The sequence below is a fragment of the Methylorubrum sp. GM97 genome, assembly GCF_024347855.1.
Classification (GTDB): domain Bacteria; phylum Pseudomonadota; class Alphaproteobacteria; order Rhizobiales; family Beijerinckiaceae; genus Methylobacterium; species Methylobacterium extorquens.
Genome location: NZ_AP025942.1, coordinates 5,107,776 through 5,164,812 on the forward strand (window position 1 = coordinate 5,107,776; position 57,037 = coordinate 5,164,812).

The 57,037-nt window shown below is 69.8% G+C and carries 48 protein-coding genes and 2 pseudogenes (2 of these 50 only partly in view); 23 read left to right on the forward strand and 27 right to left on the reverse strand.

The genetic code is table 11. The annotated features are described in order from the left end of the window. The 5 genes from MSPGM_RS23680 to MSPGM_RS23700 all read left to right on the forward strand — a co-directional run. A protein-coding gene (locus MSPGM_RS23680) for an outer membrane protein (protein WP_003604673.1) crosses the window boundary here: on the forward strand, nt 1–288 show its final stretch. It extends 537 nt beyond the left edge of the window; only the last 288 of its 825 coding nucleotides appear in the window; the start codon falls outside the window, past its left edge; it ends in the stop codon at nt 286–288. Between the two features lie 142 nt (nt 289–430). Further along, a complete protein-coding gene (gene coaD / locus MSPGM_RS23685) occupies nt 431–934 on the forward strand; it encodes a pantetheine-phosphate adenylyltransferase (RefSeq protein WP_003604674.1) in 504 nt (167 codons plus the stop codon). A gap of 41 nt (nt 935–975) precedes the next feature. Next, nucleotides 976–1,518, forward strand: a complete 543-nt coding sequence (locus MSPGM_RS23690; RefSeq protein ID WP_003604675.1) for a peptidylprolyl isomerase — start codon at nt 976–978, stop codon at nt 1,516–1,518. A 59-nt stretch (nt 1,519–1,577) separates the two neighbouring features. After that, entirely contained in the window at nt 1,578–2,024 is a 447-nt protein-coding gene (locus MSPGM_RS23695) for a hypothetical protein (RefSeq protein ID WP_003604676.1), read from the forward strand. A 3-nt stretch (nt 2,025–2,027) separates the two neighbouring features. After that, on the forward strand, nt 2,028–2,489 hold the full coding sequence (locus MSPGM_RS23700) for a peptidylprolyl isomerase (RefSeq protein WP_003604677.1): 462 nt from the start codon (nt 2,028–2,030) through the stop codon (nt 2,487–2,489). Nucleotides 2,490–2,559: 70 nt separating this feature from the next. Here the strand turns inward: MSPGM_RS23700 and MSPGM_RS23705 are convergent, their stop codons facing one another. Beyond that, nucleotides 2,560–2,964, reverse strand: a complete 405-nt coding sequence (locus tag MSPGM_RS23705; RefSeq protein WP_003604678.1) for a response regulator — start codon at nt 2,962–2,964, stop codon at nt 2,560–2,562. Between the two features lie 415 nt (nt 2,965–3,379). On the opposite strand from MSPGM_RS23705, the gene MSPGM_RS23710 reads away from it, so the two are divergent. From MSPGM_RS23710 to MSPGM_RS23730, 5 genes and pseudogenes are all read left to right on the forward strand, one after another. Further along, on the forward strand, nt 3,380–4,117 hold the full coding sequence (locus MSPGM_RS23710; protein WP_015857575.1) for an ImuA family protein: 738 nt from the start codon (nt 3,380–3,382) through the stop codon (nt 4,115–4,117). Then, nucleotides 4,032–5,534: a DUF6504 family protein gene (locus MSPGM_RS23715; protein WP_015857576.1), complete on the forward strand. Its 1,503-nt coding sequence runs from the start codon at nt 4,032–4,034 to the stop codon at nt 5,532–5,534. The genes MSPGM_RS23710 and MSPGM_RS23715 overlap by 86 nt, the downstream gene beginning before the upstream one ends. Nucleotides 5,535–5,640: 106 nt before the next feature. Then, a pseudogene (locus MSPGM_RS23720) lies at nt 5,641–8,843 on the forward strand (error-prone DNA polymerase). Between the two features lie 154 nt (nt 8,844–8,997). After that, nucleotides 8,998–9,210: a DUF4287 domain-containing protein gene (locus MSPGM_RS23725; RefSeq protein WP_003603305.1), complete on the forward strand. Its 213-nt coding sequence runs from the start codon at nt 8,998–9,000 to the stop codon at nt 9,208–9,210. Nucleotides 9,211–9,435: 225 nt separating this feature from the next. Further along, nucleotides 9,436–10,461, forward strand: a complete 1,026-nt coding sequence (locus MSPGM_RS23730; protein ID WP_003603303.1) for a patatin-like phospholipase family protein — start codon at nt 9,436–9,438, stop codon at nt 10,459–10,461. 163 nt (nt 10,462–10,624) lie between these two features. Here the strand turns inward: MSPGM_RS23730 and MSPGM_RS23735 are convergent, their stop codons facing one another. Continuing rightward, nucleotides 10,625–11,395: a potassium channel family protein gene (locus tag MSPGM_RS23735; RefSeq protein ID WP_003603302.1), complete on the reverse strand. Its 771-nt coding sequence runs from the start codon at nt 11,393–11,395 to the stop codon at nt 10,625–10,627. Nucleotides 11,396–11,422: 27 nt separating this feature from the next. Further along, nucleotides 11,423–11,563 (reverse strand): hypothetical protein, encoded by a 141-nt coding sequence (locus tag MSPGM_RS23740; protein ID WP_015857578.1) that lies wholly within the window; start codon nt 11,561–11,563, stop codon nt 11,423–11,425. Between the two features lie 342 nt (nt 11,564–11,905). On the opposite strand from MSPGM_RS23740, the gene MSPGM_RS23745 reads away from it, so the two are divergent. The 3 genes from MSPGM_RS23745 to fdhF all read left to right on the forward strand — a co-directional run bounded on the left by MSPGM_RS23745 (nt 11,906) and on the right by fdhF (nt 17,021). Next, a complete protein-coding gene (locus tag MSPGM_RS23745; RefSeq protein ID WP_012255643.1) occupies nt 11,906–12,217 on the forward strand; it encodes a hypothetical protein in 312 nt (103 codons plus the stop codon). Between the two features lie 63 nt (nt 12,218–12,280). Next, on the forward strand, nt 12,281–13,999 hold the full coding sequence (locus tag MSPGM_RS23750; RefSeq protein ID WP_003603295.1) for an NAD(P)H-dependent oxidoreductase subunit E: 1,719 nt from the start codon (nt 12,281–12,283) through the stop codon (nt 13,997–13,999). Between the two features lie 52 nt (nt 14,000–14,051). Next, nucleotides 14,052–17,021: a formate dehydrogenase subunit alpha gene (gene fdhF, locus MSPGM_RS23755; RefSeq protein WP_003603294.1), complete on the forward strand. Its 2,970-nt coding sequence runs from the start codon at nt 14,052–14,054 to the stop codon at nt 17,019–17,021. Between the two features lie 271 nt (nt 17,022–17,292). Here fdhF and MSPGM_RS23760 read toward each other — a convergent pair whose 3' ends face one another. Together MSPGM_RS23760 and MSPGM_RS23765 are read right to left on the reverse strand one after the other, a co-directional pair. After that, on the reverse strand, nt 17,293–18,645 hold the full coding sequence (locus tag MSPGM_RS23760) for a polysaccharide biosynthesis C-terminal domain-containing protein (RefSeq protein ID WP_015857580.1): 1,353 nt from the start codon (nt 18,643–18,645) through the stop codon (nt 17,293–17,295). 14 nt (nt 18,646–18,659) lie between these two features. Beyond that, the gene (locus MSPGM_RS23765) at nt 18,660–19,658 is read right to left on the reverse strand and encodes a lipid II:glycine glycyltransferase FemX (protein WP_261926028.1); all 999 of its coding nucleotides are present in this window, start codon (nt 19,656–19,658) and stop codon (nt 18,660–18,662) included. Between the two features lie 204 nt (nt 19,659–19,862). Here MSPGM_RS23765 and MSPGM_RS23770 point away from each other — a divergent pair, with 204 nt between their 5' ends. The 3 genes from MSPGM_RS23770 to MSPGM_RS23780 all read left to right on the forward strand — a co-directional run bounded on the left by MSPGM_RS23770 (nt 19,863) and on the right by MSPGM_RS23780 (nt 22,907). Continuing rightward, complete coding sequence (locus tag MSPGM_RS23770) at nt 19,863–20,693, forward strand: polysaccharide deacetylase family protein (protein WP_003606232.1); 831 nt, start codon at nt 19,863–19,865, stop codon at nt 20,691–20,693. A gap of 137 nt (nt 20,694–20,830) precedes the next feature. Then, on the forward strand, nt 20,831–21,961 hold the full coding sequence (locus MSPGM_RS23775) for a glycosyltransferase family 4 protein (protein ID WP_003606230.1): 1,131 nt from the start codon (nt 20,831–20,833) through the stop codon (nt 21,959–21,961). A 493-nt stretch (nt 21,962–22,454) separates the two neighbouring features. Continuing rightward, nucleotides 22,455–22,907, forward strand: coding sequence for a hypothetical protein (locus MSPGM_RS23780; RefSeq protein WP_003606228.1), 453 nt, complete (start codon nt 22,455–22,457; stop codon nt 22,905–22,907). A 113-nt stretch (nt 22,908–23,020) separates the two neighbouring features. Here MSPGM_RS23780 and MSPGM_RS23785 read toward each other — a convergent pair whose 3' ends face one another. The 12 genes and pseudogenes from MSPGM_RS23785 to MSPGM_RS23840 form a co-directional block, all read right to left on the reverse strand. After that, entirely contained in the window at nt 23,021–25,075 is a 2,055-nt protein-coding gene (locus MSPGM_RS23785; RefSeq protein WP_015857581.1) for a right-handed parallel beta-helix repeat-containing protein, read from the reverse strand. After that, nucleotides 25,072–27,195 (reverse strand): GumC family protein, encoded by a 2,124-nt coding sequence (locus MSPGM_RS23790; protein WP_015857582.1) that lies wholly within the window; start codon nt 27,193–27,195, stop codon nt 25,072–25,074. Before MSPGM_RS23790 ends, MSPGM_RS23785 begins: the two co-directional genes overlap by 4 nt. Nucleotides 27,196–27,373: 178 nt before the next feature. Next, nucleotides 27,374–28,744 (reverse strand): O-antigen ligase family protein, encoded by a 1,371-nt coding sequence (locus tag MSPGM_RS23795; RefSeq protein WP_261926029.1) that lies wholly within the window; start codon nt 28,742–28,744, stop codon nt 27,374–27,376. Nucleotides 28,745–29,086: 342 nt separating this feature from the next. After that, entirely contained in the window at nt 29,087–30,070 is a 984-nt protein-coding gene (locus MSPGM_RS23800; RefSeq protein ID WP_261926030.1) for a hypothetical protein, read from the reverse strand. Nucleotides 30,071–30,305: 235 nt separating this feature from the next. Next, complete coding sequence (locus MSPGM_RS23805; RefSeq protein ID WP_003604791.1) at nt 30,306–31,049, reverse strand: SDR family NAD(P)-dependent oxidoreductase; 744 nt, start codon at nt 31,047–31,049, stop codon at nt 30,306–30,308. Further along, nucleotides 31,046–32,406, reverse strand: a pseudogene (locus MSPGM_RS23810) (AMP-binding protein). The gene MSPGM_RS23805 and the pseudogene MSPGM_RS23810 overlap by 4 nt, the downstream one beginning before the upstream one ends. 5 nt (nt 32,407–32,411) lie before the next feature. Further along, entirely contained in the window at nt 32,412–32,669 is a 258-nt protein-coding gene (locus MSPGM_RS23815) for a hypothetical protein (RefSeq protein WP_003604794.1), read from the reverse strand. Between the two features lie 51 nt (nt 32,670–32,720). Next, nucleotides 32,721–33,638, reverse strand: a complete 918-nt coding sequence (locus MSPGM_RS23820; RefSeq protein ID WP_261926031.1) for an alpha/beta hydrolase — start codon at nt 33,636–33,638, stop codon at nt 32,721–32,723. A gap of 17 nt (nt 33,639–33,655) precedes the next feature. Next, nucleotides 33,656–34,588 (reverse strand): amino acid--[acyl-carrier-protein] ligase, encoded by a 933-nt coding sequence (locus MSPGM_RS23825; RefSeq protein ID WP_003604799.1) that lies wholly within the window; start codon nt 34,586–34,588, stop codon nt 33,656–33,658. Nucleotides 34,589–34,728: 140 nt separating this feature from the next. After that, nucleotides 34,729–35,931, reverse strand: a complete 1,203-nt coding sequence (locus MSPGM_RS23830) for an acyl-CoA dehydrogenase family protein (protein WP_015824653.1) — start codon at nt 35,929–35,931, stop codon at nt 34,729–34,731. Nucleotides 35,932–36,026: 95 nt separating this feature from the next. Next, a complete protein-coding gene (locus MSPGM_RS23835) occupies nt 36,027–36,296 on the reverse strand; it encodes a phosphopantetheine-binding protein (RefSeq protein WP_003604907.1) in 270 nt (89 codons plus the stop codon). A gap of 133 nt (nt 36,297–36,429) precedes the next feature. Beyond that, nucleotides 36,430–36,945: a flavin reductase family protein gene (locus MSPGM_RS23840; protein WP_261926032.1), complete on the reverse strand. Its 516-nt coding sequence runs from the start codon at nt 36,943–36,945 to the stop codon at nt 36,430–36,432. A 368-nt stretch (nt 36,946–37,313) separates the two neighbouring features. Here MSPGM_RS23840 and MSPGM_RS23845 point away from each other — a divergent pair, with 368 nt between their 5' ends. Both MSPGM_RS23845 and MSPGM_RS23850 read left to right on the forward strand, forming a co-directional pair. Further along, on the forward strand, nt 37,314–39,017 hold the full coding sequence (locus tag MSPGM_RS23845) for a thiamine pyrophosphate-binding protein (protein ID WP_003604911.1): 1,704 nt from the start codon (nt 37,314–37,316) through the stop codon (nt 39,015–39,017). 127 nt (nt 39,018–39,144) lie between these two features. Next, nucleotides 39,145–39,468, forward strand: coding sequence for a hypothetical protein (locus MSPGM_RS23850; protein ID WP_003604914.1), 324 nt, complete (start codon nt 39,145–39,147; stop codon nt 39,466–39,468). 44 nt (nt 39,469–39,512) lie between these two features. Here the strand turns inward: MSPGM_RS23850 and MSPGM_RS23855 are convergent, their stop codons facing one another. After that, entirely contained in the window at nt 39,513–40,394 is an 882-nt protein-coding gene (locus tag MSPGM_RS23855) for a branched-chain amino acid aminotransferase (protein WP_003604915.1), read from the reverse strand. 188 nt (nt 40,395–40,582) lie between these two features. Then, nucleotides 40,583–41,017 (reverse strand): cupin domain-containing protein, encoded by a 435-nt coding sequence (locus tag MSPGM_RS23860; RefSeq protein WP_043707925.1) that lies wholly within the window; start codon nt 41,015–41,017, stop codon nt 40,583–40,585. Nucleotides 41,018–41,510: 493 nt separating this feature from the next. Here MSPGM_RS23860 and MSPGM_RS23865 point away from each other — a divergent pair, with 493 nt between their 5' ends. The 3 genes from MSPGM_RS23865 to MSPGM_RS23875 are packed head-to-tail and all read left to right on the forward strand — an operon-like array spanning nt 41,511 to nt 45,688. Continuing rightward, nucleotides 41,511–42,803, forward strand: a complete 1,293-nt coding sequence (locus MSPGM_RS23865) for an O-acetylhomoserine aminocarboxypropyltransferase/cysteine synthase family protein (RefSeq protein ID WP_003604919.1) — start codon at nt 41,511–41,513, stop codon at nt 42,801–42,803. Nucleotides 42,804–42,836: 33 nt separating this feature from the next. Beyond that, the gene (locus MSPGM_RS23870; RefSeq protein ID WP_015857586.1) at nt 42,837–43,847 is read left to right on the forward strand and encodes a homoserine O-succinyltransferase; all 1,011 of its coding nucleotides are present in this window, start codon (nt 42,837–42,839) and stop codon (nt 43,845–43,847) included. A gap of 11 nt (nt 43,848–43,858) precedes the next feature. After that, nucleotides 43,859–45,688: a long-chain-acyl-CoA synthetase gene (locus MSPGM_RS23875; protein WP_015857587.1), complete on the forward strand. Its 1,830-nt coding sequence runs from the start codon at nt 43,859–43,861 to the stop codon at nt 45,686–45,688. A gap of 138 nt (nt 45,689–45,826) precedes the next feature. On the opposite strand, the gene MSPGM_RS23880 is transcribed toward MSPGM_RS23875, so the two are convergent. Then, nucleotides 45,827–47,146: a lipopolysaccharide biosynthesis protein gene (locus MSPGM_RS23880; protein WP_003600876.1), complete on the reverse strand. Its 1,320-nt coding sequence runs from the start codon at nt 47,144–47,146 to the stop codon at nt 45,827–45,829. A gap of 253 nt (nt 47,147–47,399) precedes the next feature. On the opposite strand from MSPGM_RS23880, the gene MSPGM_RS23885 reads away from it, so the two are divergent. Together MSPGM_RS23885 and MSPGM_RS23890 are read left to right on the forward strand one after the other, a co-directional pair. After that, nucleotides 47,400–49,736: a right-handed parallel beta-helix repeat-containing protein gene (locus MSPGM_RS23885; protein WP_003600878.1), complete on the forward strand. Its 2,337-nt coding sequence runs from the start codon at nt 47,400–47,402 to the stop codon at nt 49,734–49,736. Further along, nucleotides 49,733–50,620: a glycosyltransferase family 2 protein gene (locus MSPGM_RS23890; RefSeq protein ID WP_003600880.1), complete on the forward strand. Its 888-nt coding sequence runs from the start codon at nt 49,733–49,735 to the stop codon at nt 50,618–50,620. Before MSPGM_RS23885 ends, MSPGM_RS23890 begins: the two co-directional genes overlap by 4 nt. Before the next feature lie 181 nt (nt 50,621–50,801). Here the strand turns inward: MSPGM_RS23890 and MSPGM_RS23895 are convergent, their stop codons facing one another. The 7 genes from MSPGM_RS23895 to MSPGM_RS23925 all read right to left on the reverse strand — a co-directional run. Beyond that, nucleotides 50,802–52,868 carry a YgiQ family radical SAM protein gene (locus MSPGM_RS23895; protein WP_003600882.1) on the reverse strand — a complete coding sequence of 689 codons (2,067 nt, stop codon included), beginning with the start codon at nt 52,866–52,868 and terminating at the stop codon, nt 50,802–50,804. 122 nt (nt 52,869–52,990) lie between these two features. Then, nucleotides 52,991–53,332, reverse strand: coding sequence for a monovalent cation/H(+) antiporter subunit G (mnhG, locus tag MSPGM_RS23900; RefSeq protein ID WP_003600883.1), 342 nt, complete (start codon nt 53,330–53,332; stop codon nt 52,991–52,993). Then, nucleotides 53,329–53,613, reverse strand: a complete 285-nt coding sequence (locus MSPGM_RS23905) for a K+/H+ antiporter subunit F (protein WP_003600884.1) — start codon at nt 53,611–53,613, stop codon at nt 53,329–53,331. Before MSPGM_RS23905 ends, mnhG begins: the two co-directional genes overlap by 4 nt. Further along, nucleotides 53,610–54,098, reverse strand: a complete 489-nt coding sequence (locus MSPGM_RS23910) for a Na+/H+ antiporter subunit E (protein ID WP_003600885.1) — start codon at nt 54,096–54,098, stop codon at nt 53,610–53,612. The genes MSPGM_RS23905 and MSPGM_RS23910 overlap by 4 nt, the downstream gene beginning before the upstream one ends. Next, a complete protein-coding gene (locus MSPGM_RS23915; RefSeq protein WP_003600886.1) occupies nt 54,095–55,765 on the reverse strand; it encodes a monovalent cation/H+ antiporter subunit D in 1,671 nt (556 codons plus the stop codon). Before MSPGM_RS23915 ends, MSPGM_RS23910 begins: the two co-directional genes overlap by 4 nt. After that, entirely contained in the window at nt 55,762–56,130 is a 369-nt protein-coding gene (locus MSPGM_RS23920; RefSeq protein ID WP_003600887.1) for a Na+/H+ antiporter subunit C, read from the reverse strand. The genes MSPGM_RS23915 and MSPGM_RS23920 overlap by 4 nt, the downstream gene beginning before the upstream one ends. Next, nucleotides 56,130–57,037, reverse strand: the final stretch of a protein-coding gene (locus tag MSPGM_RS23925; protein ID WP_003600888.1) for a monovalent cation/H+ antiporter subunit A. The gene runs 2,032 nt beyond the window's last position; the window shows 908 of its 2,940 coding nt (coding positions 2,033–2,940); its start codon lies off the right edge, out of view; it ends in the stop codon at nt 56,130–56,132. Before MSPGM_RS23925 ends, MSPGM_RS23920 begins: the two co-directional genes overlap by 1 nt.

Below are 57,037 nucleotides of genomic sequence, written 5' to 3' on the forward strand. Positions count from 1 at the left end.
GTCTTCCGCACGGGAACGCCGGTGACCTATGCCGGCGCCCGCTCCGGGCTCGAGACCGGCTACGCCTATGGCGGCGGCATCGAGTACGCGATCCCGGCCAATTCCTTCCTGGATCTCACGGGGTCCCTGCAGATGACGGTCAAGGCCGAGTACCTGCGCTACGACCTCGGCAGCCGCACGGTGCTGATCCGCAGCACGGGCGGTCCCGGCGTCGGCTACAACATCGAATCCCGCACCGAGGGCGCTCTGGCCCGCGTCGGCCTGAACTTCGGGTTCGGCACGTACTGAGGCTGGGGAGGCCGGCGGAGCGTTCCATTCCCGCCGGGGCCTTCGATCCCGACCCCATCGCGTTCGCGCGGGCGCCCTCCGGGGCGCCCGTTTCTGTTGGCGGCGGTTCCGTTTGCGGGGAAAATGCTCTAGGCCCGTTCCCGTGACGACCCGTACAGCGCTCTACGCCGGTTCCTTCGATCCGGTCACCAACGGCCATCTCGACGTGGTGCGACAGGCCTGCCGCCTCGTGCCGCGGCTGGTGCTGGCCATCGGCGTGCATCCGGGCAAGGCGCCGCTGTTCACGGCCGAGGAGCGCGCCGCCCTGCTGCGCGAGACCTGCGAACCGCTCGCCGCGGCCGAGGGCGCGAGCCTCGACGTCGTCACCTTCGACGACCTCGCCGTCACGGCCGCCCGGCGCTGCGGGGCGCGCCTGTTCATCCGGGGGCTGCGCGACGGCACCGACCTCGATTACGAGATGCAGCTCGCCGGCATGAACGGCGCGATGGCACCCGAGGTCCAGACCGTGTTCCTGCCCGCCTCCACCGGCGTGCGCCCGATCACCGCGACCCTGGTGCGCCAGATCGCGGCCATGGGCGGCGACGTCTCCCCCTTCGTGCCGTCGGTCGTCGCCGCGCGGCTTGCCGCCCGCTTCGCCAAATCCTGATTCCGCCCGATCCTGATCCCCACCACGGAGCTTTAGACCGCATGAATCGCCGCCACGCCGTCCTCGGACTCGCCCTCTCCGCCATGCTCTTCGCCGCCCCGGCGCGGGCCGGCGAGAACACCGTGCTTCTCGAGACCAAGGACGGGCGGGTCACGATCGAGCTGCGCCCGGAGATCGCGCCCAAGCACGTCAAGCAGCTCAAGACGCTGATCGGCCAGGGCTTCTACGACGGCCTGAAGTTCCACCGCGTGATCGACGGCTTCATGGTCCAGACCGGCGATCCCAAGGGCAACGGCACCGGCGGCTCCACCCTGCCCAACATTCCCGCCGAGTTCTCCTCCGCGCCGTTCAAGCGCGGCACGGTCGGCATGGCCCGCTCGGGCAGCCCGAACTCGGCCAACTCGCAGTTCTTCATCTGCCTCGGCGACGCGGACTTCCTGAACAACAATTACACGGTCGTCGGCGTCGTCACCTCGGGCATGGACGTGGTCGACAAGATCAAGAAGGGCTCCAAGGCCGATAACGGCTCCGTGCAGAACCCCGACAAGATCGTGAAGATGACGCTCGCCGGAGGCGGCCAATAGCGGCCCGCCGGCCATCGCGCCGCGGGGTCTGCATCCTCGCGGCCTGCCTCGTCCCGATCATGGCGGGCGGGGCCGATGCGTTCGACGGCATTGAACCCTGGCGCACCCTGCCCCAAACCTTGCGGGGTACGCAGCATGTGCCGCTGCCCGCCGGTGACACGGCGGCGGCCCCGGCCGATACCCTGAAGGCGCTCTACCCGGCGCTCGCCGCCTGCTGGAAGGCGCCCGAAGGGCTCAGCCGGTTCGAGCGCGTGGAGATCACGGCGCGTCTCTCCCTGCGCCGGGACGGCTCGGTGATCGGCATGCCGCAGATCACCTTCGCCAAGACGCCGTTTGCGAACACGCCGGGCGATACGAGGGCCCGGGACATCCTGATTCGGGCGACGCGCGACGCGATCGCCCGCTGCACGCCGGTCCGGGTCACACCGGCTCTCGGCGGAGCCATCGCGGGGCGCCCCCTGGCGCTGCGCTTCATCTACGACGGACCCAGAGGACAGGGAATTTAACTCATGGCAGAGACGAACGAGACCATCGTCCTGGAGACCACCAAGGGCCGCGTCGTCATCGCGCTGCGCGCCGACCTCGCCCCCAACCACGTCGAGCGGATCAAGACGCTGACGACCCAGGGCTTCTACAACGGCGTGCCGTTCCACCGCGTCATCGACGGCTTCATGGCCCAGACCGGCGACCCGACCGGCACCGGCTCGGGCGGCTCGGAGCTGCCCGACCTCAACGCCGAGTTCAACGCCGAGCCGCATGTGCGCGGCACCTGCTCGATGGCGCGCACCAACTTCCCGCACTCGGCGAATTCGCAGTTCTTCATCTGCTTTTCCGACGCACGCTTCCTCGACCGCCAGTACACGGTGTGGGGCAAGGTGATCGAGGGCATGGAAGTGGTCGACACGATCAAGCGCGGCGAGCCCGTGCGCGATCCGGACCGGATCGTGAAGGCGACCGTCGCGGCGGCGTAAGGCTGTTTTTCCCCCTCTCCTCGCCTGCGGGGAGAGGGGGCATCTGATGGCGCGATGAATTGGCCGCGGCTCAGCCTTCCGGCGGCTCCCTGAGCCCCGCGGCCTCTTCGAGCCAGGTCAGGATTTCCGGGGCCCGCCAGGGCTTGGGCATGAAGGTCGCGGTGACGCGCAGGTCGCTCGGCTGGTCGCCCGCGTCGCCCGAGGTCAGCAGCAGGCGGATACGCGGCCACGTCACGCCGATGATCCGTGCGAGTTCGAAGCCGCCGATCGTGCCCGGCGTGCGCACGTCCGAGAACACGACGTCGATCCCGTCGCCCCGCTGGTGCAGGATGTCGAGCGCACGCTCGGCCGTCTCGGCCTCGATGACCTCGAAGCCCTTCTCCTCCAGCAGCTCGGCCGCGAGGTAGCGCTCGTCGGGTTCATCCTCGACGACGAGAATGACGGGCCGGCGGCCTGTGGGTCGTGCGTCACTCATGACTGGTCACTCATGACCCTGATTAATCTAGAGGGCTCGCGGGAAAAACGCAGATTGCGCATCCCATACGATAACCTCCGGCAAAGTCCCCGGCAGACAATACGATAGAACGGTGGGGGCAAACGTCTGTCGTTCATGGGCAACAGCGCCTGGATTTGTTGCGCTCAAGTCGGGTCGGCATGCGCTTTTGCGTGAGATAAGCCGTCGCACCCGCTTTGCGTGCAGGGCTTGATGCGTCGCCGACTCCATCAATCCGGGGTCAAGGGTTTGGTCGGAATAAAATCCGCATTTTCAACAGGGATGGCAACGCGAGGGCGGTTGACGGGTTACAGCTCAGGTGCGTTCACTGTTTGTTCTGAGCGACACCCTCCCGAGCCCCTGAACCCGCACCCATGCCCCTCCCCGATCTCCCGACGTGCCGACGCTGGATGCGCTTCGCCGCCTGACGGACCGCACCGGGGCCGGCAGCGAACCGGCGGATTCGCGCGCCCTCCCCTTCGGGGTGACGGGGCTCGACGCGGCTCTGCCCGGTGGCGGGCTGGCCCTCGGGGCGCTCCACCAGATCCATGAGGGCGGCCCGCGCGGGCGCTACGCCGCTAGCGCCGTGCTGTTTGCCGGCGGCATCCTCGCCCGGCTCGACGGGCCGGTGCTGTGGTGCCTGCACAGCCGCGATCTGTTCGCTCCCGCGCTCGCCCGGGTCGGGCTGCATCCCGACCGGGTGGTCTATTGCGAGACGTGGCGGGATGCCGAGGTGCTGCCCGCCATGGAGGAGGGCCTGCGCCATCGGGGGCTGGCCGGCGTCGTCGGCGAATTGACCCGCATGACGCTCACCCCCTCCCGCCGGCTCCAGCTCGCGGCGGAGGGCTCGGGCGTCACCGCGCTCGTCGTCCACCGCCTCTGCGCGGGGGAGGCCGTCGAGCCGGAGCCCAGCGCCGCGCGAACCCGCTGGCGGGTGGCGCCCGCCCCTTCGGAAGGAACGAACCGTCGAATGGGCCGGCCGCGCTGGCGGCTCGACTTGCAGCGCTGCCGCGGTGGGGCGCCGGGGGCTTGGATCGTGGAGGCTTGCGATGCGCAGGGTCGTCTCGCTGTACCTGCCGTCCTGGCCGACCGACCGGCTGCGCCGGAGCGGGTCCAGCACCGCGCCGCCGGATGAGCCCCTTGCCACCGTGGCGCAGGACGGTGCCCGGCGCCTTCTGGCCGGCGTGGACGCCGCCGCCCGCCGCCTCGGCCTGCGGCCGGGGATGAGCGCGGCCCATGCCGGGGCGCTGGTGCCGGGCCTGCACCTCGTCCCCGCCGATCCCGAGGCGGATGCGGCGGCCCTGGCGCGGCTCGGCCTGTGGTGCCAGCGCTACGCGCCGATCGTCGCCCTCGACCCGCCCGATGGGCTGGTGATCGACATCACCGGCGCCGCCCATCTCCATGGCGGCGAGGCGCCCCTGCTCGCCGATCTCTCCGCCCGCCTGGAGCGGACGGGCATCACGGCGCGGCTCGCGCTCGCCGACACGCCGGGCTGCGCCTGGGGGCTGGCCCGCTTCGGCGAAGGGGGCATCGTGCCGCCGGGCGACGCGGCGCCGGTGCTGGCCCCCCTCCCGGTGGCGGCGTTGCGGCTCGGCGCCGAGGCCGTGCGGGCGCTGCAGGATGTCGGCCTCGCCCGCATCGGCCAACTCAGCGACAAGCCGCGGGCGGCCTTGCGGCTGCGCTTCGGCGCCGAAATCCTGTTCCGGCTCGACCGGGCGCTTGGGCACGCGCCGGAGCCGCTGACGGCGCTCGCCGCCCCCGAGACCCCGCGCGTGGCCCTGCGCTTCGCCGAGCCGGTCGGCGCCCGCGAGAGCCTGGAACGGGTCGTCGCCGACCTCTGCGCCCGGCTCGTGCCGGAACTGGAGCGGCGCGGCCTCGGGGCGCGCCGGCTCGACCTCGTCTTCGTCCGCGTCGATCGCCTCGATCAGGCGATCCGAATCGGCACGGCGGGGCCGAGCCGCGACGCCACCCACCTCGCCCGGTTGCTCACTGAGCGCCTCTCTCTGATCGATCCCGGCTTCGGCATCGAGGAAGCGGTGCTCTCCGCCTCGCGGGTCGAGCCCCTGGCCGAGCGCCAGAATTCCCATCTCGCCGCCGGCCCGCAGGCGCCGGATCTCGCCGCCCTGGTCGATACCCTGCTGGTGCGCCTCGGCGCCGCCCGCGTCTACCGGCTGGCACCCGTGGAGAGCGACCTGCCCGAGCGGGCGGTGCGCCGCGTGTCGGCTCTGGCCGCCCCCCTCGGCGCGCTCTGGCCCACGGACCTGCCGCGCCCGGCTCGCCTTCTGGCGCCGCCGGAGCCGGTCATGGCGATGGCCGAGATCCCCGATGCGCCGCCGCTGTTCTTCGTCTGGCGCAACACCCGCCACCTGATCGCACGGGCCGACGGGCCGGAGCGGATCCTCGGCGAATGGTGGGTGGCGGACGCGGAATCCGAACTCACCCGCGACTATTATCGGGTGGAGACGGAGGCGGGCGAGCGCTTCTGGCTGTTCCGCGACGGCCCGATGCAGGCGAACGGGCGCTGGTGGCTGCACGGGCTCGGCGAGGCGTGACACCGACCCGCGATGATCCATTGCGGGTCGCCACCGCGACTGCGGGGCGGCGGGCGTCCGCCGGACGCATCGCGTCTGACCTTGGTCGGAAGCGATGCAACTCAGCATGAGCACGCCGGAGCTTCAGGTCACAACGCATTTCTCTTTCCTGCGCGGCGCCTCGAGCCCGGAGGAGCTTTTTTCCGCAGCGAGCTTGCTCGGCATCCCGGCGCTTGGCGTCACCGATCACGGCTCGCTGGCCGGAATGGTCCGCGCGCATCAGGCGGCGAAGGTCACGGGCGTGCGCCTCGTCGTCGGCTGCCGGCTCGACCTCGACGATCTGTCTTCGCCGCTGCTCGTCTACCCCACCGACCGGGCCGCCTACGGCCGGCTCTGCCGCCTGCTCAGCCTGGGCAAGGCCAGGGGCGGCAAGGGCCGCTGCCGCCTGACATGGCGCGATCTCGAAGAGTGGCAGGAGGGGTTTTTTGCAATTTTGCTCGCCGAGCAGCCGGGACCGGCGCTTCCGAACGACCTCGCCCGCTTCAAGGGCTTGTTCGGCGCCCGCGCGTCCTGCGCGCTGACGCGCCGCTTCCGGCCCGACGACGCCGACCGGCTCGACGCTTTGGCCGCCGCCGCCCGCGCCGCGCGAGTGCCCACCGTCGCCACCGGCGACATCCTCTACCATGTCGCGGGCCGGCGCCGCCTACAGGACGTGGTGACCTGCATCCGGCTCGGGCTCACCATCGACCGGGCCGGGTTTGCCAAGGAGCGCCACGCCGACCGCTTCCTCAAACCCCCGGCCGAGACCGCGCGCCTGTTCGCGCGCTTCCCCGAGGCGCTGGCGCGGGCGGGCGAGGTCGCGGCGGCCTGCCGCTTCTCGCTGGACGACCTCGCCTACACCTATCCGACGGAAAGCCGCGAGGACGGGCTCTCGCCGCAGGAACGCCTGGACGTCCTGACCTGGGCCGGCGCGGCACGGCGCTATCCAGCCGGCGTGCCGGAGGCGGTGACGCGCCAATTGCACCACGAACTCGACCTGATCGGGCGGCTGGCCTACGCCCCCTACTTCCTCACGGTCGAGTCGATCGTCGCCTTCGCCAATCGCGAAAAGATCCTGTGCCAGGGGCGCGGCTCGGCGGCCAATTCCGCGGTTTGCTTCTGTCTCGGCATCACCTCGATCGATCCGACGCGGCAGAACCTGCTGTTCGAGCGCTTCGTCTCGGAGGCGCGCCGCGAGCCGCCCGACATCGACGTCGATTTCGAGCACGAGCGCCGCGAGGAGGTGATCCAGTGGATCTTTCAGACCTACGGCCGCCACCGCTCCGCGCTCACCGCCATCGTCAGCCGCTTCCGCTCGCGGGGCGCCTTGCGCGAGGTCGGCAAGGTGATGGGCCTGCCCGAGGACGTGACCGGCGCGCTCAACCGCATGACCTGGTCCTGGAGCAGTGAGGGCGTCGGCGAGCGCGAATTGCGCGAACTCAACCTCAACCCCGACGACCGGCGCCTGCGCCTGACGCTGGCGATCGCCCGCGAGCTGATCGGCACGCCGCGCCACCTCTCCCAGCATCCCGGCGGCTTCGTGCTGACCCTCGACCGGCTCGACGAGTTGGTACCGGTCGAGCCGGCGGCGATGGCCGACCGTCAGGTCATCGAGTGGGACAAGGACGACATCGACGCCCTCAAGTTCATGAAGGTCGATGTGCTCGGGCTCGGCATGCTCGGCTGCCTGCGCCGCGCCTTCGATTTGCTGGCCGAGGTCAAGAACGATCCGCACGACCTCGCCTCGATCCCCTCAAAAGATGAGCCGACCTTCGCGATGATCCGGCGCGCCGACACCCTCGGCGTCTTCCAGATCGAGAGCCGCGCGCAGATGGCGATGCTGCCGCGGATGAAGCCGAAAGAGTTCTACGACCTCGTCATTGAGGTCGCGATCGTGCGCCCTGGTCCGATCCAGGGCGACATGGTCCACCCCTATCTGCGCCGCCGCGAGGGCCTCGAAGAGGTGACCTACCCGACGCCCGAGTTGAAGGCGGTGCTGGAGAAGACGCTCGGCGTGCCGCTGTTCCAGGAGCAGGCGATGCAGGTGGCGATGGTCGGCGCCGGCTTCTCGGCGACGGAGGCCGACGAGCTGCGCCGCTCCATGGCGACCTTCAAGTTCACGGGCGGCGTCCACCGCTTCCAGAACCGCCTCGTCGAGGGCATGGTCGCCAACGGCTATGCCCGCGATTTTGCCGAGCGCACCTTCAAGCAGCTCGAGGGCTTCGGGTCCTACGGCTTCCCCGAGAGCCACGCCGCCTCCTTCGCGCTCCTGGCCTATGCCTCCTCGTGGATGAAGTGCCACCATCCCGACGTCTTCTGCGCCGCGCTGCTGAACGCGCAGCCGATGGGCTTCTACGCCCCCGCCCAGATCGTGCGCGACGCCCGCGCCCACGGCGTCGAGGTCCGCCCGCTCGACGTGAATTTCTCGCAGTGGGACTGCACCCTGGAATCGCTTGGCTCGGGCCGCAAACTGTTCGCGGTGCGCCTGGGGCTACGCCTCGCGAGCGGCTTGGCCGAACGGGATGGGCAGCGCCTCGTGGCGGCACGCGGCGGGCGCCCCTTCGCCTCCCTGCCCGAACTGGCGGACCGGGCCGGCATCCCGGCAGCCAGCCTGACCTGCCTCGTGCGGGCCGACGCGTTCCGCTCGCTCGGCCTCAACCGGCGCGAGGCCGCCTGGGCGGTCAAGGCCCTGCGGCCCGATCCCCTCCCCCTCTTCGCCGCCCTGTCCGCACCGATACAGGCCGAGCCGGCGCAGACGGCGGAGCCCGCCGTATCGCTGCCGGCGATGAGCGCGGGCGGAGAGGTCGTCGCCGATTACTGCGCCAACGGCCTTAGCCTGCGCGCCCACCCCCTCGCCTTCCTGCGCGAGACCCTCACCACTCTGGGGGCCCGGCCCTGCGCAGCGCTGGAGCGGGTGGGCAACGGGGGGCGATCGTCGTCGCCGGGATCGTACTGATGCGCCAGCGGCCGGGCTCGGCCAAGGGCACGATGTTCATGACCCTGGAGGACGAGACCGGCATCGCCAACCTGATCGTCCGGCCCGAGCTGTTCGACCGGCAGCGCCGGGTCGTGCTCGGCGCCCGGCTGATGGCCTGCCGCGGGCGGGTGCAGCGGGTCGGCGACGTGATCCACCTCGTGGCCGTGGAGCTGTTCGATCGCTCCGGCCTGCTGCGGCGGATCGGCGAGGAGCCGATTGCCCTGCGCACCGGCCGCGGCGACGAGACCGGCCAGAGCGTCCGACCCGATCCGCGTGAGGCCGCGCTGCCGGTGCGGGCACGGAATTTCCGGTAGGCTCGAAGCGCGATTGGCCGATCCTGCTAGGAGCCTCCTTTGGACCTGGACGGGCGTTGACGCGCAATCCGTATCACTCTGTAGATAGCTCTGTGGTGCGGGCCGTCTGTGACCGAACCGCACTCAGTCCGCATCGCCCGGAGCCCGTCTCGACGTGTCTGCTGAACCGATCAAGGGCCCGGCCTCATACTTTCCCTCCATCGAGAAGACGTACGGGCGTCCCATCGGCGAGTGGCAGGAGATCGTGCGGAAGAGGCTGCCGGCCAAGCACATGGACTTGGTCGCGATGCTGAAAGCCGACCACGGAATGGGTCACGGACACGCCAACGCGATCGTGGCCCACGTCCTCGCGGCGGAACGGAAGTGACCCCTCTTCGGTCGCTGTCCGCCCTCAACACGCCTGCGCGCATTCAGGCCGGCTGGACTTTCATCCGAGGCGCCGTTCCTCGCCAACCGCGACGGCTTACCGGTCGCTGATCGAACAGGATGGCCGGCCGCCGGGTTAGTCCGAGCGCGAGGGAGGCCACGATGATCCTGCGAACGGGCGCGGTCTGGCTCGGTCCACCGCGAAGAAAAAAGGTCCGTTCCGTCGATGCAGACAGTCCCCCAACCGCGCGACACCGCCATCGTGTTCGGCGGCGGCAACGCGCTCGGTGCCTATCACGCGGGCGCCTTCGAGGTTCTGCAGGCCCGCGGCATCCGGCCGGACCGATTGGTGGGCGCCTCCATGGGGGCCGTCACCGGGGCGATCATCGCCGGCAACGCGCCGGAGGACCGGATCGAGCGGCTTCACCGGTTCTGGAACGAGGCGACCCTGCATACCGGCCTCACCGGAACCGATTTCCTGAAGCCGCGGCAGTACTATAATGCCCTCCACTCGCTCCTGACGCTGGCCTGGGGGCGGCCCAGCATCTTCACGCACCGCTATCCCGGCCTGTGGTCGGCCCTGCCCTGGGTGCCCAACGACGTCGCCCTGTTCGATCATAGGCCTCTGCGCGCCACGCTCGAGCGTCTCGTCGATTTCGAGCGCCTGAACCGGGCCGAGATCCGGCTCACCATCGCCTGCATCGACGTGGCGACCGGCGAGGAGGTGTTCTTCGACAACACCCGCCAGACGATCCAGCCCGAGCACATCCTGGCCAGCGCCGCCCTGCTGCCGGCCTTCCCGCCGGTCGAGATCGACGGGCGGATGCTGTGCGATGCCGGCTACACCAACAACCTCCCCCTCGATCCGCTGTTCGAGCCCGAGCCGACCCGCGACATGCTCTGCATCGCCCTCGACCTGTTCTCGCTGCGGGCCGATCGGCCGCGCTCGCTCGACGCGGTGCTGGAACGGGCTAACGATCTCATCTTCGCCAGCGCCGCCCGGCGCGCGGTGACGGGACTGGCGCGCAGCTACGCCCTGCGCGAGCGGCTCGATCCGGACGGTCCCGCCGCGATGCTCTTGCACATCGTCCATCAGGCCGGCGCGGACCAGCTTGCCTCGAAAAGCTTCGACTTCTCCCCCTCCTCGATCCGCGACCGCTGGGAGGCGGGTGCCCGCGATATGGAGCGGGGCCTCGCCCGCCTGGCCGAGCTGCCGACTTCCGGCGGGCGCTTCCACTACGAGTGCCCGTGAGGGCCGGGTGCCGACAAGCCATTGCCCCGAACGGTAAAATCTGATTTTCGAAATGATTCTTCCGGCTTGCAACGCGTCGGCTTAACCGTGCGCGGGGCCGCTGCCGGCCCCTTGCGGATCACCCATCATCCCGCATTCCGAGCGTTTGCAGGCGGCCTGGAGCTCAGTCGTCCCCCTCGTCGGGGATCTTCATCAGGTTGCCGCAGGCCTTGCAGTGCACGGCGTCGGGCTCGTGGCGTTGCAGCCCGCAGGCGTCGCAAGGGAAGCGCACTTTGTAGGGACGGAACACCACCTGAGCGAGACGGAAGAACAGCGTTACGCCGCAGATCATCACGAAGACCGAGAGCAGCCGCCCGGTGGGTCCCGGTAAGGTGATATCGCCGTAGCCCGTGGTCGTCAGCGATGTCACCGTGAAGTACAGCGCATCGATCGGCGTCTGGATGGCCGGGTTGGTGTTGTGCTGCGTCGCGTAGACAATACCCGTCATCGTGAAGACGAACACCACTAGGTTGGTGGCCGCCAGAATGACATCTTCGTTGCGGCGGAACAGCTTGCTGTCCTTCCGCAGTCGCTCCAACAGATGGTAGGTGCGCAGCAGGCGCAGCGTGCGCAGAATGCGCAGGAACCCGATGCCCTCGACCACCACCGGGGCGAGGAACGAGGCGATCGCGATCACGTCGGTCCAGGTGCTCAGGTGCAGGAACTCGCGCGCGGGGGCGCGGCTGATGCTGAGGCGGGCGGCAAAATCGAGCAGCACGCATACGCCCAGCACCAGGTCGCAGGCGATGATCCAGGGCATCAGCGGCAGGAACGAGGTGACCATGACGAAGGCGATCGTCGCCACGTCGAACACGAGCAGGGCGTAGCGGAAGCGGTGCGCCCGTCTGGTCTCGCCCTCGTACAGATCGTGTATCGTCGCGGTCAGAGTTGCCATGGATCGCCGGCCTGAAGGGAACTGAGCCTATGAGCTCTGTGTCGGCAGGTATCCGGCCACGAAGCCTTTTGCGTCGCCTGTCGGCCGGGACAACTCCAGCAGGGTGATCGCCGCGAGCAGCGGCACGCCCGAGGCAGCCAGAACCCGTTCCGACAGGCGGGTTTCCATGGCGCCTGAACGGCGCTTGGGCAACTGACGACGCATGGTGGTCCCAGCTCTGTTGCCAGAGACATCGGCGAGCGGGGGAGGTGCAGCGGCGAGGTCGGATCGTCAGGCTGGGCTTGCGGCAGAGGTCTCGCCGTTGTCGTCAACCCCTGTCTTGCCGCCTGGATGTGATGGGACTGGGCCTTGAGGCAGCGTGAAACGCTGGTGGGGTATGCTCCACATGCAGTTTAATATAATGACAATCTGACGTAATCCCTGCATTATATCGCCTGATTTCAGACCGGGCCCCCTACAACTCAGGCGAGCGAATATGCAAAGCCTCTCCTATTCCACCCCTGTGCAGGCATGATCATGGATGTCAGCCGCCTCGCGGCCGCCGTTACGGATGCTTATGCCGCGCAAGCTAAGCCGCCGCTTACGCAGGAATTGATCGCCCAGGTTCGAGATGTCCTGGTGAAGGCTTTCGAAGCCGAAGGCGGCGGATCGTCGGGCGCCGATCGTCTGGAACGACTGAACGCCGCGCTCGACGCGTTCGAGACGGAACTCGACGCCGTCGTCGGTCCCCGTATCGCTTCGCTGGACGAGGCATCGGGAGCGGTCGCCATGCGGACGCGCTCCGAGGCGGGACAACCGCTGCGCGCCTTCGGCGGCCAGTAACCGCCCCACTCCCCGGCACTTTTCCGTCCCTCCGTCCCCATTAGTTGGAACACAGGTCGCGTCATGAGTGAGGCAAGTGGGACTGTCCGGAGCTTCGCGCATCCGGGCCGTGGCCGTAACGTCGCCCGCGCCGTGCCGAAGGGGCGTCAGGTCGATCCCCACGCCAAGGTCGAGATCGAGGAGCTGCTCGGCACCCGCCCGCGCCAGCGCGACCTGCTGATCGAGCACCTGCACCTGATCCAAGACACCTACGGCCAGATCAGCGCCGATCATCTCGCGGCGCTGGCCGACGAGATGAGCCTCGCCTTCGCCGAGGTGTTCGAGACCGCGACCTTCTACGCGCATTTCGATGTGGTGAAGGAGGGCGAGGCCGACATCCCGCGCCTGACGATCCGGGTTTGCGACAGCATCACCTGCGCCATGTTCGGCGCCGACGAGCTGCTGGAGACGCTGCAGCGCGAGCTGGCCTCGGATGCGGTCCGCGTCGTGCGCGCGCCCTGTGTCGGCCTGTGCGACCACGCCCCGGCGGTCGAGGTCGGGCACAACTTCCTGCACCGGGCCGACCTCGCCTCCGTGCGCGCCGCGGTCGAGGCCGAGGACACCCACGCCCACATCCCCACTTACGTCGATTACGACGCCTACCGGGCCGGCGGCGGCTACGCGACCCTGGAGCGGCTGCGCAGCGGCGAACTGCCGGTCGATGACGTGCTGAAGGTGCTCGACGACGGCGGCCTGCGCGGCCTCGGCGGCGCCGGCTTTCCCACCGGCCGCAAGTGGCGCTCCGTGCGCGGCGAGCCCGGACCCCGGCTGATGGCGGTCAACGGCGACGAGGGCGAGCCCGGCACCTTCAAGGATCAGCTCTACCTCAACACCGATCCGCACCGCTTTCTGGAAGGCATGCTGATCGGCGCCCACGTCGTCGAGGCCGCCGACGTCTACATCTACCTGCGCGACGAGTACCCGATCTCCCGCGAGATCCTGGCCCGCGAGATCGCGAAGCTCCCCGAGGGCGGCACCCGCATCCACCTGCGCCGTGGGGCCGGCGCCTATATCTGCGGCGAGGAATCCTCGCTGATCGAGTCGCTGGAGGGCAAGCGCGGCCTGCCGCGGCACAAGCCGCCCTTCCCCTTCCAGGTCGGCCTGTTCAACCGGCCGACGCTGATCAACAACATCGAGACGCTGTTCTGGGTGCGCGACCTGATCGAGCGCGGCGCCGAATGGTGGAAGAGCCACGGGCGCAACGGCCGCGTCGGCCTGCGCTCGTACTCGGTTTCGGGCCGGGTCAAGGAGCCGGGCGTCAAGCTCGCGCCCGCCGGCCTGACCATCCAGGAACTCATCGACGAGTATTGCGGCGGCATCTCTGACGGCCACAGCTTCGCGGCCTACCTGCCGGGCGGAGCCTCGGGCGGCATCCTGCCGGCCTCGATGAACGACATCCCGCTCGATTTCGGCACGCTGGAAAAATACGGCTGCTTCATCGGCTCGGCCGCGGTCGTGATCCTGTCCGATCAGGACGATGTGCGCGGTGCCGCGTTGAACCTGATGAAGTTCTTCGAGGACGAGTCCTGCGGGCAGTGCACGCCCTGCCGCTCGGGCACGCAGAAGGCCCGCATGCTGATGGAGAACGGCGTGTGGGACACCGATCTCCTCGGCGAGCTGGCGCAATGCATGCGCGACGCCTCGATCTGCGGTCTCGGTCAGGCGGCCTCGAACCCCGTCAGCACCGTGATCAAGTACTTCCCTGATCTCTTCCCGGAGCCGCGGGCCGTGGCGGCCGAGTGACGCCCAGCCCGACGATGTCTCCTCACCCGATGCCAGAGCCTGGAGCGGACGCATGAGCAACGGCCCCGAACCGCACGGCAACAAGATCGAACAGCCCGAGATCCGCGCCGACGAACGTCAGGATGCCGGCGGGCCGGCAAATGGCGCACCATCGACCTCCGGCGGCGCCTACTCGCAGGGCGCCAAGTCGGGTGGCCAGGCCGCGCCGGATCCGTCCGGCTCCTACGGCATCAAGGACGCCCCGGTCGCGCCCGCGACCATCGCCTTCGAGTTCGACGGCCAACAGGTCGAGGCCCAGCCCGGCGAGACGATCTGGGCGGTCGCCAAGCGCCTTGGCACGCATATCCCGCATCTCTGCCACAAGCCCGATCCCGGCTACCGCCCGGACGGCAATTGCCGCGCCTGCATGGTCGAGATCGAGGGCGAGCGCGTGCTCGCCGCCTCGTGCAAGCGCACGCCCGCCATCGGCATGAAGGTGAAGTCGGCCACCGAGCGCGCCACCAAGGCCCGCGCCATGGTGCTCGAACTGCTCGTGGCCGATCAGCCCGAGCGCGCGACCTCGCATGACCCGTCGTCGCATTTCTGGGTGCAGGCCGACGTCCTCGATGTGACCGAGAGCCGCTTCCCGGCGGCCGAGCGCTGGACCAGCGACGTCAGCCACCCGGCGATGAGCGTCAATCTCGACGCCTGCATCCAGTGCAATCTCTGTGTCCGCGCCTGCCGCGAGGTTCAGGTCAACGACGTGATCGGCATGGCCTACCGCGCCGCGGGCTCCAAGGTCGTGTTTGACTTCGACGATCCGATGGGTGGCTCCACCTGCGTGGCCTGCGGCGAGTGCGTCCAAGCCTGCCCGACCGGGGCGCTGATGCCGGCCGCCTATCTCGACGCAAACCAGACCCGGACGGTCTATCCCGACCGCGAGGTGAAGTCGCTCTGCCCCTATTGCGGCGTCGGCTGCCAAGTCTCCTACAAGGTCAAGGACGAGCGCATCGTCTACGCCGAGGGCGTGAACGGACCGGCCAACCAGAACCGGCTCTGCGTGAAGGGCCGCTTCGGCTTCGACTACGTCCACCACCCCCACCGCCTGACGGTGCCGCTGATCCGCTTGGAGAACGTGCCCAAGGACGCCAACGATCAGGTCGATCCGGCGAACCCCTGGACGCATTTCCGCGAGGCGACCTGGGAAGAGGCGCTCGACCGCGCGGCGGGCGGCCTGAAGGCGATCCGTGACACCAACGGGCGCAAGGCGCTGGCGGGCTTCGGCTCGGCCAAGGGTTCGAACGAGGAGGCCTACCTCTTCCAGAAGCTCGTCCGCCTCGGCTTCGGCACCAACAACGTCGATCACTGCACGCGCCTGTGCCACGCCTCGTCGGTGGCGGCGCTGATGGAGGGCCTGAATTCCGGCGCCGTCACCGCTCCCTTCTCGGCAGCGCTCGACGCCGAGGTCATCGTCGTCATCGGCGCCAACCCGACCGTGAACCATCCGGTCGCGGCGACCTTCCTCAAGAACGCGGTGAAGCAGCGCGGCGCCAAGCTGATCATCATGGACCCGCGGCGCCAGACGCTCTCGCGCCACGCCTATCGGCACCTCGCCTTCCGCCCCGGCTCGGACGTGGCGATGCTCAACGCGATGCTCAACGTGATCGTCACGGAGGGCCTCTACGACGAGCAGTACATCGCCGGCTACACCGAGAACTTCGAGGCTCTGCGCGAGAAGATCGTCGACTTCACGCCGGAGAAGATGGCCTCGGTCTGCGGCATCGACGCCGAGACCCTGCGCGAGGTCGCCCGGCTCTACGCCCGGGCCAAGTCGTCGCTCATCTTCTGGGGCATGGGCGTCAGCCAGCACGTGCACGGCACCGACAACTCGCGCTGCCTGATCGCGCTCGCCCTCATCACCGGCCAGATCGGCCGGCCCGGCACCGGCCTGCACCCGTTGCGCGGCCAGAACAACGTCCAGGGCGCGTCCGATGCCGGCCTGATCCCGATGGTCTACCCGGACTATCAGTCGGTCGAGAAGGACGCGGTGCGTGAGCTGTTCGAGGAGTTCTGGGGGCAGTCCCTCGATCCTCAGAAGGGCCTCACCGTGGTCGAGATCATGCGCGCGATCCACGCGGGCGAGATCCGGGGCATGTTCGTCGAGGGCGAGAACCCGGCGATGTCCGACCCCGACCTCAACCATGCCCGCCACGCGCTGGCGATGCTCGACCATCTCGTGGTGCAGGACCTGTTCCTGACGGAGACGGCCTTCCACGCCGACGTGGTGCTGCCGGCCTCGGCCTTTGCCGAGAAAGCCGGGACCTTCACCAACACCGACCGGCGCGTGCAGATCGCCCAGCCCGTCGTCGCCCCTCCGGGCGATGCGCGCCAGGATTGGTGGATCATCCAGGAACTGGCCCGACGCCTCGACCTCGACTGGAACTACGGCGGCCCGGCCGACATCTTCGCCGAGATGGCGCAGGTGATGCCGTCCTTGAACAACATCACCTGGGAGCGGCTGGAGCGCGAGGGGGCGGTGACCTATCCGGTCGATGCCCCGGACCAGCCCGGCAACGAGATCATCTTCTATGCCGGCTTCCCGACCGAGAGCGGTCGCGCCAAGATCGTGCCCGCGGCGATCGTGCCGCCGGACGAGGTGCCGGACGACGAGTTCCCGATGGTGCTCTCGACCGGCCGCGTGCTCGAACACTGGCACACGGGCTCGATGACCCGGCGCGCGGGCGTGCTCGACGCGCTGGAGCCGGAGGCGGTGGCCTTCATGGCACCCAAGGAGCTCTACCGGCTCGGTCTCCGGCCCGGCGGGTCGATGCGGTTGGAAACACGGCGCGGCGCCGTCGTGTTGAAGGTGCGCTCCGACCGGGACGTGCCGATCGGCATGATCTTCATGCCCTTCTGCTACGCGGAAGCCGCCGCCAACCTTCTGACCAACCCCGCCCTCGACCCCCTCGGAAAGATTCCCGAGTTCAAATTCTGCGCAGCCCGCGTCGTCCCCGCGGAGGCTGCGCCGATGGCCGCCGAGTAAAGCGTGTGACGGGCGGCGCGTTCAGGCGCGCCGCCCGGTCTGCCGTGCTTCCCGCACGCCAACGAAGAACCAGGTCGCGCGATCGATCGCGTGCAAACCCCGTCGCTTGAGCCCGTCGAGCTGGATTGCCCAAAGGCAGGCATTCCAGCGGTCTACGTTGTGTCGAAGGCCGACCATCCGGCTGCGGCCGTCGCGTGAATCCGGCTCCCCGCTTCAAACCGTGCTTCGCACCGTCAAGCCGGCTGCGTTTCGCCCCGATCTCTAGCGGTGTTCAGGTCTGCGCCGACTTGGCCGGCCTGAGCGAGCGCCGCCACCGGCCCGGCATCGGCCAGGCCGAGACCGGGCGTGATTGCCGCCGTGCTGCGAGCACGAGGTAGATGAGGGAGGCGAGGTGCCCCGCCCCCACCGCCGCCGCGGCGCCGCTGACGCCGCCGGCCTGCATCAGCGGGACCACCACGGCGAGCGACACGACCATGCTCACGCAGAGCGAGGCAAACAGCACCCGGGTGTTCTGCTTGGCGCGGAAGTAGTTCGCGGTGAGGTCGCGGGCCAGCACGATCACGACGCTGACCGAGAGGATGTGCAGGCAGTTGGCATAGGCCGCATATTCCGCCCCGAAGATCAGGCGCAGCCACATCGCGCCCGGAATGGCGAGGACCGCGAGGATCGCGATGATCGGCACCCCGAGCTTGATGCCCGTGCGCATGAGGTAGCGGCGCAGGGCCGCCTCTCCGCCCTCGGAATGCGCGCGCGCGGCGGCCACCGGCAGGACGTTCTCCGTGGCGGCGAGCAGCAGCAGCACGGTCCCGACGAGGTACTGCGCCGCCCGCAGGCCGCCGAGTTCCTCGAGGCCCAGCGTCGCGCCCGCCACCAGCCAGATGAGCTGCTCCTGGACGAAGGTGACGAAGACGATCGGCAGGAGCCAGCGCGCGAGCGGGATGTGGCGCCGAAAGACCGCGCCGGTCTGCACGCAGCCGGGCCGGCGCAGGATCGGCCGGCCGAACGCGACGATGAAGGGCAGGCAGGTCGCAAACGAGGTCGCGGCGAGCAGCCAGACGAAGCCGTTGCTGCCGATGACGTCGTGCTCAAGCCAGATCACCAGGGCGATGAAGGGGAAGCTCGCGGCGCGGGCGAAATCCATGAGCAGGGCCTGCACGCCCCGACCTTTCGCAAACAGGAGGCGGCGCAGGGTGAACTGGAGGTTCTGCGCCAGCATCAGGGCGCAGGCCGCCACAAGCGTCTCGCCCGACATCCCGCCGATGAGGAGGGCGATCACCACGAAGACTGCGCCGGGCACGCAGAGCAGGAAGGCGCCCGTAAGGATGGTTGCGGCATAGGCCTTCGAGACGCCGCTGCGGGCACCGACCAGCGTCATCATCGGCGCGGTGATGAGGGCGTTGTGCAGGGCCTGCGCGAAGGTGAGCACGATCAGAATCATCGCGAAATGCCCGAACTCGGCGATGCCGAGCAGACGGGCGGCGACGATGCCGCTGAGGAAGCCGAAGCCGCTGACGACGCCCTGGTCGGCCAGGGCGGCGAGCGCGGCCGGCGGGCGCCGGACGAGGCCGGCGGCGCGCCGGAGCAGGCCTGCCGGCGGGACGGGCGCGGTGTGGGCTTCAGGCATCGCGGATGTCCTGCTCAGCGCGTGGCCAGGATGGCCGTCGCGGCGCGGCGCATCGCCCGGCTCCGGCTGAACAGCCAGAGCGGGTTGGACGCCACGACGTTGCGGCTGGCGCCGCGCTTGAATTCGGTGACGCCCGGATTGCCGGCAGGGTCGATGCCGCCGAGATCGAGCACTGAGGCCCCCTCGCGCTTGGCCCGCTCGATCAGGTGCCAGAGGGCGAGGCGGCCGGCTCCGGTCGCCTTGGCCCGCTCGTTCGAGGCGACGTAGAAATCCGTCCAGCGGTTTGCCGTCCGGTGGATGATCCGCACCAGAACAGGTTCGTCCCGCTCGCGCATTTCGAGGAACAGGAGGTTCGGGTCGTTCGCCGCCAGATCGCGGAAGGCCGCCGTGTCGAGGCTGTTGCGGAAGCCCTTGCGCCGCTTCAGGGCATCGTAGAGGCGGCCGAAGGTCTCGAAGGCCGCCAGCCGCTCGGCCGGACCGGTCGGGAATGTGGTCGTGAGATCCAGGTTTCGCTCGGCGGTCTTGAGCACGTCGCGCCAGCGGCCCTCCATGGCGGAGCGGATCTGGTCCGTCTCCGCGGTCAGATCGAGTTCCAGCGTGTGCGTCCGGGCGGTGACGACCGGCGCGAAGCCGTAGCCGAGCAGGGCAAGCACCGCTGCCGGCGTCTGGAATTGCTGGTAGTTCACGCCGAGCAGATCGAGGCGGCCGAGTTCGAGATGCCCGAGAAAGGCCCGGAACACCGCCTCCGCCCGCTTCTCACCCAGCCGTGTCAGGACCGGGCAGCCCTGCGCCAGGACGACGTGGCCGAGCCAGCGGCGGCGGCGCTGAACCTGGGCGTAGGCGAGCGCCTGCCCGTCACCCGCGCGGATGGCGAGCCGCCGCACGTCCCAGCCGATGCAGCTTTTGTACTCGCCCCAGCGGCGCGACGCGTAGAGATTGGCGCCCGGCTGCTGCCAGACCGCCGCGTCCCAATCGGGATCGTCCGTGACGTCGACGACCGTCAGTTGCCCCACCTTCGAACATCCTCTCCGTGCCGGCCGTTCCGGCGCGGGACAGGCCATGGCCTGCCTAACGCTGATGAGCAAGGGACGAGCCACCGCGCCGTCATCAATATTGAAACCAATATGTCAGATTAACCACGGTCGCTCGGGATGATTTGAGCAGATGCCATCAGCGTATCTCTGTGATAGATGCAGGAATCGGAGGGTGAGACGCGGATGAAGCACTGGGTCAAAACGACGTTGCGCCGCGCGCCGGCCCTGCGCGCGCTCGCCCTGCGCGGGAGCGCCCTGTTCAAGTCGTTGGCCTGCGCCGAGCCCGGTCTCTACACCCTGTGCTACCATCAGGTGCCCGAAGCCCAGCAGGATCGTTTTGCCGCGCAATTGCGCCATCTCGGCCGGTACGGCGATTTCATCGATGCCGACGGGGCCGCCGAGCGCCTCGCCGCGGGTTGGCCGGCCCGCGACCGCGCCTTCCTCGTCACCTTCGACGACGGCTATGCCGACACCTTCGAGGTGGCGCGTCCGGTTCTGCGGGCCCTGGGCATTCCGGGCATCGTCTTCCTCATCAGCGACTGGATCGACGCGCCGCCGAGCACGCCGCCCGGCCTCGACCGGGCGACGTCCCTGTCCCCGAGTGGGCGCCTCTACATGAGACGGGCCGAGATCGCAGCCTGGTGCGCCGACGGCCTCGACATCGGATCCCACACCGCCACCCACCAGCGCCTGAGCCGGCTCGACCGCGCGCGGGTCGCCGACGAGATCACCCGCTCCCGGCGCGACCTTGCTGCCCTCACCGGCCGGGAGATCCGCCATTTCGCCTGCCCCTGGGGTGTCGCCGGCCACGATTTCGATCCGGAGCATGACCCGGCGCTGGCCCTGGAGAGCGGCTACCGGACCTTCTTCACCACGCGGCGCGGCCGGGCGCTGAGCGAAGCGGACCTGCCGGCGATGCCCCGCCACGTGGTCGAGCCGCATTGGCCGGTCTCCGATTTCGAGGCGCTGATGGGCGGCCGCCGGACGGGATGGCGGGCGCGGGGAACGGCTTGAGACGATTTCCAGTCTCGACACGTGTTGACCGCGTCGTCCCGAAAGCCGGTGGTCACCTTTCGAGCCGATGCTCTATCCCTGCCGATCGGCGCCGGGCCGGTTCGGGTCCGCGGCGCCTGACCTGAGGTCGCCCATCCATGGCAACCGGTGCGATGCGCCCGATCGTCGTCGTGACCGGGGCGCTCGCGCCCTACACGCATGTTCTCTACGAGCATCTGGCGGAACGGCTCGCCGGCCGAGACGGCCGGGCCCTGCACGTCCTGTCCTGCACGCCGCGCGAGAGCGCACGGCAATGGGTGATGCCGCCGCCGCGCCTCTACCGGCATGCGGTGCTGCCGGGCTTGCGCTGGCACCGCTCCTCGATCCGCAACCTCTACGTCAACCCGGCGGTGGTGCCGCGGCTCGCCGCCCTCCATCCGGCGGCGGTGGTGCTCAACGACTTCTCGCCGACCATGCTGTTGGCGGCCGGCGCCGCGCGCCTGCGGCGCATCCCCACCCTGATCCGCACCGACGGGGTGCCCGAGACCGATCCCGGCGAGCGCTCGGCCCCGCATCGCTGGCTGCGCCGTGCCATCGTCGCGGGGGCCTCCGCCGGGATCGGACCGAGCGGGGGCAGCGGCGCCGTGCTCGCCCGCTACGGCTTGCCGGCTCGAAACTTCGTCCTGAGCCCGCTCTTTCCAGCCTGGACGCCGCCCGCCCCGCCCCGGCCGGACACCGAACGGCCCTACGACCTCCTGTTCTGCGGCATGCTGAACGAGGAGGTGAAGGGCGCACGCTTCTTCACCGACGTGGTGCTCGGCTGCTGTGCCCGCGGTCGGCGCCTGTCGGTCCGGGTCGCGGGGGACGGCCCGTTGCGGGGGGAGATGGAGGCGCGGTTCGCGCAGGCGGGAATCTCCGCCCACTTCGATGGCTTCCTGGGCCAGGAGGCGCTGCCCGAGGTCTACGCTTCAGCCCGACTCTTCCTGTTTCCGAGCCGCGGCGACGTGTGGGGAATCGTCGTGCAGGAGGCGCTCCAGAGCGGGACGCCGGTGCTCGCCTCACCCCATTCCGGCGCGGCCCGTGGTCTCCTCGAAACCTATGACTGTGGCGAGGTGCGGCCGATGTCGGTGGCGGATTGGGTCGAAGCGGCGCTGCGGCTCCTCGACGATGAGGGCCGCCGCCGGGACCTGCGCCGTGCGGCCGAGCGCGCGCTCCCGCATTTCACGGTGGAGGCGGCCGTCGCGGGATATCTCGATGCCCTCGAGCCCCTTCTGGCGGAGCGCACCTGACCGTGCCATCCGGCCGGATCACGCAATGCGAAGTTGTATTTAGACTTGCTCGCGGCGCAGGACGGAAGGGGCGTTCTGCAGCCGCTCCGGGCGGAGGCTACATTCGACCGCGGAAGCGCAGATACTCGATGTATCCGGCCGGATCAGGGTCAAGCCTTGGTCGATAGTCCGAAAAGGCTAGGACTCACCTCTATCGAACTGCCGAGCGTCTCGCAGGGAAGCGATTAACATTCTATAGCAAATCGAGAATACATCGGCCCTATAAGTGATATTTTTACCACATCTTATTGGAAGACAAACTCGGCAATATCGTCCTTAAAAATTTGACTTGCTTCGGCTGTTTATTTCGAACGATTGTGGTTTTGCGGATCATTCATCGCCCGCTTGTGTCCGCCTGGCATCCATGTCTCGCTGGAAGCGTTTCATAATGGACATAATCAAGAAAATGCGCTGGGAGCGTCCACTTGATCTTGATCGCGTCGAGTCTCAAGAGATGACTGTCGCTTCTCACGACGCTCCGAAGCAGGCCGATAGCCTGACGAGTATTCTGCGTCTCGTCCAATCGGATGCCGATGCGAACGCCTCCTTGGTGGTGGCGTCGCCCTCCTCCTCTCAGGATTGGGCGAACCTGATCGATCGCGTGCGGGCCGCCGCCCAGCGGACGCGCGAAGTCGAGGCGCAGGCTCAGGAGCAGGAGCAGCGCGTGCACGAACTGCTGGAACGCGTTCGTGACGACGTGAAGCTCGCCAGCGAGCGGGTCCGGGCCGCGGAGACCAAGGCGGCCAACGTGCAGGCTCAGGCCGAGCAGCGCATCCGCGCGGCGGAAGAGCGGGCCGAGGCTGCCGAGGAGCGTGCGCGGATCGCCGAGGATTGGCTGAAGCAGGTGCACGAGGCCATCGTCAGCGAGTTCTCGACCCTCACCGAGGTGCCGTCCAAGGCTGCGTGAGACCTCCGCGGTCGTGATCCCGATCGGCGATGAATTGGCTCGTCGCCGATTGCCCCCGCAACGGCCGGACCCTCAGGGAGAGCCGGTCGCGGGTCGGCCTCGGTGCTGCTTAGTCAGCGCCGCGCGTCCGTGAACGGCGAGGCCGGTAACCCATCCCGCCGCATCTTCGACGGGTCGAGGCGAAGCGTGATGCCGCGCTCGGCGGTGAAGCGGGCCAGCGCCTCGAGGTCTCCCGGATTCGGGGCCGGGCCGTCAAGGTGGGTGTTGAACAGGATGATCTGCCGGCTCGCCTCCGCCTTGTCGGTGAGCGCGAGGTCGTCGCTCCCGATGCTCACGTTGTCGACGATCTGGTTGTTGCGCGCCACGCCCGGCTCGTCGGTCAGTGCCTCTGCAAGCTTCGGATAGCGCATCCGCCAGGGCGGGGCGTCGAGCGGCATCGCGGCGAAGGCGGCCCGGAACTCCGAATCCGCTTCGTTCAGCGATGGCTTCATCCACGTCAGACCCCGCGCATCGAGGGCGACCATCGGGCTCGACGCGACGAAGACGTTGCGGGTGATCGTGTTGTCGTTGCCGCCGCCGATGAAGACCGGCTGCTGCACATTGACGAACAGGTTGCGGCGGATGGTGAAGCCGCTCGCCATGTCGTCGAGATAGACGCCCTTCACCTCCATTCCCGGCCCGGTGCGGATGTCGTGGACATAGTTGTCCTCGATGATCGAGCCGCGGGCGGTGAAGTCGCGTCCGGCATAGATCGCGCCGGTATCGCTCAGGCCGTGGATCAGGCGGGCGACCTCATTGCCGCGAAACACGTGGTCGTTGCCGCGCAGGTAGATGGCGTAGCCGATCGCGTCGGTGATGAGGTTTCCGCTCGCCTCCGCGCCGACGCCGTCGAGTTCGATCGCGGAACTCTGGGTCTGGCTCAGCCGCGAGAAGCGGGTGAAGCGGGTGTCGCGCACGAACAGCCCGCCCCGCCGGAGCGTGGCGCGGTCGCCGCCGACGAGGCGGACCGCGCTCGCGCCGATATCATGGATCGCGCTGCCGGAGACGCCACCCCCGGTCACCCCCTCGAACACCGCCGCCCGGCCTGCCGTCCAGGCCAGTTCGCTCGCGCGGATCTCGATATCCTCGCCCCCCCGCACGACGATCAGATCGCCGCGCGCGCGCTCCAGCCGAAGCCGCTCGATGCGCAGATGCCGCGCGCCATCGGCCCGGATCAGCGTCTCGGCGAGGCTGACTTCAAGGTCGGCCGCGCCGGGAGACGGCCAGGCCAGCAGCAGGCCGCTCTCGCCGTCGCGCCACCATTCGCCGGGTTCATCGAGGGCACCGAGCGCATGGACCAGCCGCATCCGGGCGCCGTCGCGAATGCCCTCGTAGGGCGGCTGGTCCAGTTCGAGCTGGCGGCGGCGCGGATCGACCTGCGCCACATGAAGCGTTTCCAGAAGCCAGTCCCAGCGCCAGAAGCCCTCCACCCACAGGTCGCGCTCCAGGGACAGATCGGGCATGCCCGGCTCGTCCTTGAGGGTGAACGCCAAGCCCCCCGCTTCGGCAGCGGCAACCGTCGTCCAGCCGGAGTTCGGCCCAGGATTTGGCCCAGGGTTCGGCCACTGCGCCGGGCGCAGCGCACCGCCCGCATCGAAGATCTCGGTGACGCGCGGGTGCGTCTCGCGTAGGCGCCGCGGCGCGCGGTAGGCGAGCTCCCCGCGCAACGCCTCGGGCAATTGGTAGGCACGCACCGCGCCGCGGGCCGAGGTCGGCAACCGCGCGCGCAGGCGCGGCGGCAGCGATGCGGGCGCAAGGGGCACGCTGCCGACGAGCCGGCTCGATCCGTCGGCGGCCCCGCGCAGGATCAGGGGCGCCTCGGCCGTGCCGGCATGGTCGGGGCCGATCTGGACGGGCGCCGAGATCCGGTGCGTTCCGGGTTCCAGCTCGACGACGATCGCCCGCCCCTCGCCCTGACGGCGTAGCGCGGCGACATATGCAAGCGCCCGCGGCAGGTCCGCAAAGCGGTTGTCGCGACGGGGGGCTCTGTCTCCGGTGGGCGCAACCCGCAGGACCAGCGGCGCTTTCGCCTCGCCGCCCCGAACCTCCGCGGTCAAGCCGAAGAGCGGCGATCCGACGAGGACGGCGGCGAGGAGCGCGGCCGCGCTCCGCAGCGGGCCGAGGCTCACCCCTCGGCCTCGGCGTCGGTCATGACGAGCTGCACCCGTGGGTCGCGGCCGAGGGCGTCGAGCGCCCGCCGCAGCCGGGCGGTGCCGCTGCGGGCGGCGCTGGCCGTCAGCAGCAGGGCCGGGAAGCGCTGGTCCTGGGCGAGGCGCTCGGCGGCGATGTCGGTGCCGATCAGCCCGATATCGACGAAGACGGTGTCGAAGGCAGAAGCCGCCGTCAGGATCGCCCCGGTATAGGCCGCGGTGCCGAGGCGCAGGGCCGCGTCGTCGTAGGGCAGGATCTTGACCCCGGTCGGCCCCTCGACCAGCGCGTCGCTAAGCCCCGAATGCGTCCGCAGCACTTCGGCGGCGCCGCGCTTGGCCTGGCTCCGGAGATCGCGCGAGATCATCGCCTCCGGGTCGGCATCGACGAGCAGCACCCGCTGGCCGTCGAGCGCGGCCGAGGCGGCGAGGCTGCGCGCCAGCTCCGACTTTCCGCTCCGGTCGTCCGCCGAGGTGACGAGGACCACCGTCGGCCGCGTGGCCCCGAAATCGCGCTGCAGACGGCTGCCGAGACGGGCCACAGCCACGTCGTAGGCGGTGTCGGCGCGCAGGGATTCGCTGCCGGCCTTGCTCCGCGTCCTAGTCGGCACCTTGGCCGGAAGGGCAGCGACCACGGGGAGCCCCGCGAGCTGCTGAAACCGGCGGCGCGAACCGATCCGCCCCGCGGCCGGCACGGCGAGGAGGGCGAGCGCGGTGCCGAGGCCGAGCCCGGCCGCCAGCGCCGCGGCGAAGATGGCCGGGATCGGCGGGCCGAGCCGGCGCTCCGGCAGCGAGGCGGGCGAGATGACGCGCGAGGTCGAGGTATCGAGGCGCTGCTGCTCCTGAAGCTCGCGGGCGCGGACGAGGAAGGCTTCGTAGACCGCGCGGCTCGCTTCGACCTGCCGCTCCAGTTCGCGCAGGCGCACGAAGCTCTTGTCGACGGACAGAGCCTCCTTCTTGCGGCTCTCCAGAGTGGCGGCGAGCGAGGCCTCGTTGGCCTGCGCCGACCGATAGTCGTTGCGCGTGGCTGCCGCGATGCGGCGGATCTCGGCGTTGATGTCGTTGCGCAGGGTCTGCACCTGCAGCTCGCCGGTGCGCAGGGTGGGGTGACGGGGGCCGAGGTTGGACAGGGTGTCGGCTCGGGCCGCCTCGATCTGGGCGAGCTGGGCCCGCAATTGCGCGACCGTCGTGGACTGGACGATTTCGGTCACCGAGTTGAGGTCGGCCCGCCCGTTGGCGACCGCCTCGATCTGGGCGAGCCGCCCGCGCAGCTCGCCGGCCCGGGCACGCGCCGCGCCGAGCTGCTGGTTGAGCTGGGTCAGCGCCTGCTCACTGACGAGCTGGCCGCGGGTGCCGACCAGGTTGTTGGCGGCGCGGAACTTCTGCGCCTTGTCCTCGGCCTGCCGGAGGTCGTCCTGCAACTCGCCGAGCCGGCTCGACACCGCCTCGCCGGCCTTGCGGGTGACCTGCGCCTGCGCCTGCGAGACGGTGGTGAGGTAGGTTTCGGCGATGGCCTGGGCGAGTTCGGCGGATTTCCGGCGCTCCTCGCTGGAGACGGCGAGCTCGACCACGAAGCTGCGCTCCAGGCGGCGCGCGGTGGTGCGATCGCGCAGCGTGCGCAGGGCGGTGAGCGTGTCGTCGGCAGGGCCGCCGGCGGTGACGATCAGCGAGGAGAGGCGGCTCTTGAGCGTCTCGAGCGGCGAGGCGGGACGAACGAAGTCCGGGTCCTGGTCGAGCTTGAACCGAGTCACGACCTGCCGCAGCACCTCGTCGGAGATGAGGACCCGGATCTGGCTGTCGACGAGGAACAGGCTCGCATCGCTCGCCTGATCCGAGGGCGTCACGCCGTCCTTGACCACTTGGATGCCGCGCGGGTCGATCAGGATCTGCGTCACGGCGGCGTAGAGCGGCGGCACCAGCGCGAGCCATGCCACCGCCGCCACCAAGAGGAGCACAGCCGGGGCCAGCACGAGCGCCCAGCGCGCGCGCAGGGCCCGTCCGATCTCACGCGGGTCGAGGAACCAGGGTTCAGGCGTCACGTCCGGCTTGCCCGGCTCGGCGCCGACGAAGAACCGCGAAGGCATCCGCTCGATCATCGTCATCGCGAAACTCTCGAACAATACGCGCCTGCGGGCCTCGGCAGCCCGCAGCAACCGATCCGGTCCGCCATGCCCGTCCCCGAGTGGGTCGTCCGGGGACGATCCTTCCCGTTTCGGGACAGCGGCGGCGGGCCGAAGGTAGTTTGGGTCTCACACTTCAAGATGTGCGCCAGGATGCGCATCACGCGGACGCCGCAACCGGGAGACCGAAGGCGGTGGCTGCCGGAACGGGCGTGGCCGCGCCCACGGGCTCGCGACGCAGGGCGCCGATGCGGGCATAGGCCAACAGCCCCACGAAGGTGAGGACGTTGATGTTCCAGTCCTGAAAGATGCCCGGCGTCGTCATGCCGTTGAGGATCAGGAAGAACACGCAGGTGGCGACGAGGCGGCGTCCGGGACGGTCGAGCTTCATCCCCCAGCGCAGGGCGGTCCCCAGCACCATCGCGCAGAGGCCGAGCCCGATCAGGCCGGTGCCGGCCCAGGCGCTGAGCACCATGTTGTGCGAGCTGGAGATGAACACGGCGTCGCGTGCCAGCGTCTCCGCCAAAGCCGTGGTGGGAATGAGGAGCTGGATGAAGCGGTCTCCGGCGGCGTAGCCGGCGCCGACGAAGCGGTCCTTGGTCGCCTCGATGAAGACCGGCCAGAAGGTGCCGCGCCCGGTGGCGTCGGCCAGCTCCTCCGGGGGCTTCTGCAGCACGACCGAAACCACGTCGAGCAGGGCGGGGAAGGCCGACAGGCCGACCATCAGCACCACGAACACGATCAGGTAGACGGTGAAGGCCGTGTAGCCGAGGAGGCGCAGCCGGGGGTGACGCGACGCCACCATCAGGCCGGGGGCTGCCGCGATGAGCGAGGCGGTGCTCGCGGCCGAGCCCGCGATGACGAAGCCGACGAAGGCAAGCAGGAGATGGGCGCGCCGGTGCGGGATGCGGTCGTCGAAGATGACGAGGAAGGCGTGCGCGGCGCAGAGATAAGGCATCAGGTTGTGCTTGGCCGACGAGAACACGACCCCATGCGCGAAATTGTCGAGGATGATCGGCGTCGTGGCGACCAGCCACGCGACGGTGAACAGCGCGAACAGGTTGGCCAGCCGCCGCTCGATATCGCTGCGGTCGAAGATCAGGATCGAGGTGAGCGTGAAGATCGCCAGCTCCACGGTCCGATAGACGGTGTAGCTCGGCACGATTGACCACGCGGTGCTGAGGCCGTTCACGAGGATCATCAGCGTGAACGGCAGGTACGGCATCGAGAACGCCACCAGCAGGACGCGCCGGTCCACCGCGATCCGGGCGATGAGATAGAGCCCGGTCAGCCCGGTCATGACGATGAGCGCGAGGTTGGAGGCCGTCAGCCCCTGCTCCAGCACCGCGTTGCCGTCATCCCGCGGGACGTTGAAGACCAGCGGCAGCAGCGCGAAGATCGTCGTCAGGGCGAACGGGACCGCCAGCGGACCGTTCAGCGGCCCCATCCGGGTCTCGAGTCGGTGGCGCGCCAGCGGGTAGAACAGCACGAACCAGACCGCCACCGCGACGACCAAGAGGAAGTTCAGCATTCCGGCACTTCCATGGAACGTCGTCTCGGTCTGGTCCGGGTGTCGAGAAAGCCGAACTCGTGCCCCGCCGATCCCGTGCGGGCCAACACTCCGTGGAGTCTTGGTTTATGGCGTCTTTCAGGCTGTGAGGCGTGCGCGCGACTTCGTGACCACTCGGAACAGCGCCCGATCGATCTCGCGGCGGCTTCATCGGACCGTCGGCTTACGCTGAGCGCTAGAAGCTGCTGCCCTAGGCGGATCGCCGCGTGGAGGCGCGCGACGACATCGGCCGGAAACCGCATCGATCCTTGTTTCGACGGGTTTCTCGGCCCGGAACGGCGCCGCTTCGGCGGATAAGCGCCCTCAGGCACCGAACAGGACGACCTCGGTATAGGTGAGGTCTCCGGTGGCCGGCGGGTTCGGGCCACGGGCGTATTTCGGGGCGCGGCCCTCGAAGAAGTGTCCGGCAAAGCCCGGCAGCTTGCCGACGGCATCGAGCACGAACCACGGCATGGCGTGGTGCAGCATGAGATGCCGGCCGATCGCGCCGAGGAAGGCGGACAGGTCGAGCGCGGTCGAGCGGTAGACGAGCTGAAGGCAGGGCAGGCGCGGCCACCGGGTTTCCCCCGGCCGCAGCTTGATGGCGCGCCGCTGGAACAGGACGGCCCACGCCTTCTCCCCATCGGAACAGACGAGGCCGATGCAGCCATAGGCGAGGTGATCAGCCACCAGCCGGGCCTCCGGCTCCGGCAGCAGGCGAAGGGTCTCCGGCGTGGCCACGCGGACGCGGCGCCCCCGGCCGAGGCCGGCGAGCAGCGGCATCACGAGCATCTGGCCCGAGCAGACCGGCTTGAAGCCGCGCGCCTTGTGCATCTGCCACGTCTGCGGAGCCGGCGAGACGTTGGTGTAGGTCACCCGCCGGTCGCGCATGGCGAAGCCGTCGAGCAGGGTACCCAGCGCGCGGAATTCCGGCAGAACGTACCAGCTCGAGAGGTTGCAGCGCAGATGCGTGCCGGCCTCGTCCGTCACCATGCGGTAGAGTGCGAGCAGGACGCCGACGATGGCCCCGTCCCGTTCCAGCACATAGCCGTAGCGCGGCACGTCGTCGGGCAGCGGCTGCGTGCGGTGCCGGTCGAGCCCGGTCCGCCAATAGGCTTCGGAGCGATCGGGGAAGCCGACTTGTAGCAGCCGCACCACGGAGGCGAGGTCATCCTCCTCGATGGTGCGGCAGCGGACCTTGACCCGCGCGCTGCGGACGCCCTCCCCGCGGGTGGGACGTCTTCCACGGTCTCGCTCACCCCAATCATCGGCGGCTCCCTCCGGCTCGTCGCGCTGTCCGGAACCCATTTCGTCCAACGGCTCCGCGCGATCGAACCGTGAGCAAGGCGCGCTCTCGTCCCACTCGGAGACGCGCTCGAAACAGAGCGAAATCAATGCCAGCCAGCCGATGCCGTTTCGGGACTGCCAGTCTTGTTGAATGGATTGGTATAGGCGTCGATTTGTCGCCCAAGCCATCCAAAATATATTGATTTAGCGGAAATTTTCGTCGAGTGAAGCCTCGGTTCAAGGTCACTGGCCGGCTTCAGGCGGTGCTGCCGGCGTCGATGGTGAGCACCGTGCCGGTGACGTTGCGGGCGCGGTCCGACATCAGGTAGGCGACGGCGTCGGCCACGTCCTGCGGCTCGGCCAGCCGCTTGAGGGCGCTGCGGTTGGCCACGCGCCCGCGCTCCGCCTCGTCCATCTCGCCGGTCATCGCTGTCTCGATGAAGCCGGGCGCCACCGCATTCACCGTCACCCCGAGCCGCCCGACCTCGCGGGCGAGCGACTTGGTGAAGCCGATCATCGAGGCCTTGGTCGCGGCATAGACCGACAGGGCGTTGTAGCCGGTGAAGGCGATGATCGAGCTGACATTGACGATGCGGCCGGCGCCGGCCGTCATCATCCCACGGGCGAGGTACTTGGTCAGCACCATCGGCGCGAGGGTGTTGAGGTGGACGAGTTCGGCGATCTTCGAAGCCGGCATCGTCGTCAGCAGGCCCGGCGTGCCGAGCGCGGCGTTGTTGACGAGGCCGTAGACCGGCCCATGCTCGGCCCGGATTCTCTGGGCGAGAGCCTGGAGCGCGTCGATCTCGCCGAGATCTGCGGCCATGAAAGCGATCCGGCCGGGGGCAGCCACTTGCGCCGCCTCCAGCGCCTCGCTCGGGCGCCGGGCGAGCGCCACCACGCGAAACCCGTCGGCGGCGAGCGTTTCGGCCATGGCGAGGCCGAGCCCCCGGCTCGCGCCCGTGACGACGACGAGGCGTCCGGTCTTGAGATCGTCGCTCACGCGCCCCTCCGCACCAGCTTGCCGCCCGACGTGATCGGCAGCGCATCCACGAATTTCACGCTCGCCGGCACCTTGTGTCCGGCCAGGCGCGGGCGGCAGTGGGCGATGATCGCCTTCTTCAGCGCCGCCTGATCCGTGCCCGCGTCGGCGCGCAACACCACCTCCGCCTCGACCACCGCGCCGAGGATCGGGTTGGGTCGCGCCCGCACCCGGGACATCGAGATGCCGGGGAAGACGTTGATGACGGTCTCGACCTCCTCCGGCTGCACCTTGGCGCCGCCGACATTGATCACGCCGCTGCGCCGGCCGAGGAAGTGGTAGCGCTCGCCCCGTCGCTCCACGAGGTCGCCGGTGTCGATGAAGCCGTCCCCGGCGATCAGCGCCTCGGGCGCCGCGCCGAGATAGCGCCGCCCGGTTCGGCCGGAGCGCACGAACAGGCTGTCCTCGCGCACGGTGATCTCGATCCCGGCGCGGGTGCCGATCAGCGCGGCCGGGAAACCCTCCTGCCCGTCCTCGACGGTGAAGCCGACCCCGCCCTCGGTCGAGGCGTAGGCGTGGGCGATGCGCGCCTCAGGGAAGGCGTCGCGCAGGGCGTCGAGGATGTTCTGGTCGGCGATCTCGCCCGAGAGCCGCACATAGCGGGGGCTCAGCCGGTCGAGCGCCGCGCTCATCAGAGCGAGGCGCCAGTGCGAGGGCGTGCCGAGGATGTGGGTGACGCCCGCCGCGCCGACGCGGACGAGATAGTCGCGCACCGGCTCGCCCGCGTCGGAGAGCACGAGCGAGGACGGCCCGAGCATCGCCCGCAGGAACACTTGGAGGCCGCCGTAGCGGCGGATGTCGTAGAAGGCGCTCCACACCGTGCCGGGCTCCGGCGCCGCAGCCGTGTTGATGCCGCCGGCGAGGCCTTCGAGGGTGTGGGCGACGAGCTTCGGCGCGCCGGTGGTGCCGGAGGTGGCCAGTGCCCACTCCGTCTCCCGCGATGTCTCGGAGCCCGCGCGGAACGCGTCGGCCGCGTCGATGCGGGGCAGGCCCGGTAGCGCGTCGGGGGACAGCCCCTCGGCATCGGCGACGCAGATCTCCGCCTCGGAATCGTGAGCGATCCGGGCGATGTGCTCCGGCGCGAGCTTCGGGGGACGAGGGCGAGCCGGGCCGCGAGGCCGTCGAGCGCGATCATGGCGCGGGCCGCCGCCATCTGCCCGCCGACGGCGAGCAGCACCCGGCGGCCGGCGAGCGCCGCGGTCACGGCGGCGTCACGCTCGCCGGAAACGATCCCGGCGAGATCTTTTTTGCTGCGGTGGTCGGACAGGAACAGGCCCTCGAGTCCGCCCGCCGCCAGAAGTCTCTCGCGCAGGATCATCGGGGTCAGGCCGCCTGTCGGGCCGCGGCGCGGTCGTAGAGGGCGACGAGGTCGCCGACCGTCACCGGCAGGTCGGAAGCATCCATCTCGCCGAACGGGTCGGCGCCGGTGAGATCCTCCATCCGCGCGACGAGGAGCGCGAAGCAGAGCGAGTCGAACTCGGTGTCGAGCATCACGAGGTCGTCGGTGATCGGCGGCATCGCCTTTTCCTGCTCGGCGGCGATGGCGGCGATCTCGGCGAAGACGGTCTCACGCAGGGACATGGTGGCTCTCCTCAAGGCTGGGTGGGGCAAAGGGGTGGGCAAGGGGTGGGGTTAGAGGGCGCCGCGGAGGCAGGCGCCGAAGTCGCGGGCGATCTCGGACAGGATCGGCCGGCCGCGCGGCATCAGCCGCCCGAGGCCGTAGAAGAAGTGGATCATGCCGGCGTGAACGGTGTGGGCGGTCTCGACGCCTGCCCGCTCCAGACGCGCGGCATAGGCCGCCCCCTCGTCGCGGACGGGATCGTATTCCGCCATGTGGATGCGGGCCGGCGGCAGGCCGGTCAGGTCCGCCTCACGCAGGGGCGAGAGACGGGGCGACGGGCCGGCGGCTTCGGGACCGCAGGCCGCAAGGTCGCGCCGGATCGTCGCCTCGTCGAGGAAGTATCCTTGCGCGAAATCGCGGCGCGAGGGGTGGCTGCCGTGCACGTCGAGCACGGGGCAGATCAGGAGCTGCGCCCGGATCGAGCCGCCGCGCCGCTCCTGGCAGACCCGTGCGGCGAGCCCAGCCCCGGCGGAATCGCCGCCGATCCCGAGCCGGGCCGGATCGATCCCGAGCGTGTCCGCCTGTGCGGCCACCCCATCCATCGCCGCCAGCGCGTCGTCGAGGGCGGCCGGGAACGGGTGTTCGGGCGCGAGCCGGTAATCGACCGAGACGACGCGCAGGGCGCCGGCCTCGGCCAGCACCCGGCAGAGTCCGTCATGGGTGTCGAGGCCGCCGGTCACGAGGCCGCCGCCGTGTAGGTAGACGAGGCCGGGTCCACTTGCGCTGCCCTCTAGCGCGTAGAGCCGCGCGGAAATCGGCCCGGCCGGACCCGGCAGGACGAGATCGCGGGTCGCGACGCCCTCGGCGCTTAGCCCGGCGAGGCGCGCGAGCCCGCGCATCCCCTCCCGGCGGGCCTCGAGGGTGATGCCGTCCGAGCTTCCGAGCGCCATCATGTCGAGGAAGCGGCTGACATGCGGATCGAGCGGCATCGGACGGCGCCTTGACGTCAGAGCTTCAGCGCCGCGCGGACCGGGGCCGGCCACGCGTCGATGCGCTCGCCGTGGGTGGCGAACAGGGCCACCGCGAGGCGGTCCATGCCGAAGGCGACGCAGCCGGTATGGGCGGGCTCGCCATCCTCCAGGTTGAGGCCCCAGGTCGTGCCGAAATGCTCGCGGTGATAGTTAAAGCTCATGCAGGCGGTGCCGGCGGCCGCCCCCCGGAGCGGGATCAGCAGCTCGAACTTCAAGGCCTGTTCGAGCTGGCTGAAGGCCATGATCTGGCCGAGCCGGCCGAAGAACGGGTCGCTCGCGGTCTCGACCGTGTAGGGCAGCCCGAGTTCGTCGGCCATCGCGGTGGCGGTCGCGATCCAGCTCTCGCGGAAGGCGACGATCTGCTCCGGCGTGCCGATGCGGACGTATTCGCGCATCCGGAAGGATTGCAGCCGGTCGAGATGGCGCGAGGGTTCGCGGCGGAAGCAGTCGCAGGCGACATCGAAGCGGTAGCCGGTGGCCGGCACCGCGCCGCGGGCGGCGGCGATCGGGTAGACCGGGTAGCAGGCGGCCGGGGTCAGAACGAGGTCGGCGGTCTCGAGGTCCGCGGTCCAGTCGCCGCCCTCCAGATGCTTGTCGGCCGACGCGCGGATCTCCGTCTCGGTGCCTTCCAGGCAGGAGACGCAGCCGAGAAGGTTCGGGAAGCTCTTGAGGTAGCCGTGCCGCTCCAGATGCGCCCGGCTCATCACCGGCGGGAAGCGGAACACTTCCGTCTCGGCCTCGCGCCGCGCCGAGATGAAGGCGGCCAGCGCCTCCACCACCGACTCGTAGGCGCCGGTGCGGGCGTAGACGCCCTGCGCGTTCATCGGCTTGAACATCGCGTCGAACAGGGCGTCGAGCGGGTCGGTCGCGGGCGGCGAGGCCGGCGCGTTCATCACGGGCATGTTCATGGCGGGCAGTCCTTCGGCAAAGGGGGCAGTGGAGCCTTTGCTCCGCCTGTCGGGCGCGAAGAGCGCCCCGCGGAGCGAGAGCCAAGGTCGCCGAGGCGACCGCCGGCGTTCGAGGCGGGAACGAACCTCGCTGAGCGCCTTCAGGCGCTGAGCGAGGCGGCGACGGGCGACATCAGCGTCGCGGTGGCGAGGTTGGCCAGGATCCGGTCGTTGTGGATCATGATCGGCGCCGAGAGGATGTCGCGCAGCGCCCGGCCGATGCTGAACGCGCCGTCCTGACGGTAGCCGGCCAGCCCGTTGGCGCGCAGCGCGCTCGACACGGTGGCGACGGCGAGTTCGGAGACTTCGACCTTGAGCATCGTCAGCGCGGTCTGCACGTCGAGGCCGGCCAAAGCCGCCGGGTCGCCCTCGGCTCCCTCGAAGGTGTCGAGCGCCTGCGTGACGAGGGCGCGGGCCTGCTTCAGGCTGGAGACGGCGCGGGCGTAGTGCAGCGCGCCGGGCGGGGCGACGCCGCCCGCGCCGCGCATCGCCGTGCGGGTGAAGGCCTGCGCGCGATCGACGGCGGAGGCGGCGATGCCGGTCCAAGCGCTCGACCAGAGGATGTGCGAGACCGGCGTCATGGTCCGGTTGTGGATGTCGCTGTAGCGGGCGGCGAGCACCTGCTCGGGGCGACCGCGGGCGACGAGTCGGAAGCCGCTGCTGCAGGTGCCGCGCATGCCGAGCGTTTCCCAGCCGCTCAGGCGCTCCAGGGTGTAGTCCTCACGCAGGAAGACGCAGAGCACTTGGTCGGAGGGGCCGGCCTCGGCCGAGCGGCGGGCGACGGTGACGACGCCGTCGGCCTGGGCGCCGTAGGAAATTACGGTCGCGGCCCGCTCCAGGGTGACCGCATCGCCGTCGGCCTCGATCGCCGCGGAGGAGGAGCGGACATTGCCGCCACCCTGGCCCTCGGTCGTCGAGGACGCCATCAGGAGCTGTTCGCCGGCGATGCGGCGCAGGAGGCCGTCCTGCCAGGGCTCGCCGCGGCCATGCCGGATCAGGCAGGCCACCTTGGTCTGGTGCATGGCGAAGATCATCGCCGATGAGGCGCAGGCGCGGCCCAGCACGTAACAAACTTCGGCCAGCATCCGGACGGAGGCGCCCTCCCCGCCGAGTTCGATCGGCACGGCCGCACCGAGCAGGCGCTGCGAGCGGAAGGCGGCGACGGCTTCCTCGGGGAAGCGCCCGTCGCGGTCCACCGCGTCCGCATGGGTGGCGGCGATCGCGGCGGCGGCCGCCGCGCGGGTCAGAAGGTCGGCGGCATCGCCGACGTAACCGTCCGGCCGGGTCGTGGGCTGCATCGTCATGGCTGGGCTCCGTTGGACTGAAGCCGGCCGGGCCGGCGGCACGTCAGGGATGTTCGTGAGGGGCGGCGCAGTCTGGGCGATCCGGACTTGGCCGCTCAGGCGTTCGGGCCGCGCACGCTCTCGACCATCCGGGCGATGGTCTCGATCGAGTAGAAGTTCTTCGGCGTCAGGCTCGCGGGCGGGATCATGATGTCGAACTCCGCCTCGACCGCGACCATCAGGTTGACGAGATCGAGCGACGAGAGCCCGACATCGACCAGGGCGTCCGCTTGATCGAATTTCGGCTTGATCGCGTGGCGCGCGGCGATCGCGTAGGCGAGGCCCATGGTGCGATCCGCGACGCTGGCTGCCACCGCTTGCGACATTGTCCTTTTTCCCTTTGGTCCGTGCCGACTGGATTGGTCTGTGACCGCTTCGATTTCAATACGGCCTGAGTTTTATCAATACTCTTGCTGATTGTGCCGAAAAAGCATTTATCGATGTTAAGTGTTTTGCTGGTTAATCTGTCTTGTTGTCAGCGGCACTGTGGATGCGACCGATGCCGCGTGCCGCCTCATCCGGTGAGATTCCGATGAAGCGCCCGCCGCCATAGGCCAGGGAGGGCCGCTCCATCCGGTTCAGCCGCACCGCGCGCACCGCGCCGAGGAGGATGGCGTGGCTGTGCCGCTCGATGACCTCTTCCAGCGCGCAATCGACGATGGCCTGCGCCTCGGTGAGGCCGGAGGCGCCCGATTCCATGATCGTCCAATCCGCGCCACGATAGCGGGCGGCGCCCCGCAACCCGCCGATGCCGGCAAAGCGCTCGGCGGTGGCCTGCTGCCCGGCCCCGAGGATGCTGACGCAGAAATGCCGCCGCCGGGCGATGACCGGCCAGGTCGAGGAGGCGCGGTTGACGCAGACCAGCATGGTCGGCGGATCGACGGAGAGGCAGACGGCCGAGGTCGCGGTGAGCCCGACCCGGTCCTCGCCGGTTCCGGCGGTGATCACGACGACCCCGCCGACGAGGCGGCGCATCGCCTGCTTGAGGAGCCCCCGTCGATGGCGGGCTCCGGCGCCAGCGCGGCGGCAGCCATCACGCCCCCCATCCGCCGAACGAGCCGGCCGAGGTGCCCGGTGTCGATGATCTCCGGTGCGCGAGCATGGTTCGTAACCCGTTCGTCGATGTGAAATGGGACCTTGTGAAACCTGCCCGTTCCGCACCGGTCGAAACCGGACGTTATCGGTTCATCTCTATGTCGTTGCCTGTCCTTGCGGCTCGTCTGTGCAAGTCCAGGGCCCGGCTGGACGGGCCGGAAACTGTTCAGTTCCGGTACGAACCGCAGGATGTGCCGAGGGATGGTCCCGAACCGGGACGCGTCCTGCCGTCTAGTGAGATCGAAGCGATGTCCCAGAGCCCTGACGCCGCCCTCCCCGCCCGAAGCCGCGGGCGGAACGCCGCCCAGGCGCTCGTGGATCAGCTCGCGGCCAACGGCGTCACCCACGTCTTCGCGGTTCCGGGCGAGAGCTACCTGCCGGTGCTCGATGCGCTCTACGAATCGGGTATCGCGCTCACCGTCTGCCGCCAGGAGGGCGGCGCGGCGATGATGGCGGAGGCCCACGGCAAGGCCACGGGGCAGCCCGGCATCTGCTTCGTCACCCGCGGTCCCGGCGCCACCAATGCCTCGGCCGGCATCCACATCGCCCAGCAGGACTCGACGCCGATGATCCTGTTCGTCGGCCAGATCGAGCGGGGTCTGCGCGACCGCGAGGCGTGGCAGGAGGTCGATTACCGCGCCGCGTTCGGGCCGATCGCGAAATGGGCCACCGAGATCGAGACCGGCGCGCGGATGCCGGAATACGTCTCGCGCGCCTTCCACACCGCCACCGGCGGCCGGCCGGGCCCGGTGGTGGTGGCCCTGCCGAAGGACATGCTGAAGGACGCGGCCGAGGGGCCGCTGGCCCCGCCCTTCCAAGCCGTCGAGGCCGCGCCCGGCGCGGAGGATCTCGCGTCCCTCGCCGCCCTGCTGGCGGAGGCCAAAAGCCCCTTCCTGGTGCTCGGCGGCAGCCGCTGGACCGAGCAGGCCTATGCCGATATCCGCCGCTTTGCCGAAGCCTTCGATCTGCCGGTGGCCACGAGCTACCGCCGCCTGCCGCTGTTCGACCCGCTGCATCCGAACTACGCGGGCGATCTCGGGCTTGCCGCCAACCCGAAGCTGGTGGCGCGGGCCAAGGCCGCCGACCTGATGATCGTGCTCGGCGGCCGCCTCGGCGAGGTCGCGAGCCAGACCTATTCGCTCCTCGACATCCCGGCCCCCCGCACCCGGCTCGTCCACATCCATCCCGGAGCGGAGGAACTCGGCCGGGTCTACGTTCCGCATCTCGGCATCACCGCCGCGCCGGCCCGGATGGCGGCGGCGCTGGCGCGGCTCGATGCGCCGGCCTCCGTCCCGTGGGCGGCCGAGACCCGTGCGGCCCATGACGCATATCTGGCGTGGTCGCAGACCCCGACGCCGCAGCCCGGCCCGGTCAATCTCGGGCAGGTGATGGTGCATTTGCGCGAGGCGCTGCCGGAGGACGCGATCCTGTGCAACGGCGCGGGCAACTACGCCGCCTGGATCCACCGCTTCTACCGCTTCCGCCGCCTTGCCACCCACATGGCGCCGACCTCCGGCTCGATGGGCTACGGCGTGCCGGCGGCTGTGGCGATGAAGCGGATTTTTCCCGACCGCACGGTGGTCGCGATCAACGGCGACGGCGACTTCCTGATGAACGGCCAGGAATTCGCGACCGCGGTGCAGTACGGCCTGAACATCGTCTGCATCGTCGCCGACAATGCGAGCTACGGCACGATCCGTATGCATCAGGAGCGCGATTTCCCGGGCCGTGTCCTCGCCACCGACCTCGTGAACCCGGACTTTGCCGCCTATGCTCGCGCCTTCGGCGGCGTCGGCTTCACCGTGGAGCGGACCGAGGATTTTCCGGCGGCGTTGGAGGAGGCCCTGGCGGCGCAGCGCCCTGCGATCATCCACGTGAAGTTTTCGGTCGATGCGATCACGCCGGGCCTGAGCCTCACGGCGATCCGCGAGAAGGCGCTGGCGGGCGATTGAAACATCGAAGCCACCCCAAGACCGTTCGGGCGAAGCGTGCGAGAGACAAGCATGGCCGTTCGGCCCCGGCCGCGAACCAAAATTCGTTTCGTCGCGTTCCTAGCGGCTGATGAGGAGACCACCCGATATGAAGGCGATTTATGCAGTGGCGGCCGTAGGCCTGGGCTTGATGGGATCCATCGCCTCAGTCTCGGCCCAGCCCTACGGCAGCCGTGACTATGGCTACGAAGAACGCGGCCGTGGCTATGGTGGCCGCGATTACGACGACGAGGACCGCGGCCGTGGCTATGGTGGTCGTGGCTATGGCCGGCGCGATTACGGCTTCGATGAGCGCGAGTATCTGCGCTGCAATCCGGACGTGCTCCGCGCGGTCCGACGGGGCCAGATGGAATCCGGAGCTGCGCACTACCAGACCTTCGGTCGCCGTGAGCGCCGCCGTCTGAGCTGCTGACCGAGATGAGTCTGTGGCGGCTGCAAAGCCTGAGCTTTGTGCCGCTACGACAGCCGCCCGTGCGCGAAATCCCAGTAAAGCTGGCGTGCGCGGCGGAACACCGGCCCTGGCTCGAAGCGTACGTCATCGAGCCCGGTGACCGGGGCGACCTTGGCGAAGTTGCCGGCGGTGAAGACCTCGTCGGCGCTAAGGAAGTCCTCGTAGCTTAGCGTCTTTTCCACCACCGTGACACCGGCCCCGCGCAACAGCGCGAGGACGCGGGCGCGGGTGATGCCGGCGAGGAACGTCCCGTTCGGGACCGGGGTGTAGACCACCCCGTCCCGCGCGAAGAACGCGTTGGCGTTGGCGAACTCGGCGATGTTGCCGAGCCCATCGAGCATCAGGCAATTGCCGAAGCCGCGCGACAAAGCCTCGGTGAGTGCCCGCGCCCCGTTGGGGTAGAGGCAGCCGGCCTTGGCATCGACGGGGGCGACCTCGATCGACGGGCGGCGGAAGGGCGAGAGCGTCGCCTTGAAGCCCGACGGCAGCGGCATCGGTGCCGTGTAGAGCGACAGGCACCAGTTGGTGGAGGCGGGATCGAAGCGCACGCCCCCGGCAAACCCGCTCTCGGCCCAGTACATCGGCCGGATGTAGAGTTCGGCGTCGGGCGCAAAGCGCATTAGCCCCTCGGCGACGAGCCGGGCCCATTCCTCGACCGCGACCTTTGGCGTGAGCCCGAGGGCGGTGGCCGAGCGGTTGACCCGGGCGAGGTGCAGGTCGAGGTCGGGCGTGACGCCCTCGAAGGCGCGGGCGCCATCGAACACCGTCGAGCCGAGCCACGCGCCGTGGGTGCGCGGCCCCATGATCCGGACATTGCCGGGATGCCACGCGCCCTCGAAGAAGGTCCAGGTGTCGGGGGGCGAGGTGTCGTGATCGGGCGTCGTCATCGCGGCCGAGCCTCCGGGATGTGCTGAACCGGCCATCGCTCGAAGAGCGATGGCACCGCCAGCGGGGCGCGAAGAGCGCCCCGTGGAGCGGGTTCGGGAGGACGACCCGTCCTTCCGAAGACAGAGCGGAACGAAAGCCAAGGCCGCGGAGGCGACCGCCGGCGTCTGAGGCTCCAGCCTCGATGCATTCAGGCGGCTTCGAGCGCGCTGCCGGCGCCGGAGCGGCGGCTCAGCATCCGCTTGGCCTTGCTGGCCGCGCGCAGGGCGAGCGCCACGACCTTCGGCTGCGTCTTCCGGCAGAAGGCGACCTTCCGCACGTAGCTCTCGACATGCCAGTGGCAGACCGCGCCGCGGGGAATGAACAACACATCGCCGGCCCGGAAGGTCTTGGGCGGGGAGAGGCCGTCGCTGATCGTGGCCGAGCCCTCGATGAAGTGGATCGTCTCGTCGATGTCGTAGTGCCACTCGAACCGCCCGGCGGTGCAGTCCCAGACCAGGGTCCAGGCCATGCCGTCGGCGCTGCGCGAGAGCATGGTGTTGCGGGCCACGGGCCGTCCCTCGTGGATCCAGCTCGGCTCGATCGGGGCGGCGCGCAGCTCGCCCGAGGTCACGGACGGAATCATCGCTGTGGTCGACACGGCATCCTCGCTGAAGCGCTCTCCGCCGAAACGGGGCGCCGGTTCGGCGCACGAGAACGCGTTGATGACAAAAGGAGCGGACGTTCGGGACCATTCCGGAAGCGCCGAGCTTATCGGAAAACACGGTTCCGATCGCATGACAAGTCGATTGTGCGGTTATGACTAATGCGAGGGCTGGCGAAGACTGTCGAATTGCAGCCGATCTTGCGCCGTATCAAGACTAGGGCCGATATGGCACGCCTGTCCCGTTTCGAGACAGCGGCCGGGCAACGGAGATTGGGCCTAAAAGACGGTGCTGTGCGGCCGGAGCCGACGTCTGCCGGGCGATTTCCCCATCATCGAAGTCATCGATCAAGACTTGTCGAATTTTCGCCTTCACCAAGTCTCGCAAGCTGTCATCCCGTTCCGGTACGGTCAAGTCTGGTCCAAGCCTTGCGCTCAGGGTCTCAACTCCGCGGTTTCGGAACAGCTTCAAGACATGCGCAGCGAAACGATCGCCCTTCATGCCGGCTTCGACCACGATCCGGCCACGCACGCGGTCGCTGTGCCGATCTATCAGAGCGTCGCCTACGCCTTCGACAGCGCCGACCACGGCGCCGCCCTGTTCAACCTGGAGGAAGAGGGTTTTCGCTACAGCCGGATCGCTAACCCGACGGTCGCCGTGCTGGAGCGGCGCGTGGCGGAACTGGAGGGCGGCCATTCGGCGCTCGCCGTCGCCTCGGGGCAGGCAGCGCTCCACTACGCCATCGCCACCCTGGCGGATCACGGCGGCAACATCGTTGCGGTGCCCCAGCTCTACGGCACTACGCATACGCTGCTGGCCCACGTCCTGCCGCGCCAGGGCATCACCTGCCGCTTCGCCGCGAGCGATCGGGCCGAGGATATCGCGGCGCTGATCGATGGCGACACCCGCGCGGTCTACTGCGAATCGATCGGCAATCCGGCCGGCAACATCTGCGATATCGAGGCCCTGGCGGCCGTGGCCCACGCCCACGGCGTGCCGCTCGTGGTCGACAACACCGTGCCGACCCCGATCCTGATGCGGCCGATCGATTACGGGGCCGACATCGTCATCGCCTCGCTCACCAAGTTCATGGGCGGCCACGGCACCACACTCGGCGGCATCATCGTCGATTCCGGGCGCTTCGACTGGACGGCGCAGGCTGAGCGCTTCCCGATGTTCACGCGGCCGGACGTTTCCTATCACGGCCTCGTCTACGCCGACCATTTCGGCCCCGGCGCCTTCGCCGCGCGGGCGCGTAGCGTCTACCAGCGCACCACCGGCGCCGTGTTGCCGGCGATGTCCGCCTTCCTGCTGCTTCAGGGCATCGAGACGGTGGCGCTGCGGGTCGAGCGCCATGTCGCGAACGCGCGCAAGGTCGCCGAGCACCTGCGGGCGCACCCCCAGATCGCCTGGGTGAACTATGCCGGGTTCGAAGACAGCCCGAACCACCCAATGGCGCGCAAGTACCTGAAGGGCGAAGGCTCCTCGCTCCTGACCTTCGGCGTTGCGGGCGGCTTCGAGGGCGGCAAGACGTTCTACGACGCGCTGAAGCTGGTGAAGCGCCTCGTCAATATCGGCGACGCCAAGTCGCTCGCCTGCCATCCGGCCTCGACCACGCACCGGCAGATGACCCCCGACGAGCAGCGGGTCGCGGGCGTGCTGCCGGAGACGATCCGGCTCAGCGTCGGCATCGAGCATATCGACGACATCCTCGAAGACCTCGACCAAGCGCTTGCCGCCGTGGCCCCCGCTGCACTCGCGGCCTGAACCCTTCCCCATCGCGTCCGGAGGAGACCCGCCATGCTGGACTACGGCACCCCGATCCAACCCGTGAGCCTGCCCGCGGCGGAGCTGGATCTCGGCGCAGTCGGCGGCATCGCGTGGCCCGAGCCGGTGCAACGCAGGCTTCGCGTCGGCCTCCTCAACAACATGCCCGACAGCGCCCTGGTGCAGACGGAGCGGCAGTTCCGGCGCCTGATCGGCCCAGGGGTCGAGCTGCGCCTGTTCAGCCTCGATACGGTCCCGCGCGGTCCCCTCGCCCGTGCCCATCTCGATCGCTTCTACGAGGCGCGAGGCGCGTTGGCCCAAGATGCGCTGGCCGGAGCCGGGCTCGATGCCCTTGTCGTCACCGGCGCCGAGCCGAAGGCCAAGCGCCTTTCCGACGAGCCGTTCTTCCCGGCGCTCGCGGCGGTGGTGGATTGGGCGGATGCGAGCGGCGTCCCGACCCTGTTCTCGTGTCTGGCCGCGCATGCGGCCGTGCTGCATCTCGATGGCGTCGAACGCCGGCCGCTGCCGACCAAGCATTCCGGCATCTATGCCTGCACGGCGGTCGCGCACCATCCATTGCTCGCGGGGATGCCGGCGAGCGTGCCGGTGCCGCATTCGCGCTGGAACGACCTCTCCGAACAGGCGCTGACCGCCCGCGGCTACCGCGTTCTGCGGCGCTCCGAACAGGTCGGGGTCGATCTGTTCATCCGTGAGCGCGGTGCCTCGATGGTCTTCCTCCAGGGCCATCCGGAATATGACGGCGATACGCTCGCCCGCGAGTACCGCCGGGACATCGGCCGCTTTCTCGATGGCGAGCGGGACACCCCGCCCGCGCTGCCCGAGAACTACTACGTCGACGAGGCGGTCCTGCGTCTCGACGCCTTCGCCGCAGTGGCACGGGCCTATCGCTCGCCCGCCCTGCACGCCGACTTTCCGACGATGGCCGAGACCCTGCCCCGTCCGGCCGCTTGGTCGGAGGCCGCCACCGGGCTGTTCCGCAACTGGCTCGCGCTGGTCTCGGACCGCGTCGCGCTCGCCGCGTGAGAGCGCCCGCGATGGACCAGACTTTCGCCGCAGCCTCCCCCGATCCGCTCGAGGGACGCCCGGAGCCGGACAGCGCGGCCCCGCCGCCCCGGCCGTCCTCCACGGCCGGCTGGCTCGGGGCCCTGGCCCGCACGGCGCGGATCGACGCGAGCCCGGAGCGCATCTTCCCCCTCGTGCTGGACGCCGTCGCCGCCGAGCGCCCCCATGCGCCGGCCCTGATCGGCCGGGACGAGACCCTGAACCATCGGGAACTCGCCGCCCGCCGCAACCGCTACGCCCGCTGGGCGCTGGCGCGCGGGCTCGCCAAGGGCGACACCGTCGCCCTGTTGATGCGGAACTGCCCGGACTATCTCGCGATCTGGCTCGGGCTCACCCGCGTCGGCGTCTGCGTGGCGCTGCTCAACACCCACCTGCGCGGCGCCGGCCTCGCCCATTGCCTTGTGGTCGCTGCCCCCCGCCTCGTCATCGCCGCCAGCGACCTCGCCGACGTGCTGGAGGGGGTCCTGCCCCATCTCGCCGAGCCGCCGGAGATCGTGTGGCAGGGGCCGGACGCGCGTGATTCGCTCGCCGCGGCCTCGGCGGGGTTTCGCGAGGCTCCGCTCGGGTCCGACGAGGCGCCCTCCGTCACGCTGCGCGATCCCGCGCTGCTGATCTACACCTCCGGCACCACCGGCCTGCCCAAGGCCGCGCGGGTGAGCCACCACCGGGTGATGATGTGGACCCATTGGTTCGCCGGCCTGATCGACCCGACGCCCGACGACCGCATGTACGATTGCCTGCCGCTCTATCACAGCGTCGGCGGCGTGGTGGCGCCGGGCTCGGTGCTGCTCGGCGGCGGCTCGGTGGTGATCCGCGAGAAATTCTCCGCCAGCCGGTTCTGGGCCGACGTGGCCGAGAGCGGGGCGACCCTGTTCCAGTATATCGGTGAGCTGTGCCGCTATCTCACGCTCGCCGCCCCCGACCCCGCCGAGAGGCAACACCGCCTGCGGCTCTGCACCGGCAACGGCATGCGCGCGGAGGTCTGGGAGGCGTTCCAGGCGCGCTTCGCGATCCCCCGCATCCTCGAATTCTACGCCGCGACCGAGGGCACGCTCTCGCTCTACAACGTCGAGGGCCGGGTCGGCGCGGTGGGGCGCGTGCCCTCCTTCATGGCCCGGCGCTCGCCGGCCCTGATCGTCCGCCACGACGTCACCACGGGCCTGCCTGCCCGCGATGCGCAGGGGCGCTGCATCCCGGCCGAATTCGGCGAGGCCGGCGAATTGCTCGGCCGGCTCTCGGAGCGGGCGGAATACACGTTCGAGGGCTATACCAGCGCCGCCGAGAGTGCGCGCAAGGTGCTGCGCGACGTGATTGAACCCAATGATGCCTGGATGCGCACCGGCGACCTGATGCGCCGGGACGCGCAGGGCTTCTTCACCTTCGTCGATCGCATCGGCGACACCTTCCGCTGGAAGGGCGAGAACGTCGCCACCACCGAGGTCGCCGAGGCGCTCCACCGCGTCGCGGGCGTGCGCGAGGCCAACGTCTACGGCGTGTCCGTGCCGGGGGCGGAGGGCCGGGCCGGCATGGCGGCGCTCGCGGTCGGGCCGGATTTCGACCTCGCGCATCTGCACGCCGAGATGGAGACCCGGCTTCCGGCCTATGCCCGGCCGCTGTTCCTGCGCCTGAGCGACGAACTCGGCCACACCGAGACCTTCAAGCAGAAGAAGGTCACCCTGGCCGAGGACGGCTTCGATCCCGCCCGGACCGACGACCCGCTCTACATCGACCGCGACGGCGCCTACCGCCGGATCGATGGGGCCCTCTACGCGCAGATCGCCGGGGGTGAGCTCCGGCTTTGAGGCGGTGCTGCGTCGCCTGAATCCGGGTTTCGAAAGGACAAGTCCTTTCGCGGGTCCAGGGCAGAGCCCTGGTGAAGGGAAGCCGGGGCGCTGCCCCGGCGCCCCGCCAAAGGGATGATCCCTTTGGGATCGCACATTTCAGGCCGGCTGAAGGCTGCCGAGTGTGCCTGACGGGGCCCGCAGAACGCGCCGTAGCAAGCCGGCGAGGACGAGGCAGACCAGCACTTCGCTCGTGATCGCCACGCCGAGCAGGCCCTCGATGCCGAACCCGCGCACCGCCGGGTAGACGAGGGCGAGATTCAGAGCCGCCGCCGCGGCCGTCGCGGCGAAGACCGCACCGGTCCGCTCCAGCGCGCGAAACGCGCAGATCTGCGCGAAGGACACGAGCGAGACCGGAAACAGCAGCGAGTACCACGCCACCACCCAGGCATAGGCCGCCATGTCCGGCCCGAACGCCGCCGCGAGCAGGCTCTTGCCGGTGAGCGCCAGCAGCGCCGTGAAGCTCAGGCCCCCGGCAAAGCCGATGGCGGCGGTGATGCCGATGACCGGCCGCAGACCGTGGAGGCCGCCCTGCGCCAGGGCCCGGCCGGCGATCGGCGGGACGATGTTCTCGAGGGCGTCGCGGATCAGGTTGAGGACCCCGAGAATGCTCTGCGCCGCGCGCAGCACGCCGATCAGCGTCACGCCGAGCAGGGCTCCGGCGACGAGCAGGCCGCCATAGCCGCTCAGCCACTGCATCAGCCCCGTGAGCACCAGCCAGCGGCCGGAATGCCATTGCCGCCGGCTCGCTGCGCCGAACTCGCCCGCCCGCCACGCCAGCGCACCCCGGAACGGGATCGCGCAGAGGCAGGACAGGGCGGCCGAGGCCGCGACGACCTCCAGGGCGCGGGTCGGCGTGAGCATCCCTGCCCGGCTGAGCAGGATCAGACCCGCGAGCTTGATCCCCTGGTTGAGCGCATCGATCCCCAGAACGACCGGCGGCCGCCCGCGGGCGAACAGGTAGCGGCGGCAAAAGTCCTGGGCGAGGTGGGCGGCGCAGGCCACGCCTGCCGCGAGGCCCAGCGCCCGGTCGCCGAAAGCCAAGGCGAGCCCGATCGCGACAGCCCCGCCGGCGAGCGCCAGGAAGGCGGCTTCGTGGACGAGGACGATGGCGTAATAGGCCGGCCGCGCCTCGTCGCCCAGACCCGGCCCGATGCTGATCATCGGGCAGACGACGAGGCCGAGCTGCAGGCTGACGGTAAGCAGTACCGCGATCCAGGCCGTCGAGAACAGGCCGAAAGCCTCGAGGCCGAGCGCGTGCGCCAGCACGATGGTGGTGGCGAAGTTGCACGCGCTTACCAGCGCCTGATCGGCCACCGACAGCGCCGGACCGGCCGCCCCCCGCGCAAGAACCTTTCGCCCGAGAACAGCGCGGCGGGCGCCGGCCAGGGCACGGAGGTCGCGCGGGAGGGCGGGCATGCTGTGTCCGGGTGAGGGCGAGGTGATGGAGATGCCTGCCGGAAGGAGGCCTGAGCGACCCTAGACGAGGCGGGCGCACGCACCACGCGGACATCGGGAGAGGCGGCGACGATTCCTCGATCGTTCGGGGTACGTCGGAAGTACGGGCCGGCGCGCTCCCGATGCGCCGCCGGCCTCGATTGTCAGGAGGTGCGCCGCCCGCAAGACTTCTCCCCGATCTGAACCGGTGGCGATTGTCGATGGGCGGGTGTTGATGGCAGCGACGACGACCATCCCTGCCCTGTCGCGGGAAAGCCGCCTTGCGGAGTTGTTCCTGGCGGCGCTCGGCATCGCGTTTGCCGGGTACATGATCTTCGGCAAGAGCTTCGCCTATCTCGGCCTGCCGCCGCTCTATGCCGGCGAATTGCTGTTCCTGCTGGGGCTGCTCGCCGCGCTGCGGGCGCGATCGGGCATCAACCTCGTGGCTGGGCTCGCCACCGCACCCGCACTCTGTCTGGCCGCGCTGATGGGCTGGGTGCTGCTGCGGACGCTCACCGGCCTGCGCGAATACCGGGTCGATGCCCTGCGCGACGGCGCGGTCGCGCTCTACGGCGGCTACGCCTTCGTCATGATCGCCCTCCTGCTCGACGATCCGCGCCGGCTCGGGACCCTGCTGCGGATGTTCCGCTGGCTTGCGCGCATCGCAATCCCGATGGCGATCATCGCCTTCATCCTCGGCGACGTGCCGTTCTTCGCGGCGCGGGCGGGCGAACTCTCGGCCCATCTGACCGGTGCCTGCGTTCTGGCGCTGGTCGGCCTCGTCCGGGTCGGGCCGGGCTGGGTCGCCTTCGTCGGCCTCGGCGCGGTGCTCGCCGCCGCCCAGAACCGCGGCTCGATGCTGGCGATCGCGGTGCCGGTCTGCCTCGCCCTTCTGGCGGTCGGGCAATGGAAGCGGATGGCCGCGACGCTGATCCTCGGTGCCGGCCTTCTGGGGGCCGCGGCCGCCCTCGATGTCGAGGTGGAGCTGCCCAACAGCGACCGGCCGGTCAGCGCAGCGGCGGTGGTAAACAACATCGTCAGCATCGTCGCCCCGAGCAGCGGCGGCAACCTCGACGACACCAAGCAGTGGCGGCTGCGCTGGTGGAACACCATCGTCGGCTACACCGTGAACGGGCCTTATTTCTGGACCGGCAAGGGCTTCGGGCCGAATCTGGCCGAGACCGACGGCTACGTGGTCGGGCTGGAGAATGGCGGGCCGACTCTGCGCAGTCCGCACAGCATCCACATGACCTACCTCGCCCGCAGCGGCGTGCCCGGCCTCGCCTTGTGGCTCCTCACCTGCGCCGTCTGGATGGCGGCCATGCTCGCCGCCTTCTGGCGTGCGCGCCGGATGGGCGAGCGGAAATGGGAGAGCTTCTTCCTGTTCATCGCCTGCTACGTCGCCTCGATCGTCATCGATGCGAGCTTCGACGTCGCCCTGGAGGGGCCGATGCTGGCGATTCCGTTCTGGACGCTGATCGGCATCGGCATCGGCGCTGCGATGATCTTCCGGGCGCAGGCTGCCGCCCTCCCGCTCGACAGGCCGTTCCGGCCCGGACGAGTGCGGGGCATGTCCCTAGGCGCGCTCGCCGGTCTCGCGCTCCTCGCGCCCTGGCCCGCTGCGCCCGCCCGTGCCGAAGAGAGCCGGCGCACGGTCAGCGACCCGTCCGGACCCTGCCTCGTGCTGCGCGACGTCTCCGACCGGACGATCGAGAACCTCGACCTCGGGCCGTGCGGCGGCGAGGGGGTGCGGATCGAGCGTTCGCGCAACGTGACGATCCGCAATCTCACGATCCGCGACACCGGGGATGTCGGCATCTATGTCGAGGGGAGCGACGGCGTCATCATCGAGGAGAACCGGATCGACAACACCCTCTCGGGCATCCGCGCGCTCTCCTCCACCGGGGTCGAGGTCCGCTGCAACAGCGTGCGCAACGTCCGGGGTCCGATCCCGGCCGGCCAGTTCGTGCAGTTCGACAAGGTGAAGGGGCCCGGCAACGGCATCTCGTGCAACATCGGCGAGAACGAGCCCGGCCGCGGCGTGCCGGAGGACGCGATCAGCCTGTTCCAATCGCGTGGCGAGCCGGGCCGGCCGATCCTGGTCAGCCGCAACCGCCTCGTCGGCGGCGGTCCGAGCCAGTCCGGCGGCGGGATCATGCTTGGCGACGGCGGCGGCGCCTACCTGGAAGCCCGCGACAACCTGCTGATCGATCCGGGCCAGTACGGGATCGCGGTGGCGAGCGGCAGCCACATGACTATCGCCGGCAACGTGGTGATCGCCCGGCCGCAACTCTTCACCAATGTCGGCATCTCGGTCTGGAACCAGTACGCCGAGCCCTGTCACACGGTGACGGTGAGCGGGAACAGCGTCGATTGGCGTGCCCGCACCGGCCGGCCCAACCCGTGGTGGGACGCCAAGAACTGCGCCGGCACGCTCTGGTCGCTCAACCGGACGCTTTCCCTCGATCCGCAGCGCGAGATCGCGGCTCAAGCCCCCTGCGCCTGCCGGACGGCCGGGCGTACCGCCCAATCCCCCGCCCTACCCAAGACCCCGAAGGAAGCCGCGCGATGAGCGACCCGGTGCAAGGCCGCGTGCAAGACTCCTTGCAAGACCCCGTCGATGCGGAGCGCCCCGACATCGTGGTGCTGGCCCTGGCGCGCAATTGTGCGGCCACCCTCCCCGCCTTCCTGCGCTTCCTGACCTCCCTGAGGGACGCGGGGCTCGATTGCCGCGCCCTTGTCGGCGAAAACGATTCCCGCGACGGCACCGGGGCGCTGCTCTGGGCGGCGCAGGCGCGGGGCGAGCTCAGCCATGTCCCCACCGCCTTCATGGCCGACATCCGCGGCCGGCTGGCGCGGATGGCCCGGGGCCGCGAACATCTCAAGCGCGTGCTCGACGGTCAGGGGCCGGCGCCCGCCTATGTCTGTGTCGCCGACATCGACAACGTCATGGCGCGCCCGCCCGAAGCGGGGGCGGTTCTCGCGGCGTTGGCCAAGCTGGAGCGGCCGGGCCTGTTCGCCGTCTCGGCGGCGTCGCAGCCGCACTATTACGATCTGCTCGCCTACGAGGACGAGGCGGTGAGCTACGAGTACCTTCTCGACGACATCGCCCGCCACCGCCGCGGCGCGCTCGGCTATTACCGCTTCTTCTCCGATACGATCTACCCGGCGCAAAGCGCGCTGACGCGGGAGCGCGAGACCACCTGCCTCTCGGCCTTCAATGGGCTGACACTCTACCGCGGTGCGGATTACCGGCTCGGCTCCTATCTCGACGACGATTACGCGCGCTGCGAGCACCTCACTCTCAACCGCCGCATCGCCGCCGCCACGGGCCGGCGGATGCTGGTCGATCCGGGCCTCGTCCTGCGCACCCCCGGCGACCACGCCCAGCGCGGGTTTCTCTCGTTCTACGCGAGCCGGGTGCGGAAGATGGCGGTGGCGCGGCTGCGGGGGTGACGGGTGCCGCCGGTGGTGGCTCGGCAAGAGGCTCTTCCGGCCATGCCCCCTCACCTCCGGCTGCCGCCCCGCCAGGCTCCCCGACGAAGGGCGAGACGTGGCCCTCTCCCCGCGTGCGGGGGGCGGAATCAACGGTTCCCGAAAGCGATCAACCGGAAACCGTCTCGGACGCGTGAGGCCGTCATTTCCTGAACGGCACGCCCTTCGTGGTGAAACGCTGCCCGCCACCCGCGGCGCGTATGGGGCGCGGCTGGCCTCGCCCCTTGCTCACGCCTGTGCCTGTTCCCGGCGGCTGCGAGAACGGCACGAGCTGGTCCGGCCTCGGCCCGATCAGATCCGCACGGCCCATCTCGCGCAGCGCCTCGCGAAGCAGGGGCCAGTTCTCGGGGTCGTGGTAGCGCAGGAACGCCTTGTGCAGCCGGCGCTGCCGCAGGCCCTTGATCGCATCGACAGGCTCGCTGCCGCCGCGGCGCACGCCCTGCAACGGGTTGATCTCGGTGTGATACATGGTCGTGGCCGTCGCCATGGGCGAGGGCAGGAAGGTCTGCACCTGGTCGGCACGGTAGTCGTTTTTCTTGAGCCAGAGGGCGAGGTTCAGCATGTCCTCGTCGGTCGTGCCCGGATGCGCCGCGATGAAATACGGGATCAGGTAGTATTTCTTGCCGGCCTTCTTGGCAGCGGCGTCGAACATTTCCTTGAAGCGGTCATAGGTCCCGATCCCCGGCTTCATCATCAGGTCGAGGGGACCGCGCTCGGTGTGCTCGGGCGCGATCTTCAGACGGCCGCCGACATGGTGGGTCACGAGCTCCTCGACGTATTCGGGGCTTCGGACCGCGAGGTCGTAGCGCACGCCGGAGGCGACCATCACCTTCTTGACGCCCTTCACCTCGCGGACCTTGCGATAGAGCCGGATCAGGTCGTCGTGCGAGGTGTTCAGGTTGGGGCAGATGTCCGGGAAGACGCAGGACGGCAGCCGGCACGCCGCCTCGATCTTCGGGTCCTTGCAGGCCATCCGGTACATGTTTGCGGTCGGCCCGCCGACATCCGAGATCACGCCGGTGAAGCCCGGCGTCTTGTCGCGGATCCGCTCGATCTCGCGCAGGATCGAGCCCTCCGAGCGGTTCTGGATGACGCGGCCCTCGTGCTCGGTGATGGAGCAAAAGGTGCAGCCGCCGAAGCAGCCGCGCATGATCGTCACCGAGAACTTGATCATGTCCCAGGCGGGAATCTTCGCGTCGCCGTAGGACGGGTGGGGCGCGCGGGCATAGGGCAGGTCGTAGACCGAATCCATCTCGTCGCTGGTCAGCGGGATCGGCGGCGGGTTCAGCCACAGGTCGCGGTCGCCGTGGCGCTGGACGAGCGGGCGCGCGTTGCCGGGATTGGCCTCGCGGTGCAGCACGCGCGAGGCGCGGGCATAGGCCTCCTTGTCGTCCTTGACCTCGTCGTAGGCGGGGAGCCGGATCACGGTGTCGCCGGGCCGGCGGGCGGCGGCCTCGTCCGTCGAGTCGAGATCGTCGGCGGGCAGCTCGGTGTAATGCTCGGGCACGCGGCGGAACAGGGCGACGCCCCGGACTGACTCGAGTTCGTGCGGCGCTTCGCCGGCCGCGAGGCGGTTCGCCACCTCGACCACGGCGCGCTCGGCATTGCCGTAGAGGAGCAGATCCGCTTTCGCATCCGCCAGGATCGAGCGGCGCACCTTGTCGGACCAGTAATCGTAGTGAGCGATCCGGCGCAGCGAGGCCTCGATGCCGCCGAGCACGATCGGCACGTCCTTGTAGGCCTCGCGGCAGCGCTGCGTGTAGACGATGGTGCAGCGGTCTGGCCGCCGGCCGCCTTCCCCGCCGGCCGTGTAGGCGTCGTCATGGCGCAGCCGGCGGTCCGCCGTGTAGCGGTTCACCATCGAATCGAGGTTGCCGCCGGTAACGCCGAAGAACAGACGCGGCTTGCCCAGAGCCTTGAACGGCTCCGCCGACTGCCAGTCGGGCTGCGCGATGATGCCGACCCGGAACCCCTGCGCTTCGAGCAGCCGGCCGATGATCGCCATGCCGAAGCTGGGGTGATCCACGTAGGCGTCACCGGTCACCAGCACGATGTCGCAGGCGTCCCACCCGAGCGCCGTCATCTCGGCGCGGCTCATCGGCAGGAACGGCGCAGCCGTTCCGGGGGGCGGTTTGCAGGCCAAGGGGGCCACGGGAGCCAAGGGGGCTACGGGAGCCAAGGATCGCTCAGTTGAAGCTCGGAGTTCCATGGGGCTATCCATAGGCCGCCAAGGCCGCGAGCTCAACGAAGGGCAAGAGCGGCCGGCCGTCGCCCCTCGATCCCGACCCGCTGCGATGAGCGGGCCCGGCGCCGGCCCTCACGCCAAAAACATCACGGCTCGGGCGGGGCCTTCGGGTTCTTCTCGGTGCGGTCGCGGTGGGCGGCGGCGCGGGCGAGCAGCAGCATCGTCACCGGCGTGGTGATGGTGATGAACAGGCCGATCAGCACGTCGCGCAGGACGATGTGGCCCTCGATCAGCGACAGCAGCAGCATCGAGCCGGCCAGGATCAGGAAGGCGCCGAGCGTGGCCCCGAGCGTCGGGGCGTGGACGCGCTCGTAGAAGGTCTTCAGGCGGATGAGCCCGAGCGCGCCGGTCAGCGAGAAGCCGGCGCCGCCGAGCGCCAGCGCCACGACGATCCAGGCCGCCCAGGCGGGCAGGTCGGCGCCGGTCACTGGATCACCTCGCCCTGCATCAGGAACTTGGCGAGCGCCACGGTGGCGGTGAAGCCGATCATGCCGAGGATCAGCGCGCCCTCGAAATAGAGGCCGCTGCCGGTGCGCATGCCGTGGACGACGATCGCCAGCATGCCGTTGAGGTAGAGCGTATCGAGGCCGAGGATGCGGTCCTGGGCGCGGGGGCCGCGCAGCATCCGCCACGCGGCCAGCGCCATCGCCAGCACCAGCATGCCTTGGGCGAGGCCGAGGCCCCAATCGAGGACGGTGGCGGCGCTCACGCGAAGATCTCCATGAGGGGGCGCTCGTAGCGGTCCTTGACGCGGCGGACCCAGCCCTCGCTGTCGGTGTCGTCGAGAAGGTGCATCAGCAGGCGCCCGGTATGGGAATCGTACTGGACCCAGAGGGTGCCGGGCGTCGCGGTCAGGATGATCGACAGCACCGACAGGCCGAACGGCGTCGTCATGTCGAGGGGGACCGAGACGAAGCCGGTGCGCCGCTCGCCGCGATGCAGGCCGAGGATGATCTTGGCCACGTCGATGTTGGAGCGCAGCATGTCGTAGAGGACGGTGAACAGCAGCCGCACGGCGAGACCGGGGCGGCGGACCCGCACCGGTCTGGGGCGCAGCGCCCGCATCACCGCCGGCACGGTCAGCCCGACGAGGAGCGCGAGCAGAACGTTGCCCGGCGTCGGCGGTGCGTTCAGCAGCAGCCACATCAGGACGAGGCCGGCGGAGAGGAAGGGGTGGGGCAGAAGCGCGTTCATGGCCTTGCCCCCGCTGCACCGTTGCCTGCGCCGCCGTTGCCTACGCTGCTCTTGCCTGCACTGCTCTTGCCCGCTTCACCTTTGCCCGAATCGAGGACGGCGCGGACGTAGTCCTGCGGCTGCGACAGCCAGCGCACGGTGGCCTCGCTGTAGGCGAGCGCCGGCCCGCCCCACAGCGCGAGCGCGATGCAGGCCGCGAGCAGGACGCTGAGGCTTGCGAGTTCCGGCGTCCGCATCGTCGGCGGCGGGTCGTCATGGGGCACCCACAGGCTGAAGATGCCGAGCCGCACCAGGGGAATCAGGGTGCCGAGGCTGGAAAGCGTGAGCGCGGCGATCAGCCACCAGGCCGAGGCGGTCATGGTGTTCGAGGCGAGCCCCGAGAACATCGCCAGCTTGCCGACGAAGCCCGAGAGCGGCGGGATGCCGGCGAGCATCAGCGTGCAGAGCAGGAAGCCGCTGCTGAGGATCGCCACGGCCGCGGGGATCGCCCGGCCGACCTCGACGGCGTCGGCATCGTCGAAGGGATCGCGGTACTCGTCGGCGAAGACGGGTTGGGCCGCATCCGCCGGGTCGCGGGCGCGCTGCAGGATCTCGGCCAGGAGGAACAGGGCGCCGGCCGCGCAGGTCGAGCCGACGAGGTAGTAGAGCGCGCCGGAGAGCGCCGCCGCGCTGCCGGTGCCGAGTGCCGCGAGCACCGTGCCCGACGAGATCATCACCGCGTAGCCCGCCGCCCGCGTCAGATGGCGCGCGGCCAGGATGCCGAAGGTGCCGAAGGCGATGGTCGCGAGGCCGGTGACGAGGATCCAGCTCTGGCCGAACCCTGCCGAGCTGCCGTCCCCGAACAGGAGCAGGCTGAGGCGGATCACGACGTAGACGCCGACCTTGCTGAGGATCGCCAGGATCGCCGCCGCGGGGGCGGTGGCGGCGGAATAGGTGGTCGGCAGCCAGAAGCCGAGGGGCCAGGCGCTGCACTTGATGAGGAAGGCGATACCGAGCACGGCGCAGCCGACCTCGAACAAAGCGGCCTCGGCCGGAGGGCTCGCGAGCCGCCGGGCGAGGTCGGCCATGTTGAGCGTGCCCATCGTGCCGTAGATCAGGCTGACACCGATGAGGAAGAACAGCGAGGCGACGAGGTTGACGGCGATGTAGCCGAGGCCCGCCCGGATGCGGGTCTCGCCCGAGCCGTGCAGGACAAGGCCGTAGGAGGCGGCCAGCATCACCTCGAAGAACACGAATAGGTTGAACACGTCACCGGTGAGGAAGGCGCCGTTCACCCCCATCAGCAGCAGCAGGAAAAGGCCGTGGAAGCGCGGGCCGGCCCGGCCCCAGCGCGCGAAGGAGAAGACGAGGGCGGCAAGTCCCAGCACGCCGGCCAGCGTCAGCATCACCGCCGAGAGCCGGTCGGCCACCAGCACGATGCCGTAGGGCGCCGCCCAGTTGCCGAGGTGGTAGACCTCCGGCGCCTCGGCCGCCCGGCCGACGAGGGCGAGGGCGATGCCGAGGAGCACCAGCACGGTGGCGAGACTGATCGCCGACTTCAGGCGGTGGCGCCGCTCGTCCATCAGGAACATGACACCGGCGGCGGCGATCGGCAGCACGATCGGCAGGACGACGAGATGATCGGACCACAGGACCGCGCCGGGGCCGCTCAAGAGGGGCGCGTTCATGGATGCGGGTTCTCCGGCGTGGGTTCGGCGTGATGCGGCTCCCGGCCGTCGACGTGATCGCTGCCGGTGATGCCGCGGGCTGCGAGCAGCACCACGAGGAAGAGGGCGGTGAGCGCGAAGCTGATCACCAGCGCGGTGAGCACCAGCGCCTGCGGCACCGGATCATCGACCGAGACGGTCTCGGGCCCGGCCCCGAGCACCGGCGGCGCGCCGACGGTGAGCCGGCCCATGGCGAAGATGAACAGGTTGACGGCGTAGCTCAGCAGGGAGAGCCCGAGCGCCACCTGGAAGGTGCGCGGGCGCAGCATCAGCCACACACCGGAGGCGGCGAAGACGCCGATTCCGGCCGACAGCACGATCTCCATTACGCCGTCTCCTCGCCGGCCTGTTCGGCATCCAGTTCGGCCTCCGCCTCAGCGCTGCGGGTGCGGCGCAGGGATTGGTGCGCGAGCGCCACCAGCATCAGCGCGCTCGCGCCCACCACCAGCACCATGATCCCGAGATCGAACACCAGGGCGCTCGCCGCCGGGACCTTGCCGAGCAGCGGCAACTCCCAATAGGCGAAGTAGGCGGTGAGGAAGGGTCGCCCGAACGCCCACGAGGCCGCGCCGGCGCCCACCGCGATGAGCAGGCCGAGACCGATCCACGAGATCGGCTGAATGCGCAGGCGCTCCTCCACCCACCGCGCGCCGCAGGCCATGTATTGCAGGATGAAGGCGATGGTGAGCGCGATGCCCGCCGCGAAGCCGCCGCCGGGCAGGTCGTGGCCGCGCAGGAACAGGTGCAGCGACAGCAGGACGATGAACGGGAACAGCCACGTCATCACCACCCGCGGCACCATCAGGGCGTCGGCGGTGGTGTCGCCGGGTTTGCGGCCCTCGCGGGCGCGGTCGTAGGCGTCGTGGTGGTGCTGCTGCTTGGGACGCTCCAGGCTGTCCGGGGCCGGGCGGAAGCGGCGCAGCAGCGCGAACACGGTCAGCCCGACGATGCCGAGCACCGAGATTTCGCCCAGCGTGTCGAAGGCGCGGAAATCGACTAGCAGCACGTTGACGACATTGCGCCCGCCCGCCTGCGGATAGGCCTCCTCGATGAACCAGCGCGCGATGCCGTCACCGGCCGGGCGGGTCATCACGGCGTAGGCGAGGCCGGCGAGCCCCAGCCCGGCAAAGCTGGCGATGCAGAGATCGACGAGGCGGCGGCGCCGGGCCCGCGCCTTCTCGGCGGCGGGCGCGGGAATCGCCCGGTCGCGCTTGGGCAGCCAGCGCAGGCCCA

Coding starts and splice junctions, on each gene's coding strand:
- MSPGM_RS23690 (WP_003604675.1), top strand. CDS start 976: ATGAATCGCCGCCACGCCGTCCTCGGACTCGCCCTCTCCGCCATGCTC.
- MSPGM_RS23695 (WP_003604676.1), top strand. CDS start 1,578: ATGGCGGGCGGGGCCGATGCGTTCGACGGCATTGAACCCTGGCGCACC.
- MSPGM_RS23700 (WP_003604677.1), top strand. CDS start 2,028: ATGGCAGAGACGAACGAGACCATCGTCCTGGAGACCACCAAGGGCCGC.
- MSPGM_RS23705 (WP_003604678.1), bottom strand. CDS start 2,964: ATGAGTGACGCACGACCCACAGGCCGCCGGCCCGTCATTCTCGTCGTC.
- MSPGM_RS23715 (WP_015857576.1), top strand. CDS start 4,032: ATGCGCAGGGTCGTCTCGCTGTACCTGCCGTCCTGGCCGACCGACCGG.
- MSPGM_RS23730 (WP_003603303.1), top strand. CDS start 9,436: ATGCAGACAGTCCCCCAACCGCGCGACACCGCCATCGTGTTCGGCGGC.
- MSPGM_RS23735 (WP_003603302.1), bottom strand. CDS start 11,395: ATGGCAACTCTGACCGCGACGATACACGATCTGTACGAGGGCGAGACC.
- MSPGM_RS23740 (WP_015857578.1), bottom strand. CDS start 11,563: ATGGAAACCCGCCTGTCGGAACGGGTTCTGGCTGCCTCGGGCGTGCCG.
- MSPGM_RS23745 (WP_012255643.1), top strand. CDS start 11,906: ATGATCATGGATGTCAGCCGCCTCGCGGCCGCCGTTACGGATGCTTAT.
- MSPGM_RS23750 (WP_003603295.1), top strand. CDS start 12,281: ATGAGTGAGGCAAGTGGGACTGTCCGGAGCTTCGCGCATCCGGGCCGT.
- fdhF (WP_003603294.1), top strand. CDS start 14,052: ATGAGCAACGGCCCCGAACCGCACGGCAACAAGATCGAACAGCCCGAG.
- MSPGM_RS23760 (WP_015857580.1), bottom strand. CDS start 18,645: ATGCCTGAAGCCCACACCGCGCCCGTCCCGCCGGCAGGCCTGCTCCGG.
- MSPGM_RS23770 (WP_003606232.1), top strand. CDS start 19,863: ATGAAGCACTGGGTCAAAACGACGTTGCGCCGCGCGCCGGCCCTGCGC.
- MSPGM_RS23775 (WP_003606230.1), top strand. CDS start 20,831: ATGGCAACCGGTGCGATGCGCCCGATCGTCGTCGTGACCGGGGCGCTC.
- MSPGM_RS23780 (WP_003606228.1), top strand. CDS start 22,455: ATGACTGTCGCTTCTCACGACGCTCCGAAGCAGGCCGATAGCCTGACG.
- MSPGM_RS23790 (WP_015857582.1), bottom strand. CDS start 27,195: ATGACGATGATCGAGCGGATGCCTTCGCGGTTCTTCGTCGGCGCCGAG.
- MSPGM_RS23795 (WP_261926029.1), bottom strand. CDS start 28,744: ATGCTGAACTTCCTCTTGGTCGTCGCGGTGGCGGTCTGGTTCGTGCTG.
- MSPGM_RS23800 (WP_261926030.1), bottom strand. CDS start 30,070: ATGGGTTCCGGACAGCGCGACGAGCCGGAGGGAGCCGCCGATGATTGG.
- MSPGM_RS23815 (WP_003604794.1), bottom strand. CDS start 32,669: ATGTCCCTGCGTGAGACCGTCTTCGCCGAGATCGCCGCCATCGCCGCC.
- MSPGM_RS23820 (WP_261926031.1), bottom strand. CDS start 33,638: ATGCCGCTCGATCCGCATGTCAGCCGCTTCCTCGACATGATGGCGCTC.
- MSPGM_RS23825 (WP_003604799.1), bottom strand. CDS start 34,588: ATGAACATGCCCGTGATGAACGCGCCGGCCTCGCCGCCCGCGACCGAC.
- MSPGM_RS23830 (WP_015824653.1), bottom strand. CDS start 35,931: ATGACGATGCAGCCCACGACCCGGCCGGACGGTTACGTCGGCGATGCC.
- MSPGM_RS23835 (WP_003604907.1), bottom strand. CDS start 36,296: ATGTCGCAAGCGGTGGCAGCCAGCGTCGCGGATCGCACCATGGGCCTC.
- MSPGM_RS23840 (WP_261926032.1), bottom strand. CDS start 36,945: ATGCGCCGCCTCGTCGGCGGGGTCGTCGTGATCACCGCCGGAACCGGC.
- MSPGM_RS23845 (WP_003604911.1), top strand. CDS start 37,314: ATGTCCCAGAGCCCTGACGCCGCCCTCCCCGCCCGAAGCCGCGGGCGG.
- MSPGM_RS23850 (WP_003604914.1), top strand. CDS start 39,145: ATGAAGGCGATTTATGCAGTGGCGGCCGTAGGCCTGGGCTTGATGGGA.
- MSPGM_RS23855 (WP_003604915.1), bottom strand. CDS start 40,394: ATGACGACGCCCGATCACGACACCTCGCCCCCCGACACCTGGACCTTC.
- MSPGM_RS23860 (WP_043707925.1), bottom strand. CDS start 41,017: ATGATTCCGTCCGTGACCTCGGGCGAGCTGCGCGCCGCCCCGATCGAG.
- MSPGM_RS23865 (WP_003604919.1), top strand. CDS start 41,511: ATGCGCAGCGAAACGATCGCCCTTCATGCCGGCTTCGACCACGATCCG.
- MSPGM_RS23870 (WP_015857586.1), top strand. CDS start 42,837: ATGCTGGACTACGGCACCCCGATCCAACCCGTGAGCCTGCCCGCGGCG.
- MSPGM_RS23875 (WP_015857587.1), top strand. CDS start 43,859: ATGGACCAGACTTTCGCCGCAGCCTCCCCCGATCCGCTCGAGGGACGC.
- MSPGM_RS23880 (WP_003600876.1), bottom strand. CDS start 47,146: ATGCCCGCCCTCCCGCGCGACCTCCGTGCCCTGGCCGGCGCCCGCCGC.
- MSPGM_RS23885 (WP_003600878.1), top strand. CDS start 47,400: ATGGCAGCGACGACGACCATCCCTGCCCTGTCGCGGGAAAGCCGCCTT.
- MSPGM_RS23890 (WP_003600880.1), top strand. CDS start 49,733: ATGAGCGACCCGGTGCAAGGCCGCGTGCAAGACTCCTTGCAAGACCCC.
- MSPGM_RS23895 (WP_003600882.1), bottom strand. CDS start 52,868: ATGGAACTCCGAGCTTCAACTGAGCGATCCTTGGCTCCCGTAGCCCCC.
- MSPGM_RS23910 (WP_003600885.1), bottom strand. CDS start 54,098: ATGAACGCGCTTCTGCCCCACCCCTTCCTCTCCGCCGGCCTCGTCCTG.
- MSPGM_RS23915 (WP_003600886.1), bottom strand. CDS start 55,765: ATGAACGCGCCCCTCTTGAGCGGCCCCGGCGCGGTCCTGTGGTCCGAT.
- MSPGM_RS23920 (WP_003600887.1), bottom strand. CDS start 56,130: ATGGAGATCGTGCTGTCGGCCGGAATCGGCGTCTTCGCCGCCTCCGGT.